The organism is Legionella bononiensis (assembly GCF_016786215.1).
Lineage (GTDB): Bacteria > Pseudomonadota > Gammaproteobacteria > Legionellales > Legionellaceae > Legionella > Legionella bononiensis.
Genome location: NZ_JADOBG010000010.1, coordinates 403701 through 461371, shown reverse-complemented (window position 1 = coordinate 461371; position 57671 = coordinate 403701). Strand labels below are relative to the sequence as shown.

Below are 57671 nucleotides of genomic sequence, written 5' to 3'. Positions count from 1 at the left end.
TTAGCCATGATTTCAGCTGCTTCAAGGACATCATGTTCTTTCTCCAGGAGGTGGCGTTGTGCTTTTTCTGATTTTTCAGTCATTAAGAGGGCAAGCAGGTAGCGAGGTGGAATGACACGAAACAATCCTTGATAGCGTGAGCCTAATAAGACTGCTTCTGCATACAAACCTTTTTGTGAATCAATATCTCTGATTAAGGTTTCCTGTTGCGGTGTTAAGGATTTAAAGCGTTTCACATCAGTGATTTCTTTTTCATCCAGCCCCAACAAAATCCAGGTTTCAATTAGCGATAAAATCTTTGCAGCCTTTTCAGAATTCATGTCGGTGACGTTTTGAGTAATCGCAACCAGCCAAAGCCCTAGCTTTCTGGCTACTTTGGCCACTAATAGGCACACCGTTACCACAGAAGGAATTTGAAATTGCAGATGGGATTCATCAATAAAAAGAAAGGTTGGTCTATTATCGTTTTGAGTAGCCTCTGCCATGGCCAGTATTCTTGGCAACAAAGAAACCATAACCAAAGCCAGTTTTCCGGTGTCATCTTTAATGGCAGAAATATCAATATGAAAGATATCAAAATCACCTAATGGTTCTGTTGGTACATTAAAGAAGCGTGATTTTGCGCTGTTAATGACATAACTGTTTAATCGGTCGTGCATATCCAGAATCCGGTCTTTCTTGCGTGCAACCGTTTCTTTATCCAATCGCCGTTGAAATGCACTCACAATATGCTCAGTCAGCATTTGTGGTATGCCATCGTTAAATGAAGTTAGAATGGCATCAATTAATACTTCGATTAGCAGCGTTTCATCAGCCAGGGTAAATTGTTCTTCTTCCATGGCATTGGCTTCCGTAATCATGGTACGCAAAGCCAAGGCAAGCTCTGCAAGATATGCGCGAGAACCATCGCCACAAGCCAAATCTTCTGAGTGAGCAGGATCTTTAAGATCCATGATTTTTTGAGCCATTAAAGCTGCTTGTTCCTTGCTTAAATTATCTGTAATTTCTGGAATGGCTTTATATGCTTCGCAAAAGGGATTTAATGGAACGGCTTCCTCTTTCTTATTGCTCAATAATAACTGCTTGGTTTTTTTGCCATGGGCTTTGGCATGAACGAGCATCCGATCAAACGAGTTCCCCATTTCAAAAAGTACTACACGGGCGTTTTTCATGGCGAGTAGTGATTGAATCATCCAACCTGTTAATACTGACTTACCACCGCCAGAGTTGGCGAAGATAGCGCAATGCGAATTTTGGCTAATAAAATCATGGTGAAGTAAGTCAAAGAAAACAGGTTCACCTAAGCGGTTGAAAAAAGGAAAGCAGGGTAGATGCCTTGCGCCTTGGTTTCGGCCATAGACTGGAAGCAGAGCCGCAAGCTCCGTGGCATACATCAGGCGGTCAAAGCATAAGTACTTACGGGCATAGTGAGGAGCGAAATTAAACGGCAAGGCATTGAGCCAGGAATTTAAAGGGTGAATATCATAGCAGGAATGAATTAAGGGCATCTTGGCGTCGTTGAAAATGGCATGCAGGTTTTTTTCTATGGCTTGTGCTTGTTGCTCATCCTCTGCATGATAAAAGACAGCTTGATTAACCCAGAACAGACGATTGCCAGTACTTAATTCATTACGGGCAGTTTTAATATCATCTCTTACTTCTTGTGGTTTTAAGCTGGTTCCCACAATTCCCTTTTCTAATCGTGTGAGATGAGAGTCCAGATTCTCATCATGGCTAAAGACGACTTGAATGGTGTAGATACTTCCTTCTGGTAAGCTATCCAAAAGCGCATAGCGGTGTTTCGGGTTGGCTTGTTGTCTTTCTCGGGAGACTAAACCAATAATGGGCGCTTCCTTTAAACCATCAACATATAGAACTCTTTGTTTACATCCTTCAAAGATAAATCCTTGTTCATCGCTTTCGGGTGGCGAAAAGAATATATTTTGCGCCAGATTAAAACCTGCTGGTATGGGATTGGGGTAGGGATATTGTTCCAAGATCTCATCGGCTGATTTGGGATTAAACCAGCGTACCCACCACTGATAATAATCCTGACCTTTCAGGCGTTTGATTTCTAAACCTGGTGAGCGTAGTTTGGTTTCAATCTGGTTGATGACTTCCTGATGTTCGAGAAGAATTTGTTCTTTGGTTAAAGTGGTTTGATGTAGTTGCCTATAAAATAACACTCTGATTCGTCGTCTTCGTCCTCGATAGGGCGCACCTGTTTTAGGATCGAGAAATAAACCTTCTGGCCTGGTCATTTTATTGTAGAGATCGTGCAGTCGTTGTAAGTAGTCTTGCGTTAATGGGCTGTCAATAAACTGTTGTGGAATTTGGGCTTTAATATGGTCGATAACCGGATCAAGGCAATATTCGTCTTGAACAAACATTTGCATAACCCAAGGGTCTATTGCGTGAAGTGGAACCACCGTTGCAAAGGTATCGCGGATTTTATTAAAAACAGCTTGCAAGTATTCAGGGGAAGCAGCTTCGGCTTGAATATCGCCTAGCTCAAACCCTGAACCTAAACTTTTTCCATCGGCAAATAAAAATACCTGTTCTTGTTCGTTGAAATCAACAATAGCCAGTCTGTCAGCAAAAGAGGGCAACGGATTGGCGTATTGCTTTTTAATCGTTTGTTCTTTGATGGCTTGGGAATTCATTTCCCCAAGCAACCAGTTAGATATTCGTTTCATCACGTCTCCTTAATACAGCTCTGATGCCAGGGCGTATTGATTTTGCTTGTAAAGAAAAAAGCGTGTGGTATAGGCTGGTTTGATGATTTGTTCATCGCCGAGCTGAGCCACATGCGCAAAAATATGAATAGGCACTTCGGGATTCGGCAGCTGCTTAAATTCTTCGCCTGAATCCTCAAGCCGTACCTGTTGAACAACAGCCTTTTGTACAGGCTGCTGCATGCTTTGCTGATAGAGCTGGCTGACAGTTAAGCCCTGCTCAGGAATGGCGCTTTGCGATATATTGGCGGTTGAGCAAGCGCTCAAAGCCAGACTAGCGCAAAGCATTGTCAAAATTCTTTTGTTGATGGTAACCATAATCTAATACCCTCCCTTGGTGTTCTTTATCAATGGCTATGGTTTGACTAAAATGAAGACTGAATTGATTTGGTATAAAGCCTGAGTGGCTGCGGATGCTGGCTGGGACAAAAACCATATCGAAACTGCCTTGTATTCTTTTCTCAAGCCAATCAGTAATTTTTTGGCTGCCCTCGTTGATGGCTCCACCAGCTGCGAAATGGGCTAAATCACCAGTAGGCGTGGCAATAGCAGAACCGCCTTCGGCTTGATAACTCATTTGCCATTTGGATAAAGCATTGCCTGCCCCTTGAATACCGCCAGCAGCCATAAAAGCGGCTAAAACTCTGGGGGCATTAGTGATGTATTGTCCTTTAATGCAAGGATTGCCAAATTGGGTAGTCAGATAACCAATGCTGTCATTATTCACAAGCTCTGCGGAGCTTTTCATTTGTTCCTGACCAGCACTGACGAAATGTCCATCTTCAAAGACAAATAAAGCGGCAGTGACATATGCGCGAACACAGCTGATGTTATCGAGAAAGGAACCTACGCCAATGGAGTAACCACTGATTTTCATACCGATAATTTCTTCCGGCAATTGCATCCCATTGGCTGTCATTAAGTCTCCACGGCTGACCATTGCGGTAAAAGGAAATAAGGGCTGCATTAATTTGCCCTCAACAGGTACTTCACCCATTAGAGCAGACAAAAGCGTAACCTTGCTAAAATCACTACCTGCCGGAATGGTATAGAAGGGTGTTTTGGTTGGCGCTTCTTCTTTGGTGGATGAGTCTTGGTCTGCAAAGATTTTGCTCTCAATAGGGGCTTTATCCAGCAATCCATCCAGATCTTTGATTTGGCCAGATACAGGAGCTTGATTGCCTTCCATGGGATAAGATTGGGTTTGATGATCGGTAAGCGCTGAGAGCTTTTCTTTCAGTGTTTGCAGTTCATCCTGTAGCGTATGACTTGCTTCTTGTATGGGTTGCTTTAATTGTTTTTGCAGCGATTTATTCTCCTTGTGCATTTGTTCCAGCTTCTTTTCTGTTTCAAGGAGTCTTGCAGACACATCACGGATGTTGTCGTTGAATTGGCTGGTAATGGCTTCATGAAAATTGTTGGGATTAGGTGTGTCATCATGGATAGGCGTACTATGACGGCTATTGATAAGAATCATGACGACTGCAAAAACCACCGATCCAGCTAAGATTTTAATGCCTTTGTTTTTGTTCATCGGCTGTACCTCGCATGTTGAGTAAGTGCTGTTGCAAAGGGTTGGTCAGAAACCACAAAGACAGTTGTGCTTTCATGTTGATTTCGCGGAGGCAATTCACTTTTGGGATAGAAACTTGCGGTTTGCCAATGCCCCATGAGTTTTGAAAATTGCAGTTTCACGGGTTGATTCAGCAGGTTTTTCAAATCGACCGCAGTCACATAGAGACTACCACCACGCCATGAAGCCAGTGGGTGAGCTTCAATGCTTGCGCCATAGAATAAGGGGATGGTTTTATTGGTTTGCATGGGCGAGCGATAAATGCCTTCTGGAATATCTCTGACACGCTCTGGCGAGTACAAGGCTTGAATAGCGAAACGAGTGAGTTGTATGGCATTGTATTCGTATTGGCTTGCACTTGATTGATGGGTGACTTTGGGATCATCAATGAGGACTTCAATAGGTGTGGTATTAACAGCTTTTTCATTGGCTTTAAGATTCAGTATGACCACTTCACCTTCAGGTAAGAGTTGCACAATCAAACGCGCATCGTTGAAAGTGTCTTTAGCCTTTAAATACAGACTGCCTTTTACTTTCAGAATATCGAGGTTGGTGCTCAGCTGTTGATCAATGATTTTAATGGCCTGGGGAAATTGAACGAGCCTTTCTTTATTGATAGGTAATTCAATCGTTAAAGGGACTTTTTCCCAAACCAGATGTTCACTTTGCAGGGCGTAGCTTACTTGCGTGAGCATAAAGCCAATTATTAATAATATGTGTTTAATGAGTTTCATGGGATTCCTCCGTGTCGACCAATAAATCTTGTAAACGTTCTTCAGGACGGGTGTAGCCATCGAGAGCGAGTTGGAACGGGTTGTGTAAACGAGACAAATTGAGTTTGACCACACGCAGGTGATAGGCCACTACCTTGTCGGCAATCACCATACCGCTGTTGTCTTTCAGTCTTTGAGTAATGCGCAGGATTAATTTCACCTCCCAGGTATCGGGACCAATTTTTCTAATATCTTGAGGTTCCATGAAACGATAGAGACTGGCTACTTGACTGCGGTCAAAGAGCTGCGCGTTTTTATAAGCTCCCAGCGTTTCTCTGAGTAATTGCTCATGACGAGGGGTAAAATAATAATGAAAGGCTTTGATATTTTGGTTAAATTCTTCTTTGCCTTTATTAGACCAGGTATATAGCGTTGGTATTAATGAGGACACAAATCCTTGCACATATTCATTAGGGATATCGCTTGCTTTCATTAAACCGCCATTGGCTGCCATATTAGGACTTAGCCAAAACTCATAGCGTTTGGGCATGGTCATGAGGTTAATGATTAAGGCCAAAACGATGGCTGATAACAGGCCGATAAAAGCCAGTAATAAACGGTTATGATGCTGTAGGCTGTCGATCTTTTTCCAATATTCAAACATGAGGCTCTCCAACAGATTTATTCTTTTGCCACTGTCCCTGATAATGAATCCAGGGCGAGTGTTTGAGCCTTAATCGCACCATCCATTGAATGGTTTTCTTCATCACATAACCGTAAGGTTTGACTGCTTTGATACGGGCGACGCCTTTAGGCCAAACGGTAATGGATAGGATGAATCCAATCACAAAACCGATGCAGCCAGCGGCCAGTGGATACCCTGCCATTGTTCCTAAAAGAATAAAAAGCAAGGTAGTTACTGGTGTTGTAGTGATGACAATCCAAAACAATTCACGCAGACTTAAGCCTTTCCAGGCTGGGAAGTCATGTGATAGATGGCGCGAAGAAGGCTGACTCATAATTTCACCTCCTATATTTTGAACTTGGTAATCATGGTGTAACCCACGTAACCAGAAGCGATGCTAATGGCTAAATAGGTGATTCCCATTACGGCAAAAGTACCGAAGGCCACCATGGAACCTTCGTTCTTTTTGGATTCTTCAATACCGTGTTGCACAGTAGTAATGAACTTGATAAAGGTCACGACTGCCGTGATGAACAGCAATAAGCCAAGACCCTGTTTGACGTAATTGCCTGTTACCGACATCATGCTTTTGGAACCGTCACCGATGTTGTCCGCATCAGAAATTTTAGGGAACCAGTTATCTGCCAATAACACAGGCGCATAAAAAAGATTGACAGCGCCTAGGTAAAGCGTGCGAAGCGTTGTTTTCATGTTGTCTCCTTAACGAATAACACTAAAATGAAAATCATCAGGCCAATGACAAGCCTGACCATTCGAGAGCCGAAGTTCAGCAAGTATCCTTGTTGCTGTTTTTCCTCGGCTCCCATCATGTGGTTGACGCACCACATCACCGCTAAAATCACCAGAGATATGGCAATAAAGCGAATACTGCTGGAAAAGACTTGGGCTGAGATGTTGTTGCTGGCTTGTTTGAATGTTGAAGCAAACATTCTCGCTATTTCGTCTTTACTCATTAGGGTTTCCTCACAAAATCCATTTCTAATGGTTTAATTTTTCGAGGGGCAATGATGGGCTGGTTGATGTAGTCAATCAGACCGTTGCGGATGTTTAGCAAGTCTTCTCTCAATCCTGCGTGATGTTGTCCTTGCAGATCTTCAAATCCTTCGATTTGCAATTGGATACGAGCGTTAGGTGTTATCTGTGTTTGCGCTTCATCAAGCAAAGGCATGATGGCGTTAATCTGATTAATAATCCGTACCAGCGTTTCATTTAAATCAGGGTTATTCGCTGAGCATTCCAGGCTTATTATCATTAAGATCAGGCATAATATTCGTTTCATGGTTTCTCCCTATAAGTATTTCTTAAAGCGGCTGGCCGTCATGGCTACCATTAATCCCATCAACAAACTGACAGGTACAAAGACATAAGCAGGGGTGATTCTGACGGGCAAGGCAAGCCACAGCATGAGTAAAATCACCAGTCCCTTTTTTAAATAGTGATTAAGCCTGTGGAACACATATGAGGATTCACGACCTAAACAAGCGGTGCGTATTGCTCTTTGATTTAGGCCGTCAACCAGGCCTGCAATCATGGTTAAAGCAAATAAGGGCAGGGCAGCGAATAGGATAATGAGTTTGATTAAAAGGCATTGGCTGCTTAATAAAAGGATCTGCAAGAATTGTTGTGATTTTTCGATTAATTCCTTGGCAAGATCGTTGATGGCTAATTTGTTTAAATAAGGAATGGTAAATGCCCAATCTGGTTTGGCATTTAAAGGAAGTGCTGCCAGCAGTGAGCCTTGATAAACAGGGGTGATAGCCTCTCTTTGAGTGTTTACAAGGGTATTCACTTTTTCAAAAGCAAAGGAGTAGCCATGCAGCAGCCATTGACTTAAAGCCCAGATAATAATCGCTAACCAACCTAAGAATAGCACTATGGTTAATTGCATGGTCAGTTGCCTTGAATATTGCTTTACTGCCATACAGCCCCCTCAGCAATGATTAAGGGGTAATGTTGTTCGTGAAGGTATGCAAGCAATGGATCAACATTGACAGGCAGTAACGGTAATTTGAATTTTTCTTGCAAAGCGACAATGGTTTCAAAGTCATTGACGTTGGTAATGAATCCTGTGGCTTGCATGGATTTTAATTCTTCTTGATGCTGCTCTAACCATTGAGTCGACGCTTTATTCGCACCTATGACAAACAAAGGCATGTTTAATAAAGTGGTATCCAATGTTTTGCGACTGACTTTGCCGGCGGTGGCTTTGCTTTTGGCTGGTACTCCTATTGGGCTGGACAGATTTAATTTTAATGACGTATCACTTTGTGACAGGGTTAACGGAATGACATTCATGCTATGAACATTCAACGCGCTCAACAATAAGAGCATAATCCTAATCATTAAAATCGCCCTAAATCGACGACTTGGGAATTTTTACCATTGGCTATTAACAGTAATGGAGTTTGTTTCTTGGCAAGCGTTAAGCTTTCAAATTGTTGGTTGCCAGAGGTTAGGGTGACTTGTTGGCTGGTCACTAATTGAATAGGGATTTGATGTCGGTTCGCCCATAACTGTATGGCGTAATTGTCCATATCCAAAAACAACAGGTTAAGTTTTGTATTGGGAGTGCGGTTAATCGCGTCAACCAGTTGCAGAACAATCGTGGTAACAGCATCGTCAGGTCTTACAAATAAATAGAGTGTTTCACCTGTTTTTAATTGAATAGGTTGATGTGCATAGGGTGAGTAAGGGGAGGGATCAAAATCACCAACCACGGGTACATCTTTAAACAGTTCGTTATAGGCTTTGTAAAAGGCATTGTTCCAAGTGATATTTTGCGCCACCTTTTGCGCTTCCTGGCGGGCAGCCAGGCTGGCAAAATGTTCACGCTCCACATCATCTCTGGCGTTAAGTCCAAGGATATCAATCGGTGTCATGCGCAAGTCTTTATAATACACGCCACTCCTGCTCTGCATTAATTGCAGATAGCGTTTTTCTTCCTTTTCATTTAATCCCCAGACTTTCGCTGCTTGCTTTTGAGCATCATTTAGTTGGAAATCTTTTTCTTCGATGACTTCATCATGAAACTCAGTAAGCCCTGCTTTTGCCAAGGCATTGTCGGCTTGTTGCATGGGTGAGGTGGCAATGCCAGGGATATACAAACCAGCGATGGCCTGTTGCCCAAGAACTAATCCCATGGCTAGGGTAGATAGCTTAAGCATGGCTCACCTCATGTTGATTTAAGTGAACCAGTACATGAGCTTTATCAGCGTTTTCAAATTCTATGATTTGCTTAGCAAAATCGATTTCAAAAACTGTCCAACCAGCTAGCGTATCGCCTTTTTCCAATGCTTGGGTTTTGTAATGGTAAGCAAGGGATGAAACGGGTATTTCTTGGATGCTGTCTATGCTTAGCACCTTAAACGGCAGCTGACTTGCAGAGAGCATTTTCACAGGTTGCTTTTTCTCATCTAAGTGGCGTAATAAATCGGTAATGCCTTCGAGTTGTTTTTTAATTGCACCTTGTTCCGTAGTAAATATCTCACCTAATTGATGCTCGTCTTTATTTTTCAGTTGTTTAACGAAGTTATTTAACTGGTTGAGGTTTTGGGTAATTGGCGATAAATCAGGTTGTTCTACAGGTTGTTTTAATTGTGTTTGAATAGATGTGAGTTGTTCGCCAAGGATATTTAGCTCATTATGATTTGCAGGCGATTGATTTTTTACACATACAAAAGTAATTAATAAAACATTTAAAACAAGCAGGCTAAGCCATTTAACATCCAGATACTTTTTCATCTTGCGCTCCTTGCAATTAGACTAAAATTGATTTCCCTTAACAAATCGTCTTGTTTGAGCGTGAACAGCTGTTGTCCCACCAATACCGTCAGGCCTCGCTCAATGGTTAATGGTCCAAGATTTCTGCTGACTTGCGGTAATGGTTGTTGAAAGACTTGTTGCAGGCTTTCACTTTGTTTTTCCTTGGGCGCAAGGTGATAACCGGAATAACGTAACCAGTAATGCACTGCGTCACCTATGGTTTGAATGGAGGCAGGAAAATGAATTTGTTGTACGGTTTTCAATGGATTAATTTGGGCTGCCAATGGTTGGTTATTAACCGTGGCATAGCGGCTTACTTGGGTGACATTGGCTGCATGAACTTGCAGCCCACATAACACTAGGCTGAATAGCATAGCTTTTTTAAGCATCATCGCCTCCTGATTGATTTCTAAGTGCCTGTGCTTGTTCATGTTGTGCCACCGCCTTTCGGACAAAGACCTCTTTACGTTCAATATCAAAGTGCTTGGGCGCTTCTATACCTAGCCTGATTAGTCCATCATTCTCAGAGAGTAGATGCACTTTGATTCTGCCTTTATCAATGTAAATTGCTTCGCCGATACGGCGGATTAAGATCAGCATGGTGTTTTCTCCTTTGGGTCTTCAAACAAGTATTTCTTCATTTCTGAGATATGGAATTGAACAATTTGGGGATCTGAAGGTGTGTGTGTTTCTCTTTTCTTTGCTAATACTTCTTGGCGTGCTTGGATGCTTTTTTTGATTGTCAGGCAAGTTTCACAAAAGAGAGGCAATGAAGGCGGATAATGTTCAGTTTTTTTTGTTTTTTCCAAAGCAAGTTTCAGAACTTGATTATCAAATTCTTTTAAACTTTCAGACCACTCAAGCCTGGCAATGTTTAGTACTTTTGCATTGTTATAGGCGGATAACCAGAGATATCCATAGATTGCATTAAAACGTGCAAACAGTATGTCAATTCGTTTATCGCTAATGGGTGGTTGAGCCGAATTGGATAACATTGCTTGCGGGTTCTGGTGCGGAGTCGTCTTCAAAGTCGAAGTTGAAGTTTGCGTCTTTGCAGGATTCAGCGAGGATATCTGCTGCTGATTTTTTACGAGTACTTGTTTGATTGCTTGCATTCGTTTGCTCCTGAATTCTTAGTGGTAATAGTTCATCGTTCCAACACTGTTGGGTTAACCAGTTAGCCGGAAATTTCCATTTGGGAACCCATTCACCTGCGAGTTCCATTTCTTGACGGTTTTGAATTTGTGCCTGAAGGGTATCAAGCATTTGAGAAAACAAATGATCATCAGGACGTAATTTAAAAAATTCCTGAAATGCTCTGGTTTCATCCTGTTTCAGTGGATAAAGAGACCAAAATTTTTGAAATTGTTGCCGCACACACACATACATATCTTGGGAGTTATGAGGTGTGTCGGGTTTTGTGTTTTGTATTGTGTTGGGTTTTTGATAATTTTTATCATAACTTAATGATTTATAATCATTTTTATTGTTCTGGTTTGTGTTGGGTTGCTGTGCCTGGTTTGTGTCGGGTTTATTTAGGACAGGAAAATCCGCATCAGCTAATAGACATTTTAAAATCAGCTGTTTACCAATAGATTGAATTTCAACTAAACCAGCTCTTTCAAGCGCATAGATGATGCGGCGCAATTGCTGACGACTTGGACTGCCAGAATGTTCAAAACCTTGATGTGGTTCAACATAGAGGGCTTCAGCAAGCTGTTGATAGCTGATTTTACGCTTAACCCCTACCAGAAAGGTCTTACGATCCATATATGGACGAATCCCCAGCAAATAAGCTGATTGCTGGATGTAAGGCAATCCCATCAGTGCTGATAATTCATCGGTATTAACAAACAAAAATCCCATTTCTTTATTTCATCCCTAATAAGCACCGCTAAAAACAGCACTTGCACTATCAAATGGTTTCAATTAGTATCAATCAATAACACGAAGTGTGTTGTTGATAACCCATTGTAAATAGGCGCTTTTTAGAGTCAATGGGGTATTTCCGTTTGATAGCAAATGAACCTAAATGAACATGAAAAAAATTATTGGCAGTAGGATTACACAGGCTAGAAAGGCAAATGGGTTGACGATTAAGGTCTTGGCTGAAAGGACCGGGTTGGGGGCTGCCAGGATTGGGAATTGGGAGCAGGGTACGAGGAGTCCGGGGCCAGAGGAGGCTAAAACTCTTTCTAGGGAGTTGAGGGTAGCTGCTTCTTGGTTGCTTTGTTTAACAGACAACCCTCAAGGAGAGTATTTTGACAGTTTAGAGGTTATATTTTAGATGCTGATTCGACTTTAATTTGCTATCCAAATTAAAATAATCCAAGTAATTCATAATGCTGGCGTTTTCGTGCTAACTTCTCATCTCCATTTGCAATTTTTAAGGCAGCTCTCAAATAACCTGAGGCTGAGTTGTAATCTCGACTTTGTTCACAAACTAAGATGAGTCGAGAAAGTACATCAATCAACCGAGGGTTCCGTTTATTAATTGTTTCAAGTTTCTTTCTAGCATCATCATATCTGGCCTCCATGGCGTCTATTGATGCTTCGCAAATCGCTAAATCTAAGGATTCATCATTACAATGTTTTGAAATATTTAGTATTTGGGTAGCACTATCAAGACGTCTTAATTTCATGAATACCTTTATAGTTAACTCACGAATATGTGAAGTCGATTGATCTTTAGATTCAAGCTCATTTTGATCTAATTTATCTACTACTTTCGCAAAATCAAACCATCGCTCAGCCCGATATAATGCATTTAGTTGTTGCAATAGTGCTAGTTTCTCCTTGGTTTTGAAATATTGATTTCCTGCTATATTGGCTGCTTTAAGGTAATCTGCTTGTTCAAGCGATGCGACAACGTCGGAAGTCCAATCTCGAAGTGACATGTTATTTGCGGGAGCAAGATGCATAATACTATTTTGTTTATTTTGAATTTCAACAGCGCTAGTAAATGCAATTTTTAGTTCTTCTATTGATTGAAAACGATCGGTTGGCTGCTTTTCTAGGCAACGTAAGATGACCTGATCCAGTTCTTTACTGATTGAATGATTAATTTCACTAGGTTTTCTAAAAGGATCATATCTTAATACTTGTGCTTGTGTATCATGTGGTAATTCACCAGTCATTAATTGATATAATAAAACACCTAAGCTATAAATGTCGCCGGCTAATAACTCTGAAAAATTACCTTTTCTACTAACGCAATCACAAAATTCCGGCGCAGAATAAAGAACCGTACCTCCATTTTCTCTTGTGCGAACATATATTTCTTCTGGTAGTGCCGAGCTTCCAAAATCTGTTAATTTAACTAACTGGCCTTGGCCAATTAGAATATTATGAGGTTTTATATCACCATGAGATATTGGGCGATCTAACTGCGAAAGAAATTCAACTGCATCTAATACCTGGCTGTATATATTAAAAAGTCTTTGATAGGTATTTCCAAAATGATGACTGCGTTGTTCAAGCTTTTGGGCCAGGCTCTCGCTGGGGAAGTATTCCATTTCTATAGCATACCATTCTTTTTCTGGGGGAACTCGTCCCATATCATATATCTGGATGACATTAGGATGAGGTTTAATGCCAATTAGTTCTTTCCCTTCAGCTAGGGACCGATCAGACAAGGTGATATTTTTTGGTATTTTCACCGCCACAATTAAATTATCTGAAAGGCGTTGTGCTCGCCAAACCCAACCATGACTACCGTCACCTAAACAATCAAGTAATAAATATTTATTACCTAATTGTTTATCTCTTCCTGGTAAAAAATGAGCTGAATTTATTTTCACTTTATGCACCTATATGTCATATTCTTAAGTCGTAACAGACCATCAGAACCTTTTATAAACATCATACGATTAATTAATAGTTGGCAATTGGTAGGCACTTGTATAAATGCGCCTTTATTATTTAGAGCTCCATTTTGAAAAACTTGCTCCAACTCATTAAAATCTGGTAAGGAAACCAAATCTTGACTCCAAAATGAGAGCACAAGTAACTCAGTACTGCTTTGCCAACGAGCTGCCGCGTCTATAAGATTAATTAATTTTTCTAGTAATTTACGCTTTCCTTTATAGGTACCGTCAAATCGTTCATATTCGATCAAGACTTTTGGTGTAACCGTTTTTTTATCAAACCAGATGGAGTCAGAACGAATATCATTTCCAGCCGCACTTGGAGCAGGGCCTTCAACTACTGCCATATAATCAAACTCGTGCCCAAGTGTATTCCATAGGCTACAACCAATGCTGTGCACGTAGACATGCTCATCCTTAACCCCCTGATGTAGCAGCACTGGAAAAGCGTTTTCAATAAAGTCACTATCAAGCTTATTTTGAATTTGCTGGATTAAATTACTCACTGAAACTATCCCATATTTTCAATACCTCTGGTGATTCACCACCATGAACCAATGCTTTTGTACCAATCTTGACTAATAAAGGTGCAGGAATAGAGCGACCACAAATTAATGCTTCACCAGTAGATAAGCTTGGTAATTCGTCTAAATCAGCTTTACTCACCATATCAGATGCTTTTGCAATAAATCTCTGATCATCAGGATTTTTTAATCTCATAGTAATCAACGTATTGCATTGAGAGGTTACATCAGAATCAAGCTTTGATGGTCTTTGGCTTACAATGCCAAATCCAACACCAAATTTACGGCCCTCACCAGCAATTTTCTTAATGATTCTGTGGCTAACGGCATTGCCACCGGCAGGCGCAAAATTGTGTCCCTCTTCATATATAAGAAAACATGGGCGTAAAGGATCTGTTTTGCTAGAAGCTGCCCTGAGGATTTCACTACTTAGCAAACCACAAACTACTTGTTTTGCTGTATCACTTAGGCCTTGAAGATCTATGACTACGAGACGACCTTTACGATTTGAAGGGCGACCTACCATTTGATAGATATCAGTTGGTTCTTTCATAGTAGCCGAGTAAAAGCTCTGAGCTTCATTTAAAATTCGGCTTAATTTCATCGATGCTACAGCAGCGCTGCGTCCATTTAGTGCTTTAGCTTCGGTCTCTGACAGGTCATCCCATGCTCTGATTTCCTCAATGCCATCGCCAAGAAAAAATCTGAGTCTATTAATATCTCTTGGTTCTGTCTTATCATGTGTTCTCCAATAACGAATCGCTACATCAAGAACACGTTGTTGAGGTTCTGTCAGCCCAGGTAAAATTTCTGAAATATCATCCATTTCGAATCGATCAAATTGCAGGGCTAAAGGATTGTTTTTATTTGCATACTTATACTTGAAGGATTCATGCTGAGGTGTATAAATCTGTATTCCCGCTCCTGAACTATGAAGACGCTCCATCATTGCTTTAATTTCAGGTAACGTTTTTTGGTCGCGAACATCTTCAACATCATTAAAGTTATTATTAAAATGCAATTTACCTTTTGCAAGAGCTTTACCATATTCCCCATGAGGGTCAAATACTACGACTGTACCATTATTAATAGCGACTAAACGTTCAATAATTCTGCCAACAGTATAAGACTTACCTGAACCCGTCATAGCCAAAATTGCCATATGTTCAGTTACTAGTTTGTTTACATCTAAAAAAACTGGGACGGTATTTTCACCACGCTCATAACCTATTAAATTTCCTATATGAAGGCTTGTGTGCTCATTAAACTCATAAAAATCTGATAGAAATTGAAAATCAACGGTTTCAACTTTAGCACCAGGATCTAATGGTCTTCTTGGAATTTTAATCTGTCTAGTTGCAGGATCACGGTAGCCAACTAATTCAAGATTAGCATATAAATGCTCCCCGGTTACATTAGCACCAGGTAATAATTCCAGCTCGGTCACCGCATCTCCAAATCCAGAATTATAGAGCATATTGGACCGATGAATTTTCATGATGCGACCTAAAACCGGGACTGCTTGTTCATCTTGTCTCTCTTTATGCATGATACGAACAAACTCGCCTCGTCGGACTGAGAATGAATCCTCTATAATCATGGTAAGTTTAGAGGCCTCGCCTGTATTACCTACCAATTTACCTAATACTTTATGTTTCATATTTTATTCATCCTCAAATAATCCAGATAGCCATATATCTTCTACTTCATTTTTCTTCATTTCTGAAACCAGTGTATTGCGATAATAATCGGTAAATTGTTCTAGCATTTTTAATTGCTGCAAACCAAGTATTTGGGGTAAGGGGACGCTCTTATGATGGCTTTGCATATCAAGAATCATTAGCTTCCACGCAACATTATCTAATGCTACAGAATCCCAATCGGTTTCTTCACCTGCCATTTGTATCATCTGAATTTCACCTTGGTTCCCCCCTTTAAAATGAAACCCAATCAACCCCTCAGAAACGATTTCGACTGGTTCAATGCGTGTATGTTTTTCAGTTACTCGAAATGCAATGGTACGGTTAAATGATCCTAATATCCCTTTAATGAATCGATAGTCCCCAATTCCTTTAAGTTTATTTTCTATCCCAATTAAAGAAGTTGCCTTTTCTGCTTTAAAACCATCAGACAATAACAAATGCTTACGACCTTCTTCCGTCCTTAAATCCTGATACGCTATATTGACAATGGCGCTAAATCGTTGTGCTATGATACTCACAAGAACAGGACCATTCTTATTCCATGGAAAAAGGTTATTTCTATATTGCTCCCAAAACTTTCTTATGACAGAAAGGGTTTTTGCATATTCAGCAGCATGTTGAAGGTGATGGCTAAGTGGTGCCATCTCCCTTTCTAAAAACAAAGGGGTGTCTATGATTATAAGTTGTGGCACCTCATCTTTCTTGAGTGTTCGTTCAATCAACTCATAAGATTGCCTGATTGCAATTAATTCCAGTCTTTTAGTTTGTGCTTCAATGTCAATATCATCTAGCTCTGCCACTGAATCACTTCCTTGAGTGCTCACTTTATTGTCTGCAATCAGCATGTCTGTTTTGACTGCTGCTGAAGAATAAATAAATCCACCTAAGGCTTTTTTGATGCAATATTTTGTCGCAATTCCAGTTAACGACAAATTCATTTGCGCGGGTCTATTCACTGGTTTTATCAACCCGGCATCACGAAATAAGGGCGCAACAGACTCTATATCTCTAATTTGTTTTAAAAGACGGCCAGCACTGCCTGGTAATCTAATTTGACTCTCTACAGCTAATGTTTGCGCCAGACTAGCTTCTCTCATTTGACCATTCCTCTTTTAGTCGTTCAGTATAAATCCAGTATGGGGATTGCTGTAATGCGTTGATTCCTTTATCAGATAAACCATTGCTGCTTAAAAAGCCTGCTTGTTCTAATCGTTCAAAGCCAGTGTCAATCTCTTGGTCACTAAAGGAAAAGATACCCATTCGATTTTGTTTTAATAAATGAATAATTTCTTCTCTATTTTGTAGGTTAAGGGCATTTATACAAACCATTAAACCAAAATCAGTCTTTTCAAGAGATGGTTGATGTTCATCTGATATTTTATGAGGTTGAGTTCCTGGTTTGCCAGCTAAATTAAGTAATTGCAAAAGCCAGTCAGTCACTTCATCAGTGTGATTCAATAATGAAATAGACCACAAAGGCAAACAAGTTGCGGCAAATACACCACTACCTGAATGTGTTTTAAAATAGCGAGTATTAATGGTCAGATTTTTCCATTGATACCCTAGTTGTCGATCGGACTCGCCATCCATCCCGTCAATTCGTGTGGCAACCTCGGAAACGATTTGGGAATAAAGAGATTTGAAACAATTAATATCAGCAGGATCAACGGCTGTTTCTAAAAAAGTAATATTCCAATCTAACGATGAGTATATCTTGCCTGGATTAAAAGGAGGTATTAGTAGCAAACAACACCCGGGTTGGGAGGCCCAACGCCACCAATTTAATTTTTGATTGTCTTCTAATTCTTGAAAATGATTACCATGAATTAATACCATTCCACTCTGAGGAAGCTCTTCAAATAGGTAGGCGTTTAGTTGAGACTGAAAAAAACGGCCATGTCGATGTTGGCTTAATTCAGTCTCTAAATAGAGTTTCATATATTGCCTCCAAAAGTTAACTGTATTTTTAAAATACCTTCGTTTACTAGCAACTTCTGTTCATCATCTGACAGTTGGGGGCTTTGATTTTTTAATAAATCTTCGGCAATTTGACACCAGCGCTCTAAAGAAACTGATGTACCCGAAAGTGCTTCTTGAGCTTGTGATTTCCATTGTTGCAAATAAATATCCAAGCCAATGTTTAAATCATGTAAGGATAAGTCTTTAATGTCTTCCTCTGATATGGCTTTTATTTCCTCTAGTCCTTTCGCACGTAACAATGGATTAATCAGCGGACGAAGTTGGGTATTTGTATGATTGAGTTTCTCTTGGCGATAACGATTAAGTGCATTTTCACAAGATCTCAATTTACCGCCCAAGCCACTCAATTGTCTTTTTATAGGACCTAATAATTGTTCTGGTGCATTGGTGATGGCGGAAAATTGACCTCGATGTGTTTGTTCAACAAACCGCTGACGAATTAAATCAATCTCATCTTCCATACCGTCAAAGCTGTCATGAATCAAAGCAAGTTGATTTTGTAATTCCAATAATATGAGAGGATGGTTATTATCCGTATAATCAACTGGTAGTTGTTCATCTAGGCTGGTGATAGCCTTTCTAATCCGAGCATCTAAATCTAATACTGTATCATTAACATCTTTATATTGTTCAAGAAATTGATGATAGGTTTTTAAAATGTATCCACTGATATCCTCAATTTTTTTAAACGTATTACTCGGCAGATCATAACCGACTTCTTCCGCTAACAGGGAAAGTCTTTCTGAAGCCTTGTTTAATTGCAAAGATCTTAAATAATGCAGTAAAGTTTCAGAACCTGCCTGAGCCTCCTTTTCTTGAGTGGCAGTGTTTCGACTGCCCTGAAGGGCGCCCTGGAGAATATTACTGATTGTTTGTAATGATAAGGTGAATAACCGGCGAGGAAATGGAAAGGCAGCTTTTGGATCATTTTCAATATATTCTAATAAAGCGTCTACGCGTTCATTAATATTTTTAGCGCCAGTTGAAACAAATTCTGCAAATAATCTCGCACGTTCAATACGTTCATATAATGATACTTCTTTGTCTTCTAAAGAAATATTACGTAGATTATCTAGTCTTACTCTAGGCAAGGGATTAGGATAAACTTTTTTCAAATCAGTGATAATTGCTAATCGCCTCTTAATGATTAAAGGAAGTTGTTCAAGCGCATCTTCCAGGCTACCGATTAAATTTTCTTCTTGATTTTTTAGTGCTGAAAAGCATTCATCAGCATCTTTTAAACAATCCAATGCTTCAGTAGTCTGTGTTCCCTGAGGAGACTTACCTTTGGGTGCAAATAAGTCAGCAATTTTGGTATAACCATAAACCTGCTCTAATGTAGCTATTACTTGGGGATAATCATCAGGACCAGTGCCTTCAAGCCAGTTGTTGGCTTCTGTGAGAGCATTATCAAGCTCAGCTCGAGAAATGTTGATATAACATGATGACTTTGTAGAACTATCCTCTAATTTTAAAAGATGCAGCTGCTGGCACCACCACATCCAGTCATCAAAGACATTTTTATCATTCAAACCATTACTGGCGCCAGACCACAAATAACCCCAGTACCATTCTTTTCTGGCCTTTTCAATTGTCCATTTTGAGAGTTTTGCAGGGCTAGCAATTTTTGCCATAAATGCAGGAAAGTGAGCCTGTGCATTTGCTGGCTGCTCAAGATCCTTAAATAACCCTGCCTGTTCATGACGGCTATAGCCTTGGGCTTGAGCTTTACTTCCCACTAACAAACGCCCAAAGAGTGATACCAATGCCTCAACATCAATGTGATGCTCTGGTGTGAGCGCGTGCAAGCCTCCCAGTTTTGGTTGTTGGATTGCAAATAATTTCCACGCATTTAATAAAAGTTGACGATCATCCAGATTTAATTTTCCAGATGGTCGCAAAGGCCAGGCTATTAAGCCACGGGCGGATAATGAATTTCTCCATTGATGAATACGTTGATAAGCAAAATCACGTATACTATTCAGTCGTCCTTTGAATTTGGTTGTAAAAATTTCTTCCTTTAAGTTAAATTGAAGGCAATGTTTTTGAGGTAACCCGATACGCTCTAAAACATCAATTTCACTAGTGTTCAAATGATAGATCAAAATATCATCATGCAGTTGTGCATCGCTTTCATTTCCATTGGCTACATACCAGTCATTTACCGCAACCGAGCCTGTAAACGCCATGATAGGTATACGACCTTCTCCATCTTCACGAACTCTGGCTATTAAAGCATGTAAGTTTTGTAATTCTTGTATATTGTTAACCCAGGCAAACCACGCTAACCCTTTCGGGTGCAGCTTCAGCCCATCACAAAATTGTAGTCCTCCTAATAAGCCTCTTCCTTGGCCTCGAGGTGTTATCTGAATCGCAAGACCGTCTCGTGTTGGATATGCTGGTTCATCATATTGCCATTGTTTATCCAGTAAACGAAACAATCCCGTTAATCTTGCCTGCGCTCGGGATAAAGGGTTCTTTGACCATTCTACCTCCGCTTTTTTCATTGCTGCTTCATGATAGTCGGCCATCATAGCATCGCGAAAGATCATTGAATTATGATGTTGGTTGCGATAGCGCAAATCCAGGCGTAATAACATTGCAACACTAGGGCCGATATGTGTGCCTTCGGATTCTGGGAGTTGCTGCTCTTGGCCAATAAATTTTTCCCATAGTGCATCAGCTGCAAATTCAGCCGCAGAATGACCATAAAGTAAAGCGACCAATTGTTTGAAATCGCTTCGTATTAACGGAATTAATAATCCATCAGCACCAGCATTTTTTTCTCCAACAGCAAAGGTTTTAAGATTTTGCAACAAGGTCTTAAGGTTCAGTCCTTGGTCAACACTGGGATAAAACCATTCATCTTTATCCCGTTGAAACTTGGCATCGCTCAAAGCCAATCGACAATCGCTCTCGGACCATTGGACCAGTCGATAGAGACTGACGACAGGTTCATCATATTCATTGACTAAAGGAAGTAATTCATTAATTCGTTCGTCTGCATTATTTAAAGATATTGGCAGTTGGCCAAATAAAAGTGTACGTGCTAACTGAAGCAATTGTCGGTCATTGGTTTTAATTCCTTCAATTGCTTCCGAATCGAGTACATGTCTGGCCACACGTCCTGATGCATCCAAAACACTATCAAACAGTTCACCTGTAGAGGGAATAGCTTTACCGGCATTGGAAAAAGTCTCTAGCACAGCATCAACATTAGCCATAATGACATTAAACCAGCCAAAATTGGCTCCACTCATAGCATAGGCTGCTTCCACCAAGCCAGTAGGGTAATCAAATCGAAGTTTCGAATTCTCTTTGAGCTGAGCCACATAATCAGAGACGTCAGAAAAGGCATTATGCTCAAGTTCCACTAATTCAAATCGACGAGCAGTCGATTGAATTTCTCGCAATTGTTGACCTAAAAGAGGGGAGCATAGGGCTACATAACGAAGCCAGGGTAATTTTCGGCGGGGATCTTCTTCTTTAATTGCTTTACCAATTAAACGAATTGCTTGTCCATCTAGTTGGCTTGCTTCATCTCGTTCAAGTCCGAAAGTAGCCGCTTCTGCAACTGTTTCTAATTCATCCAGGACAACCAGTACGTAGTGAATGCCAAATTGTTTTAAATATTGATAAGCTGCCTGCACCAGATTGGTGGCCAGTGTTTCATCATAATAAAGTGATTCATCGCTATGTTGTTGGCTCAGTTCCAATGCTTTGGCCAATTCTTCGTGCTCAAATCCCATGGGTTCCAATCGCCTCAGCGCTTGTTTGGCAATTTCACTTTGGATGGAATGATCAAATTTTTTGCTTGCCAAAGGCAATAAGGCTTTATATAACCCATAAGCAAACCAATTATCTGAATTTTGATATTCTGAAGCTACTTGAGAATAGCGTATATACAAACAAAGGTATTGATCGCGTCGGTGTTCATCATCAAAAAGTTGTGCTGATTCCAAACCGCCTTGTTTATTACGAACAAACCAGCCTTTAGAACAGTCATTTATTTGAGCGATTAATTCATAACCTAAACGTGATTTACCTTTTCCCCATTCCCCCTCAACGGCAAAAACATGAGCAAAACGATCGTCCTCATGATCAATGGTTTGAATAAAATTTTTATAGCGGTTAAAAAAAGTACTTTGTCCAACTAAAGGATCTCGAGGTGGATAATCAGAAACTCCGGTTGCAGCCCAACGGTGCTCCTTCACTGCCTTGGCAGTATAATCCTCAATTGATGTATGACTAATTTTACTCATAATTCGCCTTTATTCTTGGAGATAACTCTAATGATTTTTCATTAATTTTAGCAGTTTTTGGTGATTTTATTTCATCACGCCATTGATTAGCTTGAGATCGTATTGCATAACGCAAATGTCTGGCAAAGCGGGAAAATGCTGGTTGGCCTTTTCGTCCATAACAGACATCAGAAAAATCGGGGTGGATTTGATACTGCCCCTGTTCACCACCAATACCTTCTCTGTACTGCCAGACTTTGTGAGCTAATAGTGTGGCAATCACTGGTGATAATGCGATATTTAAATCGTGTTGATTCAAACCCGCAGGATAAAGCGACATATTTAGGCTATTTAAAATTCTTAAGATATAGGCCCCAAGAGAACCGCAACTGAGCTCATCACTCTCTTTGCCTAGCACTAAAACCTGAACCTCAGCAGGATGGTAGGGTGATTGGCCTTCTGGCAACTCTAATAATAATCCGCCACTCCCTTCAACTTGAAGAACATTTTGCTCATATGTAATGAGGGCCAATAAATAACACCAGGGATTTTTTAATACCCAATCAAGATTTTTAAACGCATGATTTTTTTCTGACATCTCTGTAACTGTTTGTTCTTTTGATATTGTTTGAGCACACAAAAGCCAAGCACCATCACCAAAAGATAAACCTGGCTGAACAATCGTCCGCCCAGAACACCAATTAATATCAGGTCGACTGCCATCAGTAATGACACCTAACAGTTTATCTATGGATTGTTTTTGCCATTGAGATAACTGATACGCTGCCCGCAAAACTCTGGCTAAAATTAAGCTTGCTTGATTTTGTTCGGCAGTAGTTCCCAATATTGTTCGTTCAAGAGATGTAAAAGTCGTCATGGCAAGGCTGGCATGAGGATAGAAAGTTTCAATCCAAGCACTCGCATCACCTAATTCGGTGATTAAATGAATTAATACATTCCCATCAGCTAATTGACCAGCTTCCATACACCGCGCAGCCATGATTTGACACCAGCTTTGTTTAATTTGAGCATTTGTGGCTAAAATTGCAGCAATCAATTCATTATCATTAAGCAATTGTGTGCGCACGTTGAGTAAGCGTTGACTGATAATCCATCGAGTATGGTCTATTGTTGAATAGGCTAAGCCTACCAGCAGTTCATTTAGTTCAGCTTCACTAGCTGAACAAGCCCCTTGGGTTAATAATTGATTTAATGGCTTTATCAGGATATCAAGACTCATTCATTATCCTTACGTTCATATGCTTCCTGACTTTCTTGTAATAAGTCATAGAGTTTATCAATATCGTGAAACAAAGGTTTTCCATCCTTATCAATGCCTTTATTGGTAATTTTTGATAAAATGTCTCTATCTAGTGAGTTATCCCCAGCTTCTAACGCATTTTGAGCATCGATTATTTGTTGTTCTGTAATTTGACCTTCGATTAAACCTTCAACTATTAACTTTGCTGAGAGTATTAACCTAGATGCATAACGTTTTTGGTTAATACGTAATTCATGTAATCGAGCAATTTTAATTTGTATTGCAAGAGGTGGAACTGTTATTAAATTACTACCAGTTTCTTCTAAATTCATATTTTTTTGAACAGCGCCATTTGCAATTCTATTTGACTGAGTACTTCCAACTTCAGAATTAAAAAACTCTACTAAGTAGCCTGGTATTATTTGATCACTACAATCTATTGTTACTACTGCAGCATTTAAACTTGCTTCACGATATGTTTCATCTTTAAATACTGCAGCTCTTCCGATTGTTCCTCGAACAGACAAAACAACACTACCTTTTTTAGCTTTATGAGTAGATAATTCATGATGTTTTTTTTCAGAAATAAATATACAGTTGCTAAGATCACATTCACCATCAATTATATTTACTGTTCTAATAACTGGAATTCCGTTTTCTGTATAATCTTCAGTAGAGACTCCCCAGCCCCCAGGACCATCTTTAATTCTTAATACTATATCTTTTAGAGGTTTATAGGGGAAAGGACCGTGTTTAATTTCATTTTCAGCCCAAAGTGATATTGAAGAATAATATTCAGCTTCTAGCCTATTAGAAGATAAATTATTCTTAGAAATTTTTAAACTAATATTCTTTGTTGGTTTTGGAATGCCAGCAAAAAAATTCTTCAGAGACAAATGTATCATCTCTTTGGTTTGTTTAGTTGATATTCTCAATTGTTCAGCTTGGCGTACTTTATCGCCGATGTATTTTTGGGCGGTATGTTTAAGTATAGGAATTGGAACTTTTCTCAAGTCCTCAAGATTAATTCCAGACTGAACTGAACCAGTGATTTGTCTTGTTAGTGCTTTCTGCCCAATTGAGCAGGATAAATAAGCTGTAACATAATACGAGTTTACTAAGTTTGAATTAATTCTTAATCTCGCCACATGCCTATTTATATTGCAAAGTATATTGTTATGTTTTAGTACAATTGCCGGTCTTCCGACATACCCGCCGATAGCAATTAAGATATCACCTGCTTGAACAAATGAACGCTTAAAATTATGATATGTTTCTGATGAGATGAATTGACAATTTTCAGGATCAACAAACATGTTGTCAAAATTTTCGGCTTTTATTACTTTATATTTCTGAGATTTACCTTCTGGTTTTAAAATCCCATAAACTATAGGGTTTTGTTTACACCTAAGATCATCTAGCTTTTCCAAAAGAAATCTTTCCAATTTTACCTCATTGTCAATATATTCTGGATGATAAAATTCAGCATCTAATCTTAGTGAAGAAATTTCAGAATTTGAAACAGTAGAAATATGGAACATCATGCCCCCTTTTTATAAGCACCAACGATTTTATCCAAATCATTAGGCACACCAGCAGCATAATCTTCAATATTATTCTTCACCAAATACCCTAAGGTATCGGCTACAGCCATAAATACATCGGTTTGTGGTTCAGGTAAGAATTGTTTAGGAACATCTTCACGGGCTTTCCGTTTTTGCAGATATAAGATGGAAGTTTTGGCGCCCGTACCTGAGAGCTTAAAGGTATCGGAAGGCAAGGAAATCACTGCTTTGACAATCGCTTTTCCGCCAACAAATTCACCTGTTTTTTCATCCTTTTTACCCATGATGTATTCACGCACATAGCGATCACCAGAATTACACAATACGCCATCGGGTAATACGATTAATAAACGACCACCGGGCTTTAAAAGTTGTAAGCAGCGGTCAATAAAGAGTACTGCAGGATCTATTGAACCACCTTTAACAGGATTCCAGCTTCCTTTACTGTCTGGTTTACTGCCCATAGCAAGACCTGTAGAAGTAGGGCGTAACTCAAATTTGGATTTGCTCCCAGTTCCAACATCAATTAAATCAGTACGAAAACCAGGCCAACTAGTTCCATTATCGCGATCGTAGCCTTGCAAAATACGATTCATATTATTTTCATATTGAGCTTTAGCTTCTTTACCTTTTTTATCGCTGCCAAACTTAGGGGTACCGAAGGGTGGATTGGTACAGATTAAATTGAAACTATTCGGTTTTAGGGCATCGGTTGTTAATGAGTTATCTGTATAAAATATTTGCGCTTTAGGTGCGCCTTGTAAAGCCATATTGACTCTAGCCAGCATGACCATTCTCGGGGCTGAGTCAGCGCCCACAAAACCGCCATCACGCATTTTTTGTTTTAAAGTGTCTCTTTGATTATCAGAAAGTCCACCTATATTATCGATAACTGCATCCATCCGACTTAATGCTACTGAGCCAAAACCAAAAGAGCCACAGGTCGGATCGGCAAATCGAAATTCTCCTGCAACCAGTTCCTCTAAGGTTTTCTGATCATTTTGAATGTCATGTATTGCCATTTCTAGCATGGCCTGTTTCACTGGGTTTGGGGTTAAGTAAACTCCAAGACCACCTTTAGATTCAAAATTGGCACGTAAAAATACATCAAACACTCGCCCCAACATATCACCAGCGACGTCTCCCAATGTTCCCTGTTCTTTAATGATTTTTCCTTCATTAGTCGTCACAGGACCTAGGTTTTGAATTGCTTCAAGTAGGGTACGATAATTTTCTGGTTGAGACAGTCTTAAGTGACTGTTTTTATCAAAAATGGCATTTCTCTGACCATCATCGCTAACAGTGACATAATCTTCGTGAGACTTAAATTCATCAAAAGCTGCTTGGATTTGCGCCACCGCTTTAGTCCCATTATTAGCGACATATTGATAATTAAATATGTCTCTAAAATTAAGTTGCTCACCCTCATAATTAAATATGAGGCTTTCATCATGATGAATACGGAATGTTTCTAAAAACAAAATCTTCGCAACTTCTTCGATAATATCGTTTTTATCAGAAACTTTATCTTTAACAGTTTGATAAACTTGTTCATGAAATGCATCAAGTTTATGCATCAATCGAGTGTATATTTGCATAGACCACTTCAGGGTGGTATTTTTATTTAAACGTTCGAACTCTCTGATTAAATGAAGGTCTGGTATTTCATCTACTGAGTGGGTCCCATCAGTACCATCAAGACCAAACAAGGCAAAGCAACGTTGATTTTGACTGTCTGAAAGATGGGCAAAAACAGGCCAGTCATCAGAAACGTTAGCAAGTAATTCATAAGCCAGCTCATCTAACAACGCCTCTTTGGAAAGTTCCCAATGCCCATCTTGAAGAGCAATTAACATAATCCGCGGGGTTGCATTGCCTTGATCTTCTCCCCAGATCAAACCTGCTTCGATAAAATCATGCTGGCTTTCTAATGCTTGAAATTCAATAAAACCACGATCAAGGTATTGGCTTTTTAATTTGCTGAATTGTTCTGATGTGAATTGTTGCTCTTTCATTGTTTAGTCTCTTATTTTAATAAATTAGTTTAAATTCAATTTAACCAAAGGGCCCATCATGGTTAATTGAGGGTGGTCTTCAATGGTTTTTTTTAATATAGTCTCAGTAGCGAATGTGCCAGTTGGTAACTTATTTTTTATAAAATTCAGGGCCAAAGGCCGCTGTTCAACTTTTAAAATTCTGACGATTTCTTCACCTAAATCTATTTTCCCTAAACTATCTTGCTGGCGGCTGATATAGGTTGATTTGCCGGCTTCGTTTTCCTCTTTTACAATATCAGGTTGACAGGTTAGCCATAAACTTAATTGCACTTTATTCCAGGCAAGCGCTTGCCATAATCCCGGATATGAAAACCATAATTCATCCAGAGTTTGTGGTTGCTGGCGGAGGTTATCTTTGATCCGCTTAAGCTCAGTCAGATCAATGGATTGGTTCATTCGAATTCCTTGTTATATTCTGCTCGGGATGGATAGAGCGATAAACGCTATACATTTGTTCAAGCAATAGTGATATTTCTTGCTCAAGCATTTCTTTTTCTTGTAGTAACTCTATTAACTGTTGGTGCCATGAGTAGGCTAGTGACTGCTCGATTTCAGGTATAACGATTTGTTCAAGCATTTTATGTTGAATAAATCGTTGGGTAGTCCCATGTGCCAAGGCTCGCATTTGTTCTGTAATTAATTCTGTTTCCATCAGCAATGCATAAGCTCCAGGAGCATGATGAAATCTCAAGATTGCTAATTGCTCACTTACCAAAGGTAGAGTTTTAAGTTCTTGGGCTATGATTGCAACTCTAGGTTCTTGCACAAAAGTTGAAATTAAGACATCAAAAGGTATCAAAGTACTTTTAAGAGTTCGCCAGCCAAAGCCATTTTGCTCAGGTTTATTGACAGAAAACTGGCTATTTATATCGCTAATTTTAACAACATGGGTTTGCTGAAGAGGGTCAGAAACGTATTTTGATTTAGGATTAATGAGCGCTAATTTAGTGAGTTTCTGACAATTATAGTCAGATATTAATTCCTCCGATAATCTGGATTGCCAAGAGGCAGCATAGGTCAATTGATCATTGATATGCCTGGACTGTATAAAAGTTGACTTAATATCTGGTGTGTTGATTTTTGTATAAAAGTTACTACCTGATAGCTTTTGTGTTAGCCAATTATTAACAGACAAACGTAAGTTGTAGAGGCGTTCTTGTGAGTAGGCTAGGGCACTGTATTTTTTATAATAGATCTTAGCCAAGGCTACAAAGCCTGTTGGCATTTCGGCAATAGGCATTTGCTCAAGTTGTTTAACACCCACACGGATCATCGTTGTGCCAGCACCTATTTGTTCCAGATAGCGACGATACCATAATTGATTAAGACAAAAGCTCAACCAAATTGCCCGATTTAACTCAAGTCCTCTAATAATGGCGACATTTGCATCAACAGGGTGCTGACGATGATAGTTTGAAACGATACTTGCACAAATACTTCCAATGCGGCGAATCAATACGTCACCTTTTTTTACACAGGAAGTCAGGTGATCAACAGAAGGTGGTCGCATCAAATGAGACTCTATATTTAATTTCATTGGCTCTATATGACGCATTCTGTAAAAAAGACTTTGCTTGATCGTTTGTTCATATCGTTCAGCTAAGTCGATTTCATTTGCAGTCGCTTTAGATGTTCTTTGAATATTTGTAATATGCTTTTTATACCAGTCAGACTCCATGTTTTCACTGAACCTCCATCCATCAAGAACTGTCGCATTTATTTCCTTTAATGTCGTCCAGGAATTTGTAAAGTGCATTACTTTATCTCTCTTGCAAAGATAATTCTCTGGAAGCCAGCTATCAAACTTATCAATATTTTCTTTTTTGATGTAAATGCTATCCACAATGGCCTTTTTATTATTTTTTGAAAAAGAATAATAGTTTATTGAATTAATGTCAAACTATGGTTTTGCGAGTGTGGACGCTTAAATTAAAAATATTTCAGAATATGTATTGATCTTTTATCGATCATAATCGTACCATTACCGCCTGGATAAAATATAAAAATACTGTTTGCGAGTTCAAACGCAAAATTAGAAAGGATGTGTCTATGATGAAAATTATTGCAGGATTGGGTTATGAGAGCAGATTGCCCAATCATCTCCCTGAATTATTAAATACTAAGATATGTAGTGAGTTAAGCCTAATTGACGAACTTGAGTTCCGTGTCGGGATTCCAAAACTAAAAGAAGATAGGGCATCCAGGATTATTGCTTATTTAAATGCTTTAAAGAAAGCAAATAAACCTACGTGCTTTTATCATGCTTCTCTTGACACTGATGCTTTATCAACTGCTGAAACATTACTTCAATGGCGGGACTGGGCATTGGCCTATGGTTGGAATCCATCTGATCAAGGAAATAATCATGGCCGTTTAGTTGATTTGGCTGAAGTTGAACATCATTTTTTTTGCGAAAGTTTAAGTCTTCCTGAACGTATTTTTCGACTTATCCCATTAGTTGGTATTTTAAAGGGAACTTTTGAAGGAGTTATTCTATATACTGAACATTCTCATTGGCCTCCTGTCTATCAGCATCTTTTTAATCAACTTCAAAGTTCTGGAATTGATATTATTGAAGACGTACCTAAAATGCTTTCACCTTTAGCGAACGAGGGATGTGATCTATGGAAACTACAAAAAGCAATACTGAATAAAAAAGTTGAGCCTTTCGAACTCTCCAATGATGGCAGCTTGCGATTATATAACTGTTCAAGTAACCAGGTTGTTGCTGATTTCATAGCTCATTATAATCCTGATAGTAGTTTGATAATTACCCAAAGTCAGGATTATGGGATTGAAACTGCAGTAAATAAGTTAAATCAAGTTTCACTTGGGCTGGGCAGTACTTCGGTATCACGTATTCCAAATCACTTGTTGCAATTAAGTTTGCAATGCGCCTGGCTTACACCTTCACCAGAGATAGTACTTCAATACTTAACACTACCCACCGGTAAATTTAAGACATTACGAAGACAATTAGCTCGTCAGTTTAAAGATCTTCCAGGATATAACCCCGATGAATGGCAATGCAGCATCGATGAATATGTTGCTTCTGAAATTAAAAAGCAGCCTGCACTTAATGAATCCGTATTACGACAATCAATACGCGAATGGCTCCCCATTAGTTGCTGCCAAAATGATGAAAATATGCCGGTCAAACAAGCTATTGAAATAGCTAAGAGAATTTCTGGTTATTGGAAAACCTTATGTTCTGTTGGTGATGATGTAACCAAGGATATTTACTTGGCTTCATATAGGGCTGCAGATGCAACGGTCGAGGCTTTATCAAATTGGCCTGATTCAGAAATTAATAAGGTCCAATTAAACCGATTACTTACGATAATCAGAAAACTGAGACCCAGTACTTTTTGTCAGCCAAGAGAAGTGAGCAGATTTGATGTAGTCAAAAATCCTGAAAGTATTAACTTAACCTCACAAAATATTGAGCATCTAATATGGTTAGACCCTAATCTCCAAGAGAAAGTAGGCGCTCCGCCATTTTCAAAAGATGAGCTATTATCAATTCCTTGGGCGCCAACGCATGAACAACAAGCATTAATCAAGGAGCGGGCATTACAAAGAGCATGTTCTGTATTTTTAAAAGCTAGAAAATCAGTTTGTTTAATTAATTTAAATCAGCATACGGATCTGTTTAAACTATTTATAAACCAATTGATATGCAATAGAAGGTGGTCTGAGCTTGAGTCGTCATTGTTATTAAACACCACAAGAGAAGTTTCTTTGTCTCGAATAAAAGACCTGTCACTTCCTCATCCTCAGCGCTGGTGTACATTTGGTGTTCCAATCCAATCAAATAGACCGAAAGAATCTTATAGTAGTTTGTCGTCATTGGTTAATAAGCCTCATGAGTATGTTTTTAAATATTGCGCAAAGATATCTGAAGGTACGATCGAGGCCATTGCAGTTGATCATCGTCTAAAAGGTAATTTGGCACATAGAATTATTGAAAGATGGTTTACCTCAAATCCATGGATGGGAAAAGAAGTGTCGCAAGATTACATATCCGAATGGTTGAATGTTCAACTTCCCGTATTTATTCGTCAATTTGCTCTTCCCCTGGCACAGTCAGGGAAACATGTAGAACGACTTGAATTTCATGAGGTCATGTTTAATGCAATAAGTGGTTTATGTAATCTATTTCATCAGGCTAAAGTCAAAGGAGTTGTCACAGAGAGGCATATGGAAGTACCTTTTAGCAGCGGTAACCTGGAAGGTAATATGGACATAATCTGTGAGTTTGGCGATGAAAAATTTGCCATTATTGACATGAAGTGGGGTGGCTATGACCAATACAAACAGGAGTTGAAATCGAATACGGCTCTTCAATTAGCAACTTACGCTTATATCGCCCAAAAAGACCAGAAAAAAGAATTAATTGACGCAGGATATTTTATCTTGAGTAAAGCAGAGTTGCTCTGTAATTCCAACACGATATTCCCCACAGCAACAGTCATTTATCCCGAGCAACCTGGTTCTTTAAATAATACCTGGGCGCAATTTGAGCGTACCATACAATGGAGACGTGCGCAGTTAAAGGAAGGATTAATCGAAATAACCTATGGAGTGGCTGCATCTGATGAATATTCAATACCACCTGATGGTTGTCTTTCTTTAGTTGATTCTGAAGAAAAGTATCTAAAGGGTCAAACAAGTTCTTATAAAAAAAATTACAAAAAAATTGATGTTTGGAGAAATCTGACAGGCAATATCAAGGAATAAACCCATGACTATCTATTATACACAAGCCAGCGCCGGTTCTGGAAAAACAACGAGCATTGAAAATGTAGTTACTGAAAAACTTATGAGTAAACAGCTTGAGCCACATCAAATCATGGCAGTTACATTTACAGAAGATGCAGCTGCTGAATTAAAAGAGAGAATCAGTCAGTCTCTTATAGCCAATGGAAATCTCTTTTTGGCAACGAGTATAATGAATTCACCGATTGGAACGGTTCATAGTGTTTTTGGTCAACTGCTTGTGGATTTTGCTTTTGAGCTTGGTCTTTCACCTGAACAACAAGTAATTGACCCGTATGATACAGAACAAATACTTGCTGAGGCCTTGGACAACAGTCTTGATGCAAAGAGGATTAAACAGCTTAATTATCTTGGAAATAGATTGAATATAGACGACTGGAGAACGGTGATACATGATCTGATTCAATTATGTCGTTCTAATAATTTCTCAGATGAAGATATGGCTGTTTTTGCTGATTTATCAATTAAGGATCTTATAAATTTAATACCTCCAATTGATGAAGGTATTAACGAATCAGCATTTAGGTTGGTTATTCAACAAGCTGTAGAGGCTGGTCGTGTAGTAGACAATCCAACAAAAGGATTAAGCTCTACTATAGAAGATTGTGAAAAAATTTTGAGAAAGGCCAGATTTGACTGGCAGGACTGGATTAAATTAAGCAAATTAAACCCAACTAAAAAGGGGGATCTTGCATTCGCTCAAACCAAATTAGTCGGTGCTTCTGTCCTAAAATGTAAAGATTTTCAGGAGGAACTATTTGGTTTTATCCGTGAGATTTTTACTACAACTGCAATTGTTTTGAAAGATTTTCAATTAACTAAAAAATCCCGAGGCTTCATTGATTTTGTAGATCAAGAACAATTGGCATTACATGCTTTAGATAATCCCATGATTCAGGAACGAATAAAAAATGAGATACGTTTTTTGATTATTGATGAATTCCAGGATACTAATCCAATCCAATTGGCATTATTTTCTAAACTGTCATCACTGGTAGACGATATTCTTATGGTTGGTGATGCTAAACAGGCTATTTATGGTTTTAGAGGTAGTGATCCTCGGTTGGCTTTAAATGTGCTGGATTTTGTACAAAAGGGAGGAGGAGAGATATCAACATTACCTAATTCATATCGTTCAAGGCCTGGACTTGTTGCTCTGACCAATGAATTATTTACTCAACCTTTCAGTCATTTGTTAACTCCTGAGCAGGTTCAATTGGCATCAGTTCGAGAAGATAAATTAGAAACAGCTGAAGTGGAATGGTGGACCTTGGTAACTGAAGGTAAAGCAAATAAAAACATTATGATAAATACACTTGCTCAGGGTATTAAGGATCACATCCATACCGGTGTAAAAATCATGGATAGAGAAACTAAAGAACATCGATTTGCTACCTGGCGTGATTTAGCGGTTCTTTGTCGTAGTAATTCAGAAATTTCTGAGTTAGCGGGTTCTTTGGCAAAGATGGGAGTCCCTGTTTCGTTTAAAAGAAGTGGACTTCTTGAGACGCCGGAAGTTAGTTTAGCTCTGGCTTGTTTACGTCTTCTAATAGACCCCTCTGATTCTTTAGCCAGTGCTGAAATTTTATGCTTGGCAGCAAATACTGGCCCCGAAACTTGGCTGAGAGAGCGGTTAAAGGGAATAGAAACCTCCAAATCGAATATTTGGGATGACAATGCTCATCCTATTTTAGATAAGTTAGCCAAGGCAAGAAAACAAATAAGTATGTTAAGTACTAGCGAAGCTTTAGATTTAGCAATGCTTACACCAGACGTTTACTCAATTGTAGCTGCATGGGAGGAGAATACGAAGCTTGCAGAACATCGGTTCGCTAATCTTTCAGCACTCAGTGAGTTTGTCAATGAATATGAAAATCATTGTGAAACTCAATTTATGGCAGCCACACCTTCTGGATTTATTCTTTGGTTAAAAAACAAAGAGCAGAATAATTCAGATAATCAGGCAGCAAATCCTGGTGATGCCGTTACGTTAACAACTTATCATGGTTCAAAAGGATTAGAATGGCCCATAGTGGTTTGTTCCAGCTTAGATAGTTCATTGAAATTATCTCTTTATGGCATCAGGATCGTTCAAGACAATTTTGATTTTGATTGGAATAATCCATTAAAAGGTCGGGCTATTCGCTATATCCCTAATCCATTCTCAGACCAGAAAGGCAATGAGCCTCTTAATGATTTGTTGAAACAATTCAATGATTGGACTGCAAATGAACGACAAGAAGTTAATGAGGCTATTCAGTTACTTTATGTTGGGATGACTCGAGCAAGAGACCAATTAATCCTCCCAACCTTGAATAAGAATGAGTATGTTGGTGAATGGTTAAAATTATTAAACAGTAACTTTTTACCTTTAAAAGGAGGGGATTTACAAATTGGTTCGAATACTTTGAAAGTAAAATCGAGAACAGTATTATATCAGGTTGAAAATCAAGTCTTATCTGCAGCCAAAAGATTGAAATATTGGTTTAATTCAGAGCCAGAGAAATCGTTGCAAGACAGGATAGTATATAATCAGCCCGCCTCTAAGTGTTCTCCAATAGAAACGGCCCAAGGGAATATTATTCATAACTTTGATTCAAGGATAAAATTAAGCGGTCCTGTGGAAATGGAAGATCTTGGTGTAGCCTTACATCATTGTCTTGCAATATTGATTAATAATCCAGAAGCTAACCATAGCATCATTAATAATATAATTAATAATAAAGTTCCGGGCATAATTAATCCTGAGCACGTCATCGCTCGAGGCAAGGAGCTATTAAATTGGATTAATACAACCTTTCCTGAATCTATAATGCATGCAGAACTACCATTTACTCAACATCTTGATAATGGCGGCATTAGGCAAGGTGAAATGGATCTGGTTCTGGAGACCTCGACGGGGTGGTACATAATTGACCATAAATCCAATCCACAACCATCAACAAATTGGGTTGATATTGCTCTTCAATATAGCGGGCAATTATCAGCATACAAACATACTCTGGAAGCTCTCTCCAATAAAAAAGTGTTAGGTACGTTTATTCACTTTACTATTGGTGGAGGCTTAGTTGAGCTAAATATATAAGACTTGAGTTTCTCAGGTTCAAGAATACAACTTAAACTTAAGAAATTGGCGATGGTGTATCGCTATGATCAAAAAAGAAAATAGAACTAAAGAAAAAACTAATATTGATGGTGAGGATGCAATTTTTGTAGTTCTCACCAATAACATTGAAGCTAAAGGTGCAACTCCAGCAGATAAACTTGCCGCAGTTGAATACAGCACTGATAGCACTGTGCAACGTAATTTAATTGGGAACATTTCAGCCAAGATTACCGGTACTGTTGCATAATAAGCACCAGCTGGAATTGCGATTAATGCTTGAAATAAAATAAACTCGTTAATACTATAGTTTGCCAACGAATAAAAAAATGGTTGGGATAGCAATAGAAATCCTATGCTTGCACAAATTACAATTTTTTCCCGATTTATCCGATCTGATAGCTTACCAACTAATGGAAATACACAAAGTAAAACTACTAATGAAATTATGTTAGACATTATAATTTCATGGTCATGGAAGTTACCATACAAATGAGCTTGCATGGGGCCGTAGATGTAAATCTGAAAGGTTGTAGTTACACCTAGGCAGCTTAAAATAAATACGTAAAGAGACTGTGTTTTATTGTTTCTTATATAATTCATTGATTCTGAGAGTAAACTCTTAAATTTAGGTTTTGGTCTATCAGCGTAATACATGATGTACTCCATGCTCTCTGGAATACACAACCGGATATATAATCCAATGGAAGAACCTAATAATGCTAGAACAAAGGGCACTCGCCAGATCAGCCAATCGTGCTCAGGATAGTTATTGGTAAAATACGTTACAATAAGAGCTACCAACGAGGCTACCAACATCCCTGACATAGCACCGAAGGAAGCCCAGCTTCCTGAGTAGCCTTTTTTTGATACTTCTGCATTTTCAATTAGATAAGCTGAAGAATTTAGATATTCTGCACCACAAGAAAAGCTCTGAATAACTCTTAACACTAATAAGGTAATAACAGAAAATGTGCCTATGGTGCTTTGAGGAGGGATAAACCCGATAAGGGTTGTTGATACACCCATTGAAAGAATTGAACCTGCAAGAATAATTTTTCTGCCATAAATATCGGAAAGTAAGCCCATCACCATAGCACCAATAGGCCTGGCTAAGTAGCCAGCAAAGAAAGTCAGAAATACTAGAAACAAACCCTTTGAAGCATCACCAATTAAGTATTTGGCAATGTAGACTGAGAGTAAGCCACAAATAGCCATATCAAAAGACTCTATTAAATTACCTAAAGTGCCTGCTAGTATGATTCTGGTTTGATGCTTCATGCGATTATCCTTTACTTTGCATTGCCGATAAGGTGGTGAGTGAGTCTTGATTTTCCACTCGGTCTAAAAATAAAAATCCATCCAGGTGATCAATTTCATGCTGAAGAATACGGGCTTCTAAGCCGGAAGCTTTTTTGGTAATTCTATTTCCATCTATATCAAAGCCGGAATATTCAATCTCCATGGCTCTTGGAACCTCGCCAATTATTTCGCCGCAATTAAGGCAACCCTCATGACCAGTTTGAATTTCCTTAGATAGGATCTTTAAGGCAGGATTAATTAAAGCTGTATCAGGAATAGGGTATTCAGGTTTTCTTCGTTTGGTATATTCAGTACTAAATACAATAACTCGTTTGCTGATCCCAATTTGGGGGGCAGCCACACCCACAGCACCTTTGTCAGCCATAATGCCGAACATGGTCTTAATCAATTCTTTTAACCAGCTGCTACCAAATTCTGATTCAGTGATTGGCTCAGCGATTTGTCTTAAAATGGGATCGTCCTTATCCAGGAGTGTGTTCATAGGTCACCTGATTGTTAATGATTAATGTCAGCTTGGGCTTAGCTGTTATGCAGGATTGTTTATCCGGGAACGCTAAATACTCTTGTATACGCCTTAACGCAAACTTACCCATGGCTAATAGTTTTTCGCAATGAATCGAGCTTTTATGTTGAATATTGGGATTAATTCGTTTTAATCCAAATGAAAAAATAGCTCTGTAAGAATCAAACTGAGTAGGGATGGAAATACCTGTTATCAGTCCAGGTTTTATTTGCTTGTATGTTGTAATGGCATCTAAGCAGCTTATAGGAGGTAGTTCGCTCCATAATTTAGGCTGATCCTGACCGATGAATCCTGGTTGATAGCATCCCTCAAATAACCAGAGATTATTCTCAATTAAATTTTGTTCTATGGCTGGGTTCGAGGACATGAAAAAGATCTGTCCTGATTGGTTAATAAGGGCAATAGAAGCATAGTCTGTTTCTACTTGCCCCAATACATCAGAGAACACCTTGCGCATTGTGACAAAGTGTTCAAATAGAAAATCTCTGGCTTTAGGGTGAAGCCTTACCTCAACAGCTGTTACATCCATATCTACAAACTTCTTAAACTGCATGACTGTGCTTATTTCTTTTTTCTTCGTAGGAAGAAATAGAACCCAAGGCTAAGTCAATGATTTTTAGTAAATTATCTTCCGAAGTGTCTATTGCACGCACCTCTTTGATCAATCCTAACACAAAATCGGCATAATCGTCATTACCCCCATTAGAGATAGGGTATAAGTGATGGCTTTGCTTCAGGATGTAATGAAGTAATGTTTCATTAACTTCATCTTTCTTCGGAGGTACATGTCCTTCTTCGCCAAATAAGAGCCAACCTGGGTTTACGTGAAGATGATAAGCTAGTTGTTTAACTTTCTCATAATCAGGTAGAGCGTCACCTCTTATGTAACGACGGCAGATTTGTTCAGATGCCCCAGCAAATTCAGCTAAGGTTTTAATACAAATCCCATTAGGTGAGCGGGATGCTATATGTCCTTTATCTTTGAGGGTATTAATTAGGCGATTGGCAAATGATTGATAGGGTCCCTTACTCATAAAATTATCCTTGTAATCGAATGACATAAAAAAATTATCATATAAAACGATATCATTCAATATCATACCGTATATTAATATAAATTTCTTTCAATCATATATTGATAATTAAATTAATATCGTTTTAATATTGGTTTCGTCAAATGATACTTATAGTTAATTTGTACGAATTGGACTTAATACATGTTTTACAGGAGTATGCTACATGTCTCATGATCTCAAAATCAGTATTTATAAGGGGATAATTCAATATTTGTTGGACTCAACAAATTATCCATTATATAGAATTGCTAATTTATCTAATTCTCTTATTGCTCATTTGCAATTGATTTATCATCACGACCGGTTACCTCAAAACAGAAATATCGAATTAAATTTACTGAAGTTGTTTATTTTGTTTATTGAAATGGAAATAAAACGCGAGTGGAAAGATAAATCATTTTCTCTAACTGAAACTTATCTAGGGGATTAGGGATGCAATTATCTGATAATAAATTACCAAAGCAAATTTTATTTATTACTGATTTAGAGGAGCTTCTTGGGCGGAATCGCTTAACATTAAGACGTTGGTGGTCGAGTGGTAAATTTCCAAAGCCAGTTAAATTAAATGGAACTACATTAGCTTGGCATAAGGAAACAATTAATCAATGGATTGAGCAGAATATAAGATCATTTTAATTAAAAGCCCATAGATATGGGCTTTTTTATAGTTATGTTGAAAGCGGAGCAACTTGAATTTAGTTCTGGATACTTCTCATTGCGTTAAGGAATAAAAATGCATAGATTTAAATAAGAATTTTGCATCCAGGATGAATTTATAAATTGCAGTAAAAAAATCATTATGAATAAAAAATAAACTATCATTATATTACATTTATTTCAAAGTTTATTTATGTATTGTTATATAGATGAAAGTGGTAATACTGGGAATCATATCTTTGATCCAGCCCAACCTGTTCAATATTATGGATTATTAATTAGCCCAGTTAATCTAAATGAATCAATTTTTGAACAAATTCAAAATATGAGAGATAAGCTTAATGTATCTCATCTACATGCAAGGATACTAGGTGATAGATTAGATACTATATCGGACGAGCTTGCTAATCTAATCAGTATATTTGCTCTCAATTTTAAAGTGCATACTGTTGATAAGGTTGATTATATCATTTTTCAATTTTTTGATATTGTATTTGATAATGATGTAAACCCTATGGTGCCTCTAATGTGGTATAACTCACCATTTCGATATAAATTATTGGTAGCTATCACATACTTCATCTTCAACAGTGAAATTAAGCAACTTGTATGGAAAGCTTTTTCATCTAAAAATGAGCAATCAGCTAACACAGCTTTTATTGAAACTTGTAAAAAAATTAGAAATAAACTTCACAAATTACCATTCACATCGAGTATTCGTTGTAGAGTATTTTTAATTTTAAAATGGGCTATAGAAAATTATAGCCAGATTTCATTTCGCATTGGACTTAAAACTGCTTATCATGTAAATATTATGTGTTTCCGCTCGGTTCTAGATAGTATTAGAGAAACGGGAGTTCAGCCGACTGAGATCGTCATTGATAAGGAATCTAATTATAACGTCCCTCAACAAGAGGTTTTAGATGTTTATCGAGATTTGAAAAACTACTCTTTTCCTTATTATCCACATATGCCTCATGTAGAATTCAATAATATCCCGGAAGTAAATTTTAAATTTTCTTCTTCGAGAAATAATTTTGGCCTCGAAATTACTGATATTTATTTGTGGATTTGTAAACGGAAATTAGAGGGGCGTAAATTATGCAAGAAATTTGAAGAACTAACAGATTCGTCTAGTTTCAGTTGGACTAATGATATCTCTCTCAATACAATAATCAAAACTTGGTTACTACCAAATAAACAACGATGATAAATTATACGCTATTAGTTAAATCGTTTTTGTATAGGGTCTAGTGTTATAGAGGAAGTCTCCTATTACGTGTGAGAATGTTTTTAACTAAGTCTAGCAATCCTGAAAAGTAGACTTTAATGAGGGAACTGACTTCCAAATATAAAAACCAATTTATTTAGCCTTTAAACAGCAAAGTTCGTAATACCCCTATAATAAATACCTCTTGTTTGTCTAAAAAAAAGTTAAGTGATCGTTTTTGCAATATATTCTGACCATGCATTTAAGGCTTCTTTGCGTTGTAGCAGCATCTCATTTTTATTATAAGTTGCCATTATGCGTGGCATTTTATGTCCTAAGCACTTCTCTATAACTACAGGGTCAATATTAAGAGATTCTCCTAACTGTGTTGCAAAAGTTCGTCGGAGATCATGAGCTGTCCATTCTGGAATACCTACACGATTTTGTATTCGCTTGATTGCTCGGGGCAGGGCATCTTTAGATAGAGGTGCATCGTCAGTAATACCTGGTATCACATATGATGAATCACTGCTTTTTTTATGCTGGTATAGGATCTTCTTGGTTAACTCACTCAAATGGATTTTTACGGTAATTGCTCCTTTTGAGTGCTCTGGTGGAATGGTCCATAATGATTGTTCGAAATTAAACTGATGCCATTGGGCCAATCTAATTTCACAAGTCCTTACCCCTGTTAATAAAATAATCTTAACCGCTACCCTAGCCGAATCAGACATTTGACATAGTTCGCTTTCTAAAAACTTCCATATAATTTTGATTTCTTCTGGGCTTAAAACACGTTCTCTAGGCTTTTCTATTCCGCCGATATCACGTGTCCTAATATTGCTGGCTGGATTTTGTTGCAGATAGCCGCGACTCACAGCGTAATTAAGTACTTGTTTTATAGTGCTGAGAATACGATTAGCCTGGATAGGCGCGCCTCTTTTAACAACGATATCAAGAGCATCTGTGATATCCCTAGTTTGAATTTTTTCTAATTCCATATGGCCAAGCAGGGGGACGATATCGGAATCTATTTGATATTTTAGTGGGCGTGGTTGTTTGCGATTTTTTACAGCGTAGTTTTCATACCATGAATAGATTAATTTTTTTAGAGTATCGTCTTTTTTTTCATTATGTAGTTGAATTTGGACTTTAGGGTTTTGGCCAGATTTTCTTAGTTCACTTAATTCAATAAAACGTTTTTTTGCATTAGCCAGGCTCATATTAGGGTAGTGCCCAAGTGAAAGCTTATCTGTTTTCCCATCAATTTTATATCTGTATATCCAGGTCTTTAGATTATTAGGACTTATTCGAATACCAAAGCCACCACCCTCGAACTCCTCATATCGAGTTGTTTTCGGTCGCAAACTTTTTATATAGGTATCAGTAAAGTTACTCATTTTAGCTTCCTTTATGTCTATAATGGGGTACACTTTTGGGTACACTTAATTGTGTGCTGAAATGAAATTATTTGCAACCAATTGATACTTGATAAATTAATAAATCCTTATAAATAAAGGGGTTCATGCGTTTTTTGTAATTAAATGATATTAATTGATATCGAATTGATAAAGTTTCGTAATCAAAAGGTCGGAAGTTCGATTCTTCTCAGCGGCATTGTAAAATCAATGAGTTAAGAAATTTTCTTGCAATGTTTTTTTCTTGTGTCGCATCTGTGTCGCAATAAAATCCAAGTCTTTTCCTTAGTCTATACTCTAAGTATCAGTATTTCAGTCAAAAAGGATATGATATGAATACTAGAGTCAATATTTCTTTTCTACTGTTAGTTTTACTACCTCTAACATCATTTTCAGAAGAAAAATTTGACAAAATAAGATGTAATGGAAAACTCATTGAACCAGGTAATTCCCTGCAATTTGTCCTTGAAAATTGTGGTGAGCCAGTTAATAGAAGAAATTGGGGAAACCAATATGAGACTCAAAAACATCTCTATTTCAAAGCTCCAGGCGAATCTGGTTGTTATTACACTTTTTTTATTGATGACAAGATAGTTGTCAGTGTCTACAAAGGATATCAAGGATGTCCTTAAGAGCCCTCATATACAAATTAGTAGCAGAGTGCTTTATTTCTGTATTTTTTGTGGTTCCTTCTTTCACTTTTGCTAAATCAGGTTGTTGTTCCCACCATGGAGGAGTTGTGGGATGTAATTCATCAACTGGATTTTATCTCTGTTCTGACGGAACAGACTCTCCATCTTGTTCTTGTGGATATTCTACCCCAAATAATTCTATCAAATACAATCCTTTTAATACCAATACCAATACCAATACCAATACCAATACCAATACCAATACCAATACCAATACCAATACCAATACCAATACCAATATTAGCTCAACACCAACTATAACAATTGGGCCTATGACCGTATATAAATGGACAGATAAGAAGGGAGTTGTGCATTATAGTGATCGACCACCTTGGTAGAAAATAAAACATTAATTTTATCGACACATAATTTAAATTTGTCTATATAAATATTCCATGACCCTAATCTGATGAGCTTTACAATAGTTAAAATCCAAAATAAGAGAGAGAACAGAGTCGATATTATTGTTTAGTTGGTAGTGTTTAACTCTACCGAAACTCCATCTTCTGTTTCACCGCTGATTTGACCATGCCCACTCCACTGTCCACTAAATTCAACGGAGTTACCATTCTCATCTGTAAGTTCGCCATTTACATCTTGTTCCCCATTATTTGAGTAAATTGTCCCGTCAAGTTCGTTACCGTTTTCGTCTTCACCTGTAACATCATAAGAGTAGTCTGAAGCAAATCCTGCCAAACTAATTGTGCATAGTAATACAGACATTATTTTTTTCATTGTTAACCCTTAATTGATAATTTAAAAGTGACACATCTTTGCTGTATATTTTCTGATTGCAAACTGTTTATTTAACTATAGTAACGCCTTGATATGGTTACTATATTTAAAATGAGCCGAACTAAAAAAACCACCACATTTGTCTTTGACTGAACACCCCTCACACTCAGGCATATATTCATTTTTCCAATCAGAGATGCTTTTTTTAGCAAATCGCCAGAGGCTTTTATCTAGCAGACATAACTGGTGATTGTATATTGAAACATTCATACCAAAACGATCTAAAATTTGAACGGCTTGGATGAGTTCATTTTGATATTCGATAGGGTCAATCCATAAAGAATCCAGATTAGCCTTGGTAAAGCCAATCATTTCAAGCCCCATTAAAGCCACATGATCTACGAATAGCAGGTTACGAGTAATAAACTCAGCAAGTTGTGGTAAGCGTTGATAAGTTTGTTTATGTAGGACAACTCGAATTTCAACTTTCTGATTAACTGATTTTAAATTAATTATGCCTTTTAGTGTTTCATTGTAGGCATTATTCGCTTGTACAACATAGTCATGAATACTCGGTACATCTGAATAAAGTGGAATGCCGAACATTAAGTCAGGATGAGCTACTTCAGCAATGCTTTTTACTAGCTGCGTATCTATGAAGTTTCTACCATTCGTTAAAACATGTATTGCTGTACATGGTAGGTAATTTTTAAACCGTTTAAACATAGTTACAAGGTCGTTACCTAATAATGTAGGTTCACCACCGGTAATGCCTATTTCTGTCGCGGATGGGCTTATTAGTGGGATCATAGATAGGATTTCATTCACCAAATATCTATCGTTGATATTTCTTGGAGGCTGTGAACACATCAAGCAAAAATTATTACAATTTTCAGTAACCAAAATTGAATTAAATGGAGTGTTTTTTCTGAAAACGACCTTGATAGAATTTTTTTCTGGATTAATAACAACAATGTCATCTGCTTCAAGATAGTTAAAATCTTGGGGTATGGAAAAGATATTATCTAATTGATTGTCTAGGTTACTGATATGTTCATTATCAAAAATAAGATAAGCTTTAAAACCTGTTGGTAGATTCGCTAAGTTAGTTTTATTGACGAATATCAAATTAGCTCGAAGCGCATTTGGTATAGAATGGTTATCTGTGATTTTCGCAACAAGACGCTCGGTGATATTCATTTTCGATAATGATTTCATTCGAGAGTATAGTTTTAACATATTTTAACCTCTCACCCAGCTCAATAAGACATTGCGAGTATCTTTATCATCCATCAGTCGTATCAAGTGCTTAAAAATCTCCATGTTCTTATAACAAAACACACTTTTAGGCTTGTTGCCAACCATATCGCCTTGGGTTGCATGATGAAAGACCGGATCACTTCCACAATAGGGTTGAAAGGCACACTCAGTGCAACCAGGCACACTTTCTGACATGGTTTGCTCGAGAATATCCAGTAACTTATCTGAACCAATAATTGCTTCATAAGAATCATGATGCAAGTTACCCAGTTTAAAAGTTTCATCTTTCATCTCAGCTAACATTCGAGCTTCGTCAGAAGCATAAACATTTCCATCGTAGTTGAAAACAATTGCACTCAATCCAATACCTGCTGGTGATTGGAGATCCACATATCCTGGTTCAGAGGGAGTGAACATTTTGGTTAAAATAATCGAAGCGTATTGCTCGGCAAAATAATGTCCATTTTTGTTAATTTCAATGATGTAATCGAGTCCATCAAAGTAAAACTTAAGCCACTCTTGTGTATCATATTTTTTGTAATTTTTTGTTTTAATTGCAAACCCATACGGACTTAGTGGTCTTAAAAAAATTGAATTAAATCCATGTTTAATATATTCATCGATAATATCAGTTCCTCTGGTGAGGCTTGATTTAGTTGTTGTCATTAATGCAGAAACATTCTGATGACCTAAAACTTCTCTGCTCTTATTTATTCCTTGTATGGTTATCTGGTGACTATTTTTACCAGGTCTAGGTCGATTCTTATTATGTAGATCCTCTGGGCCATCGAGAGATGTAGAAATAAGGATATGGTGGCTGTTACAAAAGTTTAAAATCTCATCATTTATAAAAACAAGATTGGTGGCAATCACAAATTGAATGTCACGATTTTCAGATAGATTTCTTTGTTCAACGGTCAAAACAATGTATTTGATTAAATCAAAATTAAGTAGGGATTCTCCACCTTGAAATTCAAATTTTAAGCTACGAGAAGGGCTTTTAAATGCGAACTCTATTCCTTTATCAGCTGTTTCATGGGTCATGTCGTAACGTGAGTTATCGACTATTTGGCGTGATACTTGGCAATATGGGCAAGAATGGTCGCAACGTAAACTAACAACAAATATGTGTAAATTAGTGAAGTCAGACAGATTGTTTTTTTTAGTGCGGTATTTTAATGCAAGTAAAGGAATAGCCACGTCTGAATTATGATCGTAGATAAAATGTTTTGCTATCAGATTATTATAAGTTTCAGTGCCCGCTAAAAGTTGTTTAGTTATTAAATGATTTAATTCTATTTTGGTTAGAACAACGTACTCACCAGCTAGATTAGTCACTACATATCTGTTGGAATCAAGAGAGGTAAAATTAAAGGGTAACAGGTTATAAGGAACGTCTTTTTTAGTATCATAGTAAGACAATGGTTTAAATTTAAGTCGCTCATCAGTCATGGTAACTATGACTCAATTAATGTGGTTTTTGAAAAAGCATGAGCTAAAATCAAGTTTCTAACATTTTCCGTTTCTTTAAAGACGATTTCTCTCAGATCTTGATCTAAAAGTTCATTTTGAAATTGACGAATTATCTCCGATTTATTTTCAGGATTGATTGTTGGGTTAAAATCAAAGAAAACATTAATTTGTTCATCATCAATTTTTTCAAAATTAACTGAAAATTCAGAAGAAAATTTATAAGCAGCCTTCTTGATGACGTTCAGACAATATACTGATAAATTGAGAACTATGTGGTCATTACTCGATTGTTTATTAATTTCTTCTGTATTCATTTTCATTACTCTTAGTAACTACTAGAGTAGTGAGATGAATGGGATGAGTGTGACGAGTGAGACGAATGCGAACTATGAGAATAGTGTCCTACTTTTGAAAATTTGGCATCAGCGCGTTGTATTAAAAGTGGATTATCAATTACTGAAGATACATTAGATTGTGCTTCTGTGGCTTGTATTGTAGGAGAGTTCATACTATTAGGCATAGCACTAGCAACTATGGGACTAGATGTGGCAATTAAAGCCAATACAGCCGTCATTGGCTTAAGAAAGCTTCTTTTTTGTTTGGAATCTGACATAAATCCTCTTATTCAACATGTATTATATAAAGATAGACCGTTTAGTAACGCCTTTCAAGTGATCAATAATTACCCAAAAGAACGCGATGGTAGGATATGGTTAAAATATTGTCAAGCAAAAAAAAAGGTCATGAAGGTTGAATTTAGATCATGACTCGGCGGGCAGGATTAACAAGCCTGTAATACGTTTTGAATAGCCAAATATGGTCTTTAGTAATTTAAATGTGAACAATTATCCAAAAAATGGGGCAATTGGGACTTGGGGACAACCTTATAAGCACTATATTTTTAGTGTCCCAATATAAAATATTCACTTGGGACAAATGGGACAAATCCTGCCAGCAAAATTTTTTTAGTAACAAACAATATCATTTAATAACAATCAGATCACCAGGCTTTAAAAGGCTTGACGGCCTTTTAAATTCCAAGCAATACTTATCGCGAGCAGTAAACTTTTGCGGATCCACGGTTCTGTAAAAGTCACGGAAAATGAAATATCACGACTATTATCCGGCCGGACAGTCAACTGATATTCATCGAGCAGGACGCATACCGTCGGCATTAAGCTGAATGAATAATCATTTGATGAGGTTCCATATGAATAAAAAACTATCTCGTTTACAACTGTTAAACGAATTCGAATCTGCACCAACTTCTGCGTTGTTTAATCAACACACTTTGGCCGCTGTTTTAGATTGTTCCACTCAACTTTTGGAGCGCAATCGTTGGGAAGGAAAGGGCGTTCCCTACATTAAAATAGGCCGTAAGGTTTTGTATCGAAAAAGTGACGTGTTGTCTTTTCTCCAACAACAGAAAATCTATCGCTCTACTGGTGACCGAGGTGAACTGCTTTCACTGGTCAACGAATAAATCCCACAGAAGAAATAGATTGTTCACGGATGGATAGGGTTTCTATCTTCCTTGGACGTTGTCGGAGAAACAGTGATGATGCAAAATCAAATTATTACATTAAAAAACAAAAATGGTCATATCCCTATTACCTGTGAATACGCTGGAGGTCATTTTAAATTAAATGAGCAGGGCGTGTCTTTTCTTGGAAAAGATAAAGACGGTAATCCAATGGCGCCAAAGTGGATTTGTTCTCCTTTGTATGTGGTGGCTAAAACTCGTGATGCTAAAAGTGGGGAGTGGGGTCGATTACTTGAATGGCAGGATGATGATGGAGTCATTCATCAATGGGCAATGCCATTAGCCTTGTTACAAGGAGACGCTTCTGAAGTAAGACGAGAATTGGCTAGCCTTGGTTTAACCATTTCACCTCATAGAATTTCTCGGGATTTACTGGCTACTTATTTGCAGGTATTCCCTGTTGAAGATCGGGCACGTTGTGTCGAGAAATTGGGGTGGCATGAAAACCTCTTTGCCACTCCCTCACATATCTTTGGACACTCCTCCGAGAAAATAGTTTTTCAAAATAGCCATGCGATTGAATCTGCTATGTCTGTATCGGGCACTGTGGATGATTGGAGAGACTCAATAGGCCGTCTTGCCTCTGGCAATTCGCGGTTAATATTTGCCATCTCTACTGCATTTGCTCCTGCTTTGGCAAAGATTGCTGGTGAAGATTCAGGCGGATTTCATTTTAGAGGTGCATCTTCTAGTGGTAAAAGTACCGCTTTAAAAGTAGCGGCTTCGGTTTGGGGTAATCCGCAGACATATTGCCGATTATGGCGTAGCAAGCGTAGGCTGGGCTGAAAAGCCCAGCAATTGAGTTTGATTATGGGCACTTTACATAATAGTTTAAGCGAACATATATATTGATTATTTTAATGAGATGGAGGTTGAGGTCTCACTTAGTATTATTAGGTTCTTAAATGCTGGGCTTGTCAGCCCAGCCTACAATTATATGTACCAAGATTTTAATTTGCGCCTTGAATTTGAAATAAAAAAATATTATAAGCTCCTGACAACGGAATAATAAAATCCAACCTTATGCGTTACAGAAGATTAATGATGGCTAATGCTACTTATTTTTTTACCTTAAATTTGCAAAATCGTGAAAGTAATTTACTTACTAATCACATTGACTGGTTAAGATTTGCTTTTAAAAAAGTGCAAAGGAACCATCCGTTTCATTTAGATGCCATTGTTATTTTGCCAGATCATTGCCATATGATGATGGTCTTGCCTGAAGGTGACAAGAATTATCCATTACGCCTAAGTTTAATAAAATCCAGTTTTTCTATACAAATTGCTATGGATGAAAATATATCTCAGTCTCGTAAAAACAAACGTGAAAGAGGTATTTGGCAACGGAGGTATTGGGAGCATGTTATTAGAGATGCCCAAGATTATGAGCATCATATCAATTATATTCACTTTAATCCGGTTAAGCATGGTTATGTTCTTAGTCCTTCTGATTGGGAGTACTCGAGCATTCATCGTTTTATCAGACAAGGTATTTTGAGTGAGAGTTGGGGATGTGATGACGATTTTGAACAATTTAGATTTGGTGAATGATGCTGGGCTTTTCAGCCCAGCCTACATTTGCTATTTTTTGGAAATTAAGCGACGACTTTCTTGTCGCATGGGGAGGAAAGCAATGTATTTAGCAAAATTAGGAATGTTCATGGTAAGCATTTTATTGGCGTTTACTTTAAGAGCAGATCCTGGGGTGGACATTATTCAATCTTGTAAAAATATGAAAGCTGCAAAAAATACTATTGTTATGAAAGAGCTTGATGGATTTGGATTCAATGAGAAAAACGAGGCTAATTGTCAAAACCAATTTGATAGTAAAATAGATGGTGCTATTTATGGGGCAGTTGTTTGTGACGATAAATCTTACTTTATTATTAACAATAAAAAAATCAGTACGGAATCTGCAAAGAATTTATCCATGAACGAAAGCGTGAAGCCAAATATTCCAATCCATTACACATCCATGTGGTGGAAAATTGAAGATGGTGCTAAATCCTGGCTATGTGTTGTTTCACCACTCTCAGATACAGGCTCAGCTGCAAACTCTTTACAATATTATTTAATTGAAAATGCTTTTGAGAGCCCTAAAAATTTAGCTTTATACTTTTATTTTTTCGATAAAAATGTGCATAAAAGATTTTCATAATGGTTCGCACCGATGAGTGTGTGAACTAATTTGGCCGACACTGTCTGCCAAATTAAAGTTATGGAGCGCAGCGCGTTCCGAATCTTAAAGTCTTTTTTATGAGATAAGTGAATTTGGATCTCACTGCGGTCCAAATTGAAGATGATGCATTTCAACTATAACTGCTGAATTTGCGACACCCATACACTTTAAAAAATAATCTGTAATTAATTGCATTGGCTTTCTAAGCCGCTCCACGTCATTAATAATATATCCAGCAGTTACATCATTAGTCATTTGGCTCTAATCACATCTAAAACTATTTCTCCTGTTGGTTCATTTTCTTTTGTGGCTTTGTTGATCCACCAATGTACTCAATAATACAAGTCTAACATTGTATAAATGGATTCTGGAGAGCGGTGCTCCATTCTGCTTGAATATTTATAACCATCTTCATTTCTCAATTTTGGCGCAAATTAAATAAGGTGTTTGATTTAATTAGGGGCTTTTTTGTTTTTTTAACCAATCTGCAATATGAAGGCACGTTTCTTCTATAGTAGCTACAGCCTGGTAATACAATTGATCGAATAAGTCTCTTTTTCCTGTTTTCCAATAACGTTCCACATACTGGCATGCATATTTCATTCTGGTTGTACCAACATATACTGCTCCACCTTTAATTTTATGAGTGATTTTCTCAATTAAAAGGTAATCTTGCATTTTAAAAGCATTTTTCATCTGTTCTAAATCAGCAGGTAATTCTTTATTGGCCATTAAGTAGAGTAACTCCATCAACATGGCTTTGTTATTGCCGCAGTTCTTAAGTGCAGGCTCGTCATCAAGAAGAGCAAATTGCTCTAATTGAAATAGTTCTAAGTTATTATCAGGAAGTTCTCGTTTTACCGCAAACTCTTCTTGTGCAGCTGGGGTGTGTCGCGAAGGCACAAAGGTTCTAAGAATGTCAGTGGCATGGGCTTGAGTCAAAGGTTTGGTGAGCACCGCATCCATACCCGCTTCAATACAGCGTTGTTTGTTTTCATCCCCAGAATGAGCAGTAAGCGCAATAATCGGTGTAGCCTGCGCTAAAGGTGATTTTGTTCTGAGATGATGAGTTATTTCATATCCATCAATGCCTTCTCCTAAACCAATATCCATAAAAATCAAGTCGTATTTGTTATTATCACAAAGTGTAATAGCCGTTGTACCCTCTGATGCTACATCTACTTGGCAAGATAAAGCAGACAACAAGGATTTAGCTACCGATTGAGCAATAAGGTTGTCTTCTACTACTAAAATATAAGGGAGTTTATTCCGCTTGGAAGTCGCAGCAACTTGATGAGATAGAGGTGATAAATAGGGTTGTTCTTCTTTGAGCAACTCTTCAGTATCAATTCCGGAATCATCATCAAGTAAGGATTCTTGCAAAGGAATAAGACATGTAAAACAAGAACCTTTTCCTGGTTCACTTTCAACATAAATTTCCCCACCCATCTCATTAATAAATTGTTTGATAATATAAAGTCCTAATCCCGTTCCTTTATAAATTCCCTGATAAGAAGGAGTTAGGCGTTTAAATTGCAGATAGATTTCTTGTTGTTTTTCTTTTGGAATACCCAGGCCTGAATCAGAAACAGTGATTTTAATCACTATATTTCGTTCTTTTTGTTTGACCAGCTCTACATGGCAGTGAACATATCCCTTATCGGTAAAATTAATGGCATTTCCTATTAATTCAAGAGTAATACGATGCAATCTGATTTTATCACCCAATACATAAAGAGGCATTCTTTCGTCTATTTTTAAGGACAAATCGATTTTTTTGTGTTGAGCTTTAGAGGAATAAAGAGCTACAACTGACTCAACGGTTTGAATGAGATTAAACTTTCGTTTGAGCATGGGAATATCCCCAGAACTTACGCGAACCGCTTCAAGCACTTCATCCATTAAATTTAATAAGGCGTGACTTGATGCCACTAAGTTATCAGAATATTCTTTAATACGCTCTTCATGAGATTCTGATTTGAGTAATTCCGCAAACCCTACAATTCCTGAAAGAGGGGTACGAATATCATGACGCATGTTGGCAAGAAATTCAGTTTTAGCTTGATTTGCCGCTTCAGCAGCTTCTTTGGCTGCTTTCAATTCTCGTTCAATGTTTTTAAGGTAGGTAATATCAATAGTATTACCTACAACGCCTGATACCGCGCCATTTTTATCAAATATTGGTCGTTTAGTAGAAAGCTGTGTCAGATTCTCACCTGTCACAAGTTCTACGTTCTCTTCATACGCTATTTCAATTTTTTTAGTAATGACCTCTAAATCATTTTTTCGATATATATCGGCAGTTTCTTTATTAAATAATTCGTAGTCCGTTTTGCCAAGAACCTCTTCTCGATGACGAATAAAGCCCATGCGTTTTAAACTTTCTTCACCTCGTTCATTCACACCTAACCATATCCCATTCAGGTCTTTCCAGTAAATGTCTCCGGGTAAGGCTTCAATAAGACTTTTTAATTGACAACACTCATTTTCAATCAATGCAAGCTTGGTGCGCAATTCATTGTTTTGTTTTTTGAGCTCATCCAATTGTTTATTCATTTAGTTTATTGATGTTATAGAGGATTCTATTTTAAAGCATAGACAATAATTGATACCTTATTTAATCATTTCCAAAAGTTTAAACCCTGGTCTCACTGATTACATTGTGTTGTTGATGTTCAAATTAAGTGCTAATATTGATTGTAAAGTGATTCTAAATAAGGCTGTTCCTATTCTTGAGATAAACGAAAAGAAGATAATTATGGACAATAGTCTGAGTTCAATTCATCCATCTTTTGACCCAATCAATTCCATTCATCTACCTGTTTTGGATGCGCTTTTGGCAACGGCTGATCCTAATCAAACCAAAAAAGTGATGGATAAAACGGTGATTTATTATGTGCATCACCCTTTGCATACGTCCATTAATGTAATTGACAGTTTTGTAGCTCTAGGAGCACGTTATGAAAATATCTTTATTTTGGGTAAAAAATACTCTCAATGTGATGAAGTAGTCAGTATCTTACAACGTCGTGGTGTTCATTATCAGCCCTGTTCCATGCAAAGTCGAATTGGACAATATGCAACCGCGTTTATTCGAGACATCAATTGGTTGTGGTTTCAGCTGATTTTGCATGTTAACGAACGTATTGATAATATTTTAATTCTTGATCATGGAGGTCATGCAATAACTTATGTGCCTTCCGAGTTATTTGCCAAGTATCGCATTGTTGGGATTGAAAAAACCTCTGCAGGATTTTTTGATATAGATAAACGAGGTTTACCTCCATTTCCTATTATTGATGTGGCTAATTGCGCAGCTAAAAAATGCCTTGAATCACCTTTGATTGCCAAGGCCATTGTGAATAAACTTTTTTCTTTATTACCTGATCCTCAAATAAACATCCATTATGGAGTTGTTGGTTTAGGTGCGGTAGGGCAAGCTATTTGCAAACGACTGGTAGAGCGAGGACATAAACTGGTAGTGTTTGATGTCAATTCGGAAATGATGAACCCCTATCAGAATGATTCGCGATTTGTCTGTGCAGATGACACCCGCAATGTCCTGATTTCCTGTGATTGGATTTTTGGTTGCAGTGGTCGTGACATCAGTGAAACGTCTCTTGATCAATTGAAAATAACCCCAACAGATAAAACCTTGGTTAGTTGCTCTTCTGAAGATAAAGAGTTTCTTTCTTTGCTACGTTTTATCGACACTCAAAAACCATCGGTTTTTGATCCATTGGAAACTATTGAATTTCATTCTGAGGGCGGTGGCGTTATTCGATTAATACGAGGTGGGTTTCCTGCCAATTTTGATAATTCAGGCGAATCAGTACCTCCCAATGAAATTCAATTAACTCGAGCGTTAGTAGTTGGCGCAGTGTTGCAAGCCATTCGATTTTTTACAGATGAAGACGTTTTAGCTCAGTCAGCCATTCATCCTTTGAGTCGGGAGATGCAGGAATTTATTGTTTTAGAATGGTTGCATCATCAAAACCTTTTGGGTAATGACGAGCCTTTAATAGAAAAATATACCCAAAATTTTACTAGTTATTTAGATGACAATAATCATTCTATGGCGTAGCAGTACTTTTTTGCATTTTCTAGGCCTTTGTAAATAGCGTATCACATCAATAAAATAATCTTAATTGCTCGCCTAGCTGAATCAGACATTTGACATAGTCCTTTCAGTCGGCGTAATACATTTATAAGCGAAGCTTTCTAGTAAGCAAGAGGGATTCAGATGGATTAAAAACAAACAAAATAGCTCACGATAGTGTTTGATTCTTGAAAATAAAAAGTTCAATTAAATGAGTGAGTTAGTACAAGAAAAATCACATAATCTGCGTAAGGTTATCTTTTTTTGGGGTGGTATGATAAAATTGTGCGCACATAATGCCAATGGATATCGATATGTGCCTTCCTTTAGACGACAAGACCAATCCTCTCTATAATCAGCCTGTTTCAGAACAGGTAACACGCCTCATTAATTGGTCACGGTACGTTCGCTCGGCTCGTGCTTTGTTTTCTCTTCCTGAACGCTATACCCAACAGGAGGTTGTTGCTGCTTATCGTCAATTATCAAAGCAGATTCACCCTGATAAAAACATGGAGATTCCAACAGCAGGGGAGGCCTTTGTTGTAATCAATTTAGCGAAAGAATTTCTGGATTTTGCCCTGCTTGGTACTTCCGAGCAAAGCCATGAACTCCAAAAGATGGTTAATAATCCCTTTTATAAAGCGGCGCAAGAGCATCCCTTCTCTGACATGATGTTTCATGCTGGGGCCGGTCATTATTATACATGGGATTATGATGTTTCTTCTCAAGAAGATTTTAATAATCCTGCCCTTTATAAAGAGCAGGGATTTTCCGCTATTCTGGCGGTACTGGAACGTGGCCGGAAGCAGGTGGAGTTGCAAGAGAGCCTCCTGGATTTTTGCCCATTCAAGCTTCCGCCTGCTGCCAAAGAACGACTAACCGCGCTTATGGCACAAGGCAACACTACCGAGCTCATTAACATTGTCGATTGGTTAAATCTTTGTCGTTACCAGGATGATTTTGATTTTTTCCAGCAATTATGTGACTACGTGCTCAGTCAAAAGCACCAGGCACCGCTGGCACAAATCAAAAATTTCTTACCACATGCGAAATATTGTTCAGACAATACCACTTTGGTTGATCATCTTTTTGCCGTAATTGATGCCCGTACCGCTCATTTTGTGATGTCGCAACTGTCTCGCTTTATCGACACTAACGCTCAGGATGAGCTTCTTCACCACTTTAAAGAGTTCGAAATGAATACGGTCAATCAAAACAGGCCGATTAGTTATCATGTGATTGCTGCGTTTCTCGGCTGGCATCCTTCTTCTGTGCAATTACGTGATGAAATACGGGCGGATATCAAAAAAAGAAACCGTCATTTTGATTGGACCGTAAAAAGAGATAACCATAATGTTCCAGACGAGGAGCTTTATTTTGATAAGGACTTCTTTGGTAAAGACAGTATGGCGGCAATTCGTTTAGGCTCATCTTGCCGCCTACCTGCTAGTAAGCGAAAACATTACTCAAGTATCCTCATATCTGTATTAAGAGAGCAGAGCGTCTTGACCGATTGCGAGGCGCTTTATATCGCATCGCGACGGAAATACCTTGACGAGTTGAGCCGAATTTTATCAGACCATCCCAAACTACCGCTAAACCCCTACTATCTGCTTTTTCAGTTGTTTGAAATTGATATTTTTGATCCTTCTTATGACAGCACGTACGAACTTGAAGAAACCGTATTACCTGGCGGCTTGGAGTCCACAAGGGACAATGCGATTGCCTGCATAACCCGGCTGTTTCGGCAGATTTTAGCTCACGCGCAATTAAGCCCCGAGCAATTGAGCGAACTATTCCTCTTTCTTCTGGAAAACAACCAATCTACAGATACCCCTACCTTAAATTTCATTCTTGCACGAATGGATGAGTGCGCCCTTCCTGATACGCTGCAAAAAAAAATCTGGCAGCACTTTATTAAAGCGTTTACGTGGAGAGAGGATCCCGCATTCCTTAACTCGTTAATTAACCGAGCCCGCCCGTTGTTTTTTGATTCCACTCCTCTTCACCATTATCTATTTAAAAATAGTTATGAGCCTGAGCTTATTACCAGAATTCTCAGTGCTGAACCTCGTTTTTTATCTTGCCGCTATACCAACATGCCGGTGATGACCAAATTTTCGAGTTATACTTTTTTGGGAGACGGCAGTTACGACACCAAATACCGCATCGGCACGGTGAATGGACTGTACTTGCATCACAGCCTGACCACAACGTGCATGTACGGTATCCCGAGCAAAAGTAAGGCCTGTGCTGTTATTGAATCCATGAGAACTGAAGAGTGTACCCAGTTTAATGAGATGCTTGAAATTCCTATTTATAAAAATCCCGAACAATACGATATGTACCAGTGGTTTTATAACGAACCACCATTGCGTTACAGTCGTTGTGATGCCATGCACATTGCGGCCATTCGCGGCCTTGATAAGGAGTTATTAGCGATGCTGCAACAAGGAGGGGATTATCATCAAAAAGCATCTGTTTGGAGAAAAAGCTCCTTTTTTGGTATTGAAACCCTCATTTTGGAACAAAAAAGCAGTTATCAATACGCTAAAGAGCAACATCTTCCCGAATCGTGTCGCTGGATACTGAAGCAAGAGCTTAAAGACTACATTCAGGGACGGCAAAAAGAGGATAAATACATCACACGATTAAGCCTTTGTGGTTATACCTTGTGGAACGGTGGTTATAATCGGGACGATAAAGTATATGGTGCTAAAGCTCTACTGCACTTGATAGAGTCCACAGACTTTGTTGGTTTTGGTCAAGATTTGGAAGTCGCCAATCAGTTTGCACAAGAACATCCTGCTTTAACCCAGGGACGACTGGGGGCACTGTTTGATCACTATAAAAAACTCTGCCACTGGTTTGAAGAAGAACAAAAAACAAAGACAGGTACCCATTATTATTATTGGGATGATAAACCAACAAAAGAGGTTTATGCCGATAAACGCGGATTTAATGAGATTGAATCTAATAATAACTACAAACCCAATTGGAACTGAGGTATCACATTATGTATTCCAATCATGAATTCATCAAGCAACGAGATAACGATACTCTTCGGGCACGAAGAGCATTAGCGCAAGCAAAACACAACCGCGAACCGGCGCCATCGGTGCATCGTCTACTTTATGGAACAGAGGCTCCTGAGGTTCTGAACCAATCGTCGGATGTACTGGCTCGTATTTTATGCGGCGACCTTTATCATCTTGATGCAGTGCTGAATCAGTGTGAACAAACAGAACTTCAGGACTCTTTTGGCCCTGATGGCACTGTATGGCAAGAACTCCTAAACGCAGTGGCAGAAACAGAAAAAGGAATATTAAACGAACTGACTGAAGAAGACTCAAAACAACTAAATATAAAGCACTTGGAGCAATCTGTTAAATCAATTTATAAAATTGTAAATAAATTTATTGGCGAGGGTGTAATACCGCCCTTAAGCAAAACAGGATTCTTTAGCTATGCAATACTGGGCCGTCTAGCCTTTGAGTTGCGCAGTGATCGCATGGCAGAAGGAGCCTTCCTTTATGGTTTGTGGTTAACTACCCTTCCTTATCACACAAGCAGTGATCTGGATGTCACCCTGGAGCCACGCCATAGCCGGGAAGCTTTCGCCAGAGTTTTAGGTAAGACTTCTACTCCTGCATTTCTCTTCCACAGTTTTTATTATAGTGATGCGGGCAAAACCACCATGGCAGCTTTAGAGCCAGTTCATCGTCGTAGTGGTTTGTACTGGATGCGACTCGCTAAAAATCTGGATCTTGCCCCATATCCAGTGTTGGAAAATCTCGATCTCGCACTCGGCGCAATCAAAGACGGCGATCAGATTATACCTAAAGCCGGCGGTCAGCTGATACCTCTTGAATGTTATCACCGACACTTTCTGGACGATGCCAATTCACAAGGCAGCTACGTCGACAAGTTGTTTCCTACACGAGCTTGGTGGTCGGATAATTTCAACTATCTGTTTTCTACTGAGCTGCCTGCAGAGTTTCCCAGTAGCCTTAAATCCTACCAGCTTTCGGTGTACTTCAAATTACTGATAAGCGACCCTCATCTCTCACCTGCGACTCGAAAAGAGTGTCTTATCAGGATAGAGTCTATTTCTGATCCTCGTTATGAATGGGTAAAAAGCAGCAGTTTGCTGCCATTGTCCCGTTGGACTTCTGAAATAACCCGTTTTCACAAAAAGCCATTTGCGCTTGAATTACATCAAATGTTTTATCCATTAATGACTCAAAGAGCCAGTGGAATATTTGCTCGCATGAAAGAGCACCTTTTGCGTTATGTACGTGAGGGTAAAATCGGTAATATCAAAGTGCATCCGGAAGAATCTCCGGCCTATGCGGCCACTCTAATGCTTCGCAGTCTGGAGTTTATGGCAAAAGATGCATCTGTCGAAGAATTGCCTTTAATTAAAGCGCAGCTCGAACCGTTAAGCGATCGTATTGATTACCTGATGATTGTCGAAACATCACACAAGAGAAATTGTACTTTGACATTTAATCAAGCCTTGGGAAGGTATATACAAAGTTTCATTCATGCTGGAATATCAGCAGATACATTAAAACTGCATTTGCGTGACAAGTTCCGAAAACCAGGGCAACCAATCGAGTTAGTCCATGGAAAAAAATCCAAATTAAGCAACATACTGTATAGTCTGGCATTTGACTCTAATGTGTTGGAATTAATCAGTTATGTATACCCTGGAGCAACGGAAGCTGTATCGGTCATAAAAGCTGTGGCCGATGGAATTTCATCGGGTTCTATAGAACAGTCTATAAAGCCAGGAATCGATCAACTTCCAATTGATGAGACGACCAAAACAACAGTTCTGGATACAGTGTCATTTGCTGATGCTAATTTTGAGTGGGTTAATGAAAACAGCGTATGGTTAAAACAGTTTCCC

At 38.3% G+C, this 57671-nt stretch carries 53 protein-coding genes and 2 pseudogenes (2 of these 55 cut by a window edge); 16 read left to right on the top strand and 39 right to left on the bottom strand.

Annotation, left to right across the window (positions count from 1 at the left end):
* The 17 genes in view from IZU94_RS07325 to IZU94_RS07245 are tightly spaced (at most 11 nt apart) and all read right to left on the bottom strand, a layout consistent with a single transcriptional unit that may run on beyond the window.
* A protein-coding gene (locus IZU94_RS07325) for a conjugative transfer ATPase (protein ID WP_203109408.1) crosses the window boundary here: on the bottom strand, positions 1-2696 show its 5' portion. 55 nt of this gene lie to the left of the window's left edge; 2696 of the gene's 2751 nt are visible here — the first part of the coding sequence; the start codon lies at positions 2694-2696; its stop codon lies beyond the left edge, outside the window.
* A 9-nt stretch (positions 2697-2705) separates the two neighbouring features.
* Positions 2706-3053, bottom strand: a complete 348-nt coding sequence (locus IZU94_RS07320; protein WP_203109406.1) for a TIGR03751 family conjugal transfer lipoprotein — start codon at positions 3051-3053, stop codon at positions 2706-2708.
* Positions 3010-4269, bottom strand: a complete 1260-nt coding sequence (locus IZU94_RS07315) for a TIGR03752 family integrating conjugative element protein (RefSeq protein WP_203109405.1) — start codon at positions 4267-4269, stop codon at positions 3010-3012. Before IZU94_RS07315 ends, IZU94_RS07320 begins: the two co-directional genes overlap by 44 nt.
* Positions 4266-5042 (bottom strand): TIGR03749 family integrating conjugative element protein, encoded by a 777-nt coding sequence (locus tag IZU94_RS07310; protein ID WP_203109403.1) that lies wholly within the window; start codon positions 5040-5042, stop codon positions 4266-4268. Before IZU94_RS07310 ends, IZU94_RS07315 begins: the two co-directional genes overlap by 4 nt.
* Entirely contained in the window at positions 5029-5685 is a 657-nt protein-coding gene (locus IZU94_RS07305; protein WP_045098551.1) for a TIGR03746 family integrating conjugative element protein, read from the bottom strand. Before IZU94_RS07305 ends, IZU94_RS07310 begins: the two co-directional genes overlap by 14 nt.
* Positions 5678-6040: a TIGR03750 family conjugal transfer protein gene (locus tag IZU94_RS07300; RefSeq protein WP_203109401.1), complete on the bottom strand. Its 363-nt coding sequence runs from the start codon at positions 6038-6040 to the stop codon at positions 5678-5680. Before IZU94_RS07300 ends, IZU94_RS07305 begins: the two co-directional genes overlap by 8 nt.
* Positions 6041-6051: 11 nt before the next feature.
* The gene (locus tag IZU94_RS07295) at positions 6052-6417 is read right to left on the bottom strand and encodes a hypothetical protein (protein ID WP_011213425.1); all 366 of its coding nucleotides are present in this window, start codon (positions 6415-6417) and stop codon (positions 6052-6054) included.
* A complete protein-coding gene (locus IZU94_RS07290; protein ID WP_010946731.1) occupies positions 6414-6680 on the bottom strand; it encodes a hypothetical protein in 267 nt (88 codons plus the stop codon). The genes IZU94_RS07295 and IZU94_RS07290 overlap by 4 nt, the downstream gene beginning before the upstream one ends.
* Positions 6680-7006 carry an RAQPRD family integrative conjugative element protein gene (locus tag IZU94_RS07285; protein ID WP_203109399.1) on the bottom strand — a complete coding sequence of 109 codons (327 nt, stop codon included), beginning with the start codon at positions 7004-7006 and terminating at the stop codon, positions 6680-6682. Before IZU94_RS07285 ends, IZU94_RS07290 begins: the two co-directional genes overlap by 1 nt.
* A gap of 9 nt (positions 7007-7015) precedes the next feature.
* Entirely contained in the window at positions 7016-7648 is a 633-nt protein-coding gene (locus tag IZU94_RS07280; protein ID WP_203109397.1) for an IncC plasmid conjugative DNA transfer DtrJ family protein, read from the bottom strand.
* Positions 7639-8070, bottom strand: a complete 432-nt coding sequence (locus IZU94_RS07275; RefSeq protein ID WP_203109395.1) for an integrating conjugative element protein — start codon at positions 8068-8070, stop codon at positions 7639-7641. The genes IZU94_RS07280 and IZU94_RS07275 overlap by 10 nt, the downstream gene beginning before the upstream one ends.
* On the bottom strand, positions 8070-8891 hold the full coding sequence (locus IZU94_RS07270; protein WP_203109393.1) for a TIGR03759 family integrating conjugative element protein: 822 nt from the start codon (positions 8889-8891) through the stop codon (positions 8070-8072). Before IZU94_RS07270 ends, IZU94_RS07275 begins: the two co-directional genes overlap by 1 nt.
* Positions 8884-9468 (bottom strand): hypothetical protein, encoded by a 585-nt coding sequence (locus tag IZU94_RS07265; RefSeq protein ID WP_203109391.1) that lies wholly within the window; start codon positions 9466-9468, stop codon positions 8884-8886. The genes IZU94_RS07270 and IZU94_RS07265 overlap by 8 nt, the downstream gene beginning before the upstream one ends.
* On the bottom strand, positions 9465-9878 hold the full coding sequence (gene pilL2, locus IZU94_RS07260; RefSeq protein WP_203109575.1) for a PFGI-1 class ICE element type IV pilus protein PilL2: 414 nt from the start codon (positions 9876-9878) through the stop codon (positions 9465-9467). The genes IZU94_RS07265 and pilL2 overlap by 4 nt, the downstream gene beginning before the upstream one ends.
* Positions 9871-10089 (bottom strand): carbon storage regulator, encoded by a 219-nt coding sequence (locus tag IZU94_RS07255; protein WP_203109389.1) that lies wholly within the window; start codon positions 10087-10089, stop codon positions 9871-9873. Before IZU94_RS07255 ends, pilL2 begins: the two co-directional genes overlap by 8 nt.
* A complete protein-coding gene (locus tag IZU94_RS07250) occupies positions 10083-10484 on the bottom strand; it encodes a hypothetical protein (RefSeq protein WP_238400346.1) in 402 nt (133 codons plus the stop codon). The genes IZU94_RS07255 and IZU94_RS07250 overlap by 7 nt, the downstream gene beginning before the upstream one ends.
* A complete protein-coding gene (locus IZU94_RS07245; RefSeq protein WP_203109387.1) occupies positions 10453-11355 on the bottom strand; it encodes a hypothetical protein in 903 nt (300 codons plus the stop codon). The genes IZU94_RS07250 and IZU94_RS07245 overlap by 32 nt, the downstream gene beginning before the upstream one ends.
* Positions 11356-11521: 166 nt before the next feature.
* Here IZU94_RS07245 and IZU94_RS07240 point away from each other — a divergent pair, with 166 nt between their 5' ends.
* Complete coding sequence (locus tag IZU94_RS07240; RefSeq protein ID WP_203109385.1) at positions 11522-11776, top strand: helix-turn-helix domain-containing protein; 255 nt, start codon at positions 11522-11524, stop codon at positions 11774-11776.
* Between the two features lie 31 nt (positions 11777-11807).
* Here IZU94_RS07240 and IZU94_RS07235 read toward each other — a convergent pair whose 3' ends face one another.
* Genes IZU94_RS07235 through IZU94_RS07185 form a run of 11 tightly spaced genes read right to left on the bottom strand, consistent with a single transcriptional unit; the run spans position 11808 to position 28529 of the window.
* Entirely contained in the window at positions 11808-13289 is a 1482-nt protein-coding gene (locus IZU94_RS07235) for a protein kinase domain-containing protein (RefSeq protein ID WP_203109383.1), read from the bottom strand.
* Positions 13286-13861, bottom strand: coding sequence for a hypothetical protein (locus IZU94_RS07230; protein WP_203109381.1), 576 nt, complete (start codon positions 13859-13861; stop codon positions 13286-13288). The genes IZU94_RS07235 and IZU94_RS07230 overlap by 4 nt, the downstream gene beginning before the upstream one ends.
* Positions 13854-15539 carry an ATP-binding protein gene (locus IZU94_RS07225; protein ID WP_203109379.1) on the bottom strand — a complete coding sequence of 562 codons (1686 nt, stop codon included), beginning with the start codon at positions 15537-15539 and terminating at the stop codon, positions 13854-13856. The genes IZU94_RS07230 and IZU94_RS07225 overlap by 8 nt, the downstream gene beginning before the upstream one ends.
* A gap of 3 nt (positions 15540-15542) precedes the next feature.
* A complete protein-coding gene (locus tag IZU94_RS07220) occupies positions 15543-16679 on the bottom strand; it encodes a hypothetical protein (RefSeq protein ID WP_203109377.1) in 1137 nt (378 codons plus the stop codon).
* Positions 16666-17520 (bottom strand): hypothetical protein, encoded by an 855-nt coding sequence (locus tag IZU94_RS07215; RefSeq protein ID WP_203109375.1) that lies wholly within the window; start codon positions 17518-17520, stop codon positions 16666-16668. Before IZU94_RS07215 ends, IZU94_RS07220 begins: the two co-directional genes overlap by 14 nt.
* Positions 17517-21824, bottom strand: coding sequence for a hypothetical protein (locus tag IZU94_RS07210; RefSeq protein WP_203109373.1), 4308 nt, complete (start codon positions 21822-21824; stop codon positions 17517-17519). Before IZU94_RS07210 ends, IZU94_RS07215 begins: the two co-directional genes overlap by 4 nt.
* Positions 21817-23043, bottom strand: a complete 1227-nt coding sequence (locus IZU94_RS07205) for a hypothetical protein (protein ID WP_203109371.1) — start codon at positions 23041-23043, stop codon at positions 21817-21819. The genes IZU94_RS07210 and IZU94_RS07205 overlap by 8 nt, the downstream gene beginning before the upstream one ends.
* Positions 23040-24608, bottom strand: coding sequence for a restriction endonuclease subunit S (locus IZU94_RS07200; protein WP_203109369.1), 1569 nt, complete (start codon positions 24606-24608; stop codon positions 23040-23042). Before IZU94_RS07200 ends, IZU94_RS07205 begins: the two co-directional genes overlap by 4 nt.
* On the bottom strand, positions 24605-26644 hold the full coding sequence (locus IZU94_RS07195; RefSeq protein WP_203109367.1) for an HsdM family class I SAM-dependent methyltransferase: 2040 nt from the start codon (positions 26642-26644) through the stop codon (positions 24605-24607). Before IZU94_RS07195 ends, IZU94_RS07200 begins: the two co-directional genes overlap by 4 nt.
* Positions 26645-26668: 24 nt before the next feature.
* Positions 26669-27082, bottom strand: coding sequence for a hypothetical protein (locus tag IZU94_RS07190; RefSeq protein ID WP_203109365.1), 414 nt, complete (start codon positions 27080-27082; stop codon positions 26669-26671).
* A complete protein-coding gene (locus tag IZU94_RS07185) occupies positions 27066-28529 on the bottom strand; it encodes a restriction endonuclease subunit S domain-containing protein (RefSeq protein ID WP_203109363.1) in 1464 nt (487 codons plus the stop codon). Before IZU94_RS07185 ends, IZU94_RS07190 begins: the two co-directional genes overlap by 17 nt.
* A gap of 206 nt (positions 28530-28735) precedes the next feature.
* Between IZU94_RS07185 and IZU94_RS07180 the strand changes: the two genes are divergently transcribed.
* Together IZU94_RS07180 and IZU94_RS07175 are read left to right on the top strand one after the other, a co-directional pair.
* Complete coding sequence (locus IZU94_RS07180; protein ID WP_203109360.1) at positions 28736-31426, top strand: PD-(D/E)XK nuclease family protein; 2691 nt, start codon at positions 28736-28738, stop codon at positions 31424-31426.
* A 4-nt stretch (positions 31427-31430) separates the two neighbouring features.
* Complete coding sequence (locus tag IZU94_RS07175; RefSeq protein ID WP_203109358.1) at positions 31431-34550, top strand: UvrD-helicase domain-containing protein; 3120 nt, start codon at positions 31431-31433, stop codon at positions 34548-34550.
* An 18-nt stretch (positions 34551-34568) separates the two neighbouring features.
* Here IZU94_RS07175 and IZU94_RS07170 read toward each other — a convergent pair whose 3' ends face one another.
* Genes IZU94_RS07170 through IZU94_RS07155 form a run of 4 tightly spaced genes read right to left on the bottom strand, consistent with a single transcriptional unit; the run spans position 34569 to position 37448 of the window.
* Positions 34569-35849, bottom strand: coding sequence for an MFS transporter (locus IZU94_RS07170; RefSeq protein ID WP_203109356.1), 1281 nt, complete (start codon positions 35847-35849; stop codon positions 34569-34571).
* A gap of 4 nt (positions 35850-35853) precedes the next feature.
* The gene (gene def / locus IZU94_RS07165) at positions 35854-36372 is read right to left on the bottom strand and encodes a peptide deformylase (protein ID WP_203109354.1); all 519 of its coding nucleotides are present in this window, start codon (positions 36370-36372) and stop codon (positions 35854-35856) included.
* Positions 36353-36967, bottom strand: coding sequence for a flagellar biosynthesis protein FlgJ (locus tag IZU94_RS07160; RefSeq protein WP_203109352.1), 615 nt, complete (start codon positions 36965-36967; stop codon positions 36353-36355). Before IZU94_RS07160 ends, def begins: the two co-directional genes overlap by 20 nt.
* On the bottom strand, positions 36957-37448 hold the full coding sequence (locus IZU94_RS07155; protein ID WP_203109350.1) for a helix-turn-helix domain-containing protein: 492 nt from the start codon (positions 37446-37448) through the stop codon (positions 36957-36959). The genes IZU94_RS07160 and IZU94_RS07155 overlap by 11 nt, the downstream gene beginning before the upstream one ends.
* Positions 37449-37653: 205 nt before the next feature.
* Between IZU94_RS07155 and IZU94_RS07150 the strand changes: the two genes are divergently transcribed.
* The 3 genes from IZU94_RS07150 (at position 37654) to IZU94_RS07140 (ending at position 39357) form a co-directional block, all read left to right on the top strand.
* Positions 37654-37920 (top strand): hypothetical protein, encoded by a 267-nt coding sequence (locus IZU94_RS07150; RefSeq protein WP_203109349.1) that lies wholly within the window; start codon positions 37654-37656, stop codon positions 37918-37920.
* A 2-nt stretch (positions 37921-37922) separates the two neighbouring features.
* Complete coding sequence (locus IZU94_RS07145) at positions 37923-38126, top strand: helix-turn-helix transcriptional regulator (RefSeq protein WP_203109346.1); 204 nt, start codon at positions 37923-37925, stop codon at positions 38124-38126.
* Between the two features lie 214 nt (positions 38127-38340).
* Positions 38341-39357 carry a DUF3800 domain-containing protein gene (locus IZU94_RS07140; protein WP_203109344.1) on the top strand — a complete coding sequence of 339 codons (1017 nt, stop codon included), beginning with the start codon at positions 38341-38343 and terminating at the stop codon, positions 39355-39357.
* Positions 39358-39581: 224 nt separating this feature from the next.
* On the opposite strand, the gene IZU94_RS07135 is transcribed toward IZU94_RS07140, so the two are convergent.
* Positions 39582-40757 carry a tyrosine-type recombinase/integrase gene (locus tag IZU94_RS07135; protein ID WP_203109342.1) on the bottom strand — a complete coding sequence of 392 codons (1176 nt, stop codon included), beginning with the start codon at positions 40755-40757 and terminating at the stop codon, positions 39582-39584.
* 350 nt (positions 40758-41107) lie between these two features.
* Between IZU94_RS07135 and IZU94_RS07130 the strand changes: the two genes are divergently transcribed.
* Together IZU94_RS07130 and IZU94_RS07125 are read left to right on the top strand one after the other, a co-directional pair.
* Positions 41108-41407: a DUF2845 domain-containing protein gene (locus tag IZU94_RS07130; RefSeq protein ID WP_203109340.1), complete on the top strand. Its 300-nt coding sequence runs from the start codon at positions 41108-41110 to the stop codon at positions 41405-41407.
* Positions 41398-41805 carry a DUF4124 domain-containing protein gene (locus tag IZU94_RS07125; RefSeq protein WP_203109338.1) on the top strand — a complete coding sequence of 136 codons (408 nt, stop codon included), beginning with the start codon at positions 41398-41400 and terminating at the stop codon, positions 41803-41805. The genes IZU94_RS07130 and IZU94_RS07125 overlap by 10 nt, the downstream gene beginning before the upstream one ends.
* Before the next feature lie 130 nt (positions 41806-41935).
* Here the strand turns inward: IZU94_RS07125 and IZU94_RS07120 are convergent, their stop codons facing one another.
* The 4 genes from IZU94_RS07120 to hxsD form a co-directional block, all read right to left on the bottom strand.
* Positions 41936-42202: a hypothetical protein gene (locus IZU94_RS07120; protein WP_203109336.1), complete on the bottom strand. Its 267-nt coding sequence runs from the start codon at positions 42200-42202 to the stop codon at positions 41936-41938.
* A 75-nt stretch (positions 42203-42277) separates the two neighbouring features.
* On the bottom strand, positions 42278-43441 hold the full coding sequence (gene hxsC, locus IZU94_RS07115; protein WP_203109334.1) for a His-Xaa-Ser system radical SAM maturase HxsC: 1164 nt from the start codon (positions 43439-43441) through the stop codon (positions 42278-42280).
* Positions 43442-43444: 3 nt separating this feature from the next.
* The gene (gene hxsB / locus IZU94_RS07110; RefSeq protein WP_203109332.1) at positions 43445-44914 is read right to left on the bottom strand and encodes a His-Xaa-Ser system radical SAM maturase HxsB; all 1470 of its coding nucleotides are present in this window, start codon (positions 44912-44914) and stop codon (positions 43445-43447) included.
* A 5-nt stretch (positions 44915-44919) separates the two neighbouring features.
* Positions 44920-45249: a His-Xaa-Ser system protein HxsD gene (hxsD, locus tag IZU94_RS07105; protein ID WP_203109330.1), complete on the bottom strand. Its 330-nt coding sequence runs from the start codon at positions 45247-45249 to the stop codon at positions 44920-44922.
* A 102-nt stretch (positions 45250-45351) separates the two neighbouring features.
* Here hxsD and IZU94_RS07100 point away from each other — a divergent pair, with 102 nt between their 5' ends.
* The 5 genes and pseudogenes from IZU94_RS07100 to IZU94_RS07080 all read left to right on the top strand — a co-directional run bounded on the left by IZU94_RS07100 (position 45352) and on the right by IZU94_RS07080 (position 48636).
* Positions 45352-45702, top strand: a complete 351-nt coding sequence (locus tag IZU94_RS07100) for a hypothetical protein (RefSeq protein WP_203109328.1) — start codon at positions 45352-45354, stop codon at positions 45700-45702.
* Positions 45703-46145: 443 nt separating this feature from the next.
* On the top strand, positions 46146-46418 hold the full coding sequence (locus tag IZU94_RS07095) for a helix-turn-helix domain-containing protein (RefSeq protein WP_203109326.1): 273 nt from the start codon (positions 46146-46148) through the stop codon (positions 46416-46418).
* A gap of 75 nt (positions 46419-46493) precedes the next feature.
* Positions 46494-47246: pseudogene (locus IZU94_RS07090) on the top strand (DUF927 domain-containing protein); the annotation flags it as partial.
* A gap of 255 nt (positions 47247-47501) precedes the next feature.
* Complete coding sequence (locus IZU94_RS07085) at positions 47502-48029, top strand: REP-associated tyrosine transposase (RefSeq protein WP_203109324.1); 528 nt, start codon at positions 47502-47504, stop codon at positions 48027-48029.
* On the top strand, positions 47995-48636 hold the full coding sequence (locus IZU94_RS07080) for a hypothetical protein (protein WP_238400348.1): 642 nt from the start codon (positions 47995-47997) through the stop codon (positions 48634-48636). Before IZU94_RS07085 ends, IZU94_RS07080 begins: the two co-directional genes overlap by 35 nt.
* 120 nt (positions 48637-48756) lie before the next feature.
* On the opposite strand, the pseudogene IZU94_RS18205 reads toward IZU94_RS07080, so the two are convergent.
* A pseudogene (locus IZU94_RS18205) lies at positions 48757-48915 on the bottom strand (integrase); the annotation flags it as partial.
* Between the two features lie 198 nt (positions 48916-49113).
* Positions 49114-51213, bottom strand: a complete 2100-nt coding sequence (locus IZU94_RS07075; RefSeq protein ID WP_203109323.1) for an ATP-binding protein — start codon at positions 51211-51213, stop codon at positions 49114-49116.
* 115 nt (positions 51214-51328) lie between these two features.
* On the opposite strand from IZU94_RS07075, the gene IZU94_RS07070 reads away from it, so the two are divergent.
* The 3 genes from IZU94_RS07070 to IZU94_RS07060 form a co-directional block, all read left to right on the top strand.
* Positions 51329-52741 (top strand): NAD(P)-binding domain-containing protein, encoded by a 1413-nt coding sequence (locus IZU94_RS07070; RefSeq protein ID WP_203109321.1) that lies wholly within the window; start codon positions 51329-51331, stop codon positions 52739-52741.
* Between the two features lie 311 nt (positions 52742-53052).
* Positions 53053-55761, top strand: a complete 2709-nt coding sequence (locus IZU94_RS07065; protein ID WP_203109320.1) for a J domain-containing protein — start codon at positions 53053-53055, stop codon at positions 55759-55761.
* Between the two features lie 11 nt (positions 55762-55772).
* Positions 55773-57671: the 5' portion of a hypothetical protein gene (locus IZU94_RS07060; protein WP_203109318.1), read on the top strand. The gene runs 552 nt beyond the window's last position; 1899 of the gene's 2451 nt are visible here — the first part of the coding sequence; it begins with the start codon at positions 55773-55775; its stop codon lies off the right edge, out of view.

What these genes read in the sequence shown, in the direction of transcription:
- IZU94_RS07320 (WP_203109406.1), bottom strand. Translation starts at nt 3,053, where the DNA reads ATGGTTACCATCAACAAAAGAATTTTGACAATGCTTTGCGCTAGTCTG.
- IZU94_RS07315 (WP_203109405.1), bottom strand. Translation starts at nt 4,269, where the DNA reads ATGAACAAAAACAAAGGCATTAAAATCTTAGCTGGATCGGTGGTTTTT.
- IZU94_RS07310 (WP_203109403.1), bottom strand. Translation starts at nt 5,042, where the DNA reads ATGAAACTCATTAAACACATATTATTAATAATTGGCTTTATGCTCACG.
- IZU94_RS07305 (WP_045098551.1), bottom strand. Translation starts at nt 5,685, where the DNA reads ATGTTTGAATATTGGAAAAAGATCGACAGCCTACAGCATCATAACCGT.
- IZU94_RS07300 (WP_203109401.1), bottom strand. Translation starts at nt 6,040, where the DNA reads ATGAGTCAGCCTTCTTCGCGCCATCTATCACATGACTTCCCAGCCTGG.
- IZU94_RS07295 (WP_011213425.1), bottom strand. Translation starts at nt 6,417, where the DNA reads ATGAAAACAACGCTTCGCACGCTTTACCTAGGCGCTGTCAATCTTTTT.
- IZU94_RS07290 (WP_010946731.1), bottom strand. Translation starts at nt 6,680, where the DNA reads ATGAGTAAAGACGAAATAGCGAGAATGTTTGCTTCAACATTCAAACAA.
- IZU94_RS07285 (WP_203109399.1), bottom strand. Translation starts at nt 7,006, where the DNA reads ATGAAACGAATATTATGCCTGATCTTAATGATAATAAGCCTGGAATGC.
- IZU94_RS07280 (WP_203109397.1), bottom strand. Translation starts at nt 7,648, where the DNA reads ATGGCAGTAAAGCAATATTCAAGGCAACTGACCATGCAATTAACCATA.
- IZU94_RS07275 (WP_203109395.1), bottom strand. Translation starts at nt 8,070, where the DNA reads ATGATTAGGATTATGCTCTTATTGTTGAGCGCGTTGAATGTTCATAGC.
- IZU94_RS07270 (WP_203109393.1), bottom strand. Translation starts at nt 8,891, where the DNA reads ATGCTTAAGCTATCTACCCTAGCCATGGGATTAGTTCTTGGGCAACAG.
- IZU94_RS07265 (WP_203109391.1), bottom strand. Translation starts at nt 9,468, where the DNA reads ATGAAAAAGTATCTGGATGTTAAATGGCTTAGCCTGCTTGTTTTAAAT.
- pilL2 (WP_203109575.1), bottom strand. Translation starts at nt 9,878, where the DNA reads ATGCTTAAAAAAGCTATGCTATTCAGCCTAGTGTTATGTGGGCTGCAA.
- IZU94_RS07255 (WP_203109389.1), bottom strand. Translation starts at nt 10,089, where the DNA reads ATGCTGATCTTAATCCGCCGTATCGGCGAAGCAATTTACATTGATAAA.
- IZU94_RS07250 (WP_238400346.1), bottom strand. Translation starts at nt 10,484, where the DNA reads ATGTTATCCAATTCGGCTCAACCACCCATTAGCGATAAACGAATTGAC.
- IZU94_RS07245 (WP_203109387.1), bottom strand. Translation starts at nt 11,355, where the DNA reads ATGGGATTTTTGTTTGTTAATACCGATGAATTATCAGCACTGATGGGA.
- IZU94_RS07240 (WP_203109385.1), top strand. Translation starts at nt 11,522, where the DNA reads ATGAACATGAAAAAAATTATTGGCAGTAGGATTACACAGGCTAGAAAG.
- IZU94_RS07225 (WP_203109379.1), bottom strand. Translation starts at nt 15,539, where the DNA reads ATGAAACATAAAGTATTAGGTAAATTGGTAGGTAATACAGGCGAGGCC.
- IZU94_RS07220 (WP_203109377.1), bottom strand. Translation starts at nt 16,679, where the DNA reads ATGAGAGAAGCTAGTCTGGCGCAAACATTAGCTGTAGAGAGTCAAATT.
- IZU94_RS07215 (WP_203109375.1), bottom strand. Translation starts at nt 17,520, where the DNA reads ATGAAACTCTATTTAGAGACTGAATTAAGCCAACATCGACATGGCCGT.
- IZU94_RS07210 (WP_203109373.1), bottom strand. Translation starts at nt 21,824, where the DNA reads ATGAGTAAAATTAGTCATACATCAATTGAGGATTATACTGCCAAGGCA.
- IZU94_RS07205 (WP_203109371.1), bottom strand. Translation starts at nt 23,043, where the DNA reads ATGAGTCTTGATATCCTGATAAAGCCATTAAATCAATTATTAACCCAA.
- IZU94_RS07200 (WP_203109369.1), bottom strand. Translation starts at nt 24,608, where the DNA reads ATGATGTTCCATATTTCTACTGTTTCAAATTCTGAAATTTCTTCACTA.
- IZU94_RS07195 (WP_203109367.1), bottom strand. Translation starts at nt 26,644, where the DNA reads ATGAAAGAGCAACAATTCACATCAGAACAATTCAGCAAATTAAAAAGC.
- IZU94_RS07190 (WP_203109365.1), bottom strand. Translation starts at nt 27,082, where the DNA reads ATGAACCAATCCATTGATCTGACTGAGCTTAAGCGGATCAAAGATAAC.
- IZU94_RS07180 (WP_203109360.1), top strand. Translation starts at nt 28,736, where the DNA reads ATGATGAAAATTATTGCAGGATTGGGTTATGAGAGCAGATTGCCCAAT.
- IZU94_RS07175 (WP_203109358.1), top strand. Translation starts at nt 31,431, where the DNA reads ATGACTATCTATTATACACAAGCCAGCGCCGGTTCTGGAAAAACAACG.
- IZU94_RS07170 (WP_203109356.1), bottom strand. Translation starts at nt 35,849, where the DNA reads ATGAAGCATCAAACCAGAATCATACTAGCAGGCACTTTAGGTAATTTA.
- def (WP_203109354.1), bottom strand. Translation starts at nt 36,372, where the DNA reads ATGAACACACTCCTGGATAAGGACGATCCCATTTTAAGACAAATCGCT.
- IZU94_RS07160 (WP_203109352.1), bottom strand. Translation starts at nt 36,967, where the DNA reads ATGCAGTTTAAGAAGTTTGTAGATATGGATGTAACAGCTGTTGAGGTA.
- IZU94_RS07155 (WP_203109350.1), bottom strand. Translation starts at nt 37,448, where the DNA reads ATGAGTAAGGGACCCTATCAATCATTTGCCAATCGCCTAATTAATACC.
- IZU94_RS07150 (WP_203109349.1), top strand. Translation starts at nt 37,654, where the DNA reads ATGTCTCATGATCTCAAAATCAGTATTTATAAGGGGATAATTCAATAT.
- IZU94_RS07145 (WP_203109346.1), top strand. Translation starts at nt 37,923, where the DNA reads ATGCAATTATCTGATAATAAATTACCAAAGCAAATTTTATTTATTACT.
- IZU94_RS07140 (WP_203109344.1), top strand. Translation starts at nt 38,341, where the DNA reads ATGTATTGTTATATAGATGAAAGTGGTAATACTGGGAATCATATCTTT.
- IZU94_RS07135 (WP_203109342.1), bottom strand. Translation starts at nt 40,757, where the DNA reads ATGAGTAACTTTACTGATACCTATATAAAAAGTTTGCGACCGAAAACA.
- IZU94_RS07130 (WP_203109340.1), top strand. Translation starts at nt 41,108, where the DNA reads ATGAATACTAGAGTCAATATTTCTTTTCTACTGTTAGTTTTACTACCT.
- IZU94_RS07125 (WP_203109338.1), top strand. Translation starts at nt 41,398, where the DNA reads ATGTCCTTAAGAGCCCTCATATACAAATTAGTAGCAGAGTGCTTTATT.
- IZU94_RS07120 (WP_203109336.1), bottom strand. Translation starts at nt 42,202, where the DNA reads ATGAAAAAAATAATGTCTGTATTACTATGCACAATTAGTTTGGCAGGA.
- hxsC (WP_203109334.1), bottom strand. Translation starts at nt 43,441, where the DNA reads ATGTTAAAACTATACTCTCGAATGAAATCATTATCGAAAATGAATATC.
- hxsB (WP_203109332.1), bottom strand. Translation starts at nt 44,914, where the DNA reads ATGACTGATGAGCGACTTAAATTTAAACCATTGTCTTACTATGATACT.
- hxsD (WP_203109330.1), bottom strand. Translation starts at nt 45,249, where the DNA reads ATGAATACAGAAGAAATTAATAAACAATCGAGTAATGACCACATAGTT.
- IZU94_RS07095 (WP_203109326.1), top strand. Translation starts at nt 46,146, where the DNA reads ATGAATAAAAAACTATCTCGTTTACAACTGTTAAACGAATTCGAATCT.
- IZU94_RS07085 (WP_203109324.1), top strand. Translation starts at nt 47,502, where the DNA reads ATGCGTTACAGAAGATTAATGATGGCTAATGCTACTTATTTTTTTACC.
- IZU94_RS07080 (WP_238400348.1), top strand. Translation starts at nt 47,995, where the DNA reads ATGACGATTTTGAACAATTTAGATTTGGTGAATGATGCTGGGCTTTTC.
- IZU94_RS07075 (WP_203109323.1), bottom strand. Translation starts at nt 51,213, where the DNA reads ATGAATAAACAATTGGATGAGCTCAAAAAACAAAACAATGAATTGCGC.
- IZU94_RS07070 (WP_203109321.1), top strand. Translation starts at nt 51,329, where the DNA reads ATGTTCAAATTAAGTGCTAATATTGATTGTAAAGTGATTCTAAATAAG.
- IZU94_RS07065 (WP_203109320.1), top strand. Translation starts at nt 53,053, where the DNA reads ATGCCAATGGATATCGATATGTGCCTTCCTTTAGACGACAAGACCAAT.